At 57.9% G+C, this 57,671-nt stretch carries 45 protein-coding genes and 3 pseudogenes (2 of these 48 running past the window's edge); 26 read left to right on the top strand and 22 right to left on the bottom strand.

Annotated elements, in window-relative coordinates:
- Window positions 1–33, top strand: the 3' portion of a protein-coding gene (locus ACYQ14_RS01065) for a Sec-independent protein translocase subunit TatA/TatB (protein ID WP_459883954.1). The gene continues 177 nt to the left of window position 1, outside the view; only the last 33 of its 210 coding nucleotides appear in the window; its start codon lies off the left edge, out of view; the stop codon is at window positions 31–33.
- Between the two features lie 182 nt (window positions 34–215).
- Here the strand turns inward: ACYQ14_RS01065 and ACYQ14_RS01060 are convergent, their stop codons facing one another.
- Window positions 216–1,439 carry an aminotransferase class V-fold PLP-dependent enzyme gene (locus ACYQ14_RS01060; protein WP_459883951.1) on the bottom strand — a complete coding sequence of 408 codons (1,224 nt, stop codon included), beginning with the start codon at window positions 1,437–1,439 and terminating at the stop codon, window positions 216–218.
- 123 nt (window positions 1,440–1,562) lie between these two features.
- On the opposite strand from ACYQ14_RS01060, the pseudogene ACYQ14_RS01055 reads away from it, so the two are divergent.
- Together ACYQ14_RS01055 and ACYQ14_RS01050 are read left to right on the top strand one after the other, a co-directional pair.
- Window positions 1,563–1,751 (top strand): annotated as a pseudogene (locus ACYQ14_RS01055) (helix-turn-helix domain-containing protein); the annotation flags it as partial.
- Between the two features lie 63 nt (window positions 1,752–1,814).
- Window positions 1,815–2,315, top strand: a complete 501-nt coding sequence (locus tag ACYQ14_RS01050; RefSeq protein ID WP_459884180.1) for an IclR family transcriptional regulator — start codon at window positions 1,815–1,817, stop codon at window positions 2,313–2,315.
- A gap of 333 nt (window positions 2,316–2,648) precedes the next feature.
- Here the strand turns inward: ACYQ14_RS01050 and dgoD are convergent, their stop codons facing one another.
- Window positions 2,649–3,800 (bottom strand): galactonate dehydratase, encoded by a 1,152-nt coding sequence (gene dgoD / locus ACYQ14_RS01045; protein ID WP_459883948.1) that lies wholly within the window; start codon window positions 3,798–3,800, stop codon window positions 2,649–2,651.
- Window positions 3,801–4,245: 445 nt separating this feature from the next.
- On the opposite strand from dgoD, the gene ACYQ14_RS01040 reads away from it, so the two are divergent.
- The gene (locus ACYQ14_RS01040) at window positions 4,246–6,015 is read left to right on the top strand and encodes a multicopper oxidase domain-containing protein (protein WP_459883945.1); all 1,770 of its coding nucleotides are present in this window, start codon (window positions 4,246–4,248) and stop codon (window positions 6,013–6,015) included.
- Window positions 6,016–6,058: 43 nt separating this feature from the next.
- On the opposite strand, the gene ACYQ14_RS01035 is transcribed toward ACYQ14_RS01040, so the two are convergent.
- Complete coding sequence (locus ACYQ14_RS01035) at window positions 6,059–6,511, bottom strand: GAF domain-containing protein (RefSeq protein ID WP_459883942.1); 453 nt, start codon at window positions 6,509–6,511, stop codon at window positions 6,059–6,061.
- Between the two features lie 728 nt (window positions 6,512–7,239).
- Here ACYQ14_RS01035 and ACYQ14_RS01030 point away from each other — a divergent pair.
- The 7 genes from ACYQ14_RS01030 to ACYQ14_RS01000 all read left to right on the top strand — a co-directional run bounded on the left by ACYQ14_RS01030 (window position 7,240) and on the right by ACYQ14_RS01000 (window position 17,390).
- Window positions 7,240–8,034, top strand: coding sequence for an IclR family transcriptional regulator (locus ACYQ14_RS01030; protein ID WP_459883939.1), 795 nt, complete (start codon window positions 7,240–7,242; stop codon window positions 8,032–8,034).
- Between the two features lie 270 nt (window positions 8,035–8,304).
- Window positions 8,305–10,329, top strand: a complete 2,025-nt coding sequence (locus ACYQ14_RS01025) for a hydantoinase/oxoprolinase family protein (protein WP_459883936.1) — start codon at window positions 8,305–8,307, stop codon at window positions 10,327–10,329.
- The gene (locus tag ACYQ14_RS01020; protein WP_459883933.1) at window positions 10,326–11,297 is read left to right on the top strand and encodes a uroporphyrinogen decarboxylase family protein; all 972 of its coding nucleotides are present in this window, start codon (window positions 10,326–10,328) and stop codon (window positions 11,295–11,297) included. The genes ACYQ14_RS01025 and ACYQ14_RS01020 overlap by 4 nt, the downstream gene beginning before the upstream one ends.
- Before the next feature lie 71 nt (window positions 11,298–11,368).
- Complete coding sequence (locus tag ACYQ14_RS01015) at window positions 11,369–11,710, top strand: acetone carboxylase subunit gamma (RefSeq protein ID WP_459883930.1); 342 nt, start codon at window positions 11,369–11,371, stop codon at window positions 11,708–11,710.
- A complete protein-coding gene (locus ACYQ14_RS01010; RefSeq protein WP_459883927.1) occupies window positions 11,707–13,851 on the top strand; it encodes a hydantoinase/oxoprolinase family protein in 2,145 nt (714 codons plus the stop codon). Before ACYQ14_RS01015 ends, ACYQ14_RS01010 begins: the two co-directional genes overlap by 4 nt.
- The gene (locus ACYQ14_RS01005; RefSeq protein ID WP_459883924.1) at window positions 13,851–15,911 is read left to right on the top strand and encodes a hydantoinase B/oxoprolinase family protein; all 2,061 of its coding nucleotides are present in this window, start codon (window positions 13,851–13,853) and stop codon (window positions 15,909–15,911) included. Before ACYQ14_RS01010 ends, ACYQ14_RS01005 begins: the two co-directional genes overlap by 1 nt.
- Window positions 15,912–16,052: 141 nt before the next feature.
- The gene (locus ACYQ14_RS01000) at window positions 16,053–17,390 is read left to right on the top strand and encodes a phenylacetate--CoA ligase family protein (RefSeq protein ID WP_459883921.1); all 1,338 of its coding nucleotides are present in this window, start codon (window positions 16,053–16,055) and stop codon (window positions 17,388–17,390) included.
- Window positions 17,391–18,537: 1,147 nt separating this feature from the next.
- On the opposite strand, the gene ACYQ14_RS00995 is transcribed toward ACYQ14_RS01000, so the two are convergent.
- Window positions 18,538–19,299 carry an IclR family transcriptional regulator gene (locus tag ACYQ14_RS00995; protein ID WP_459883918.1) on the bottom strand — a complete coding sequence of 254 codons (762 nt, stop codon included), beginning with the start codon at window positions 19,297–19,299 and terminating at the stop codon, window positions 18,538–18,540.
- Window positions 19,300–19,772: 473 nt separating this feature from the next.
- On the opposite strand from ACYQ14_RS00995, the gene ACYQ14_RS00990 reads away from it, so the two are divergent.
- Window positions 19,773–20,684, top strand: coding sequence for an HpcH/HpaI aldolase/citrate lyase family protein (locus ACYQ14_RS00990; protein WP_459883915.1), 912 nt, complete (start codon window positions 19,773–19,775; stop codon window positions 20,682–20,684).
- A gap of 104 nt (window positions 20,685–20,788) precedes the next feature.
- Here the strand turns inward: ACYQ14_RS00990 and ACYQ14_RS00985 are convergent, their stop codons facing one another.
- A complete protein-coding gene (locus ACYQ14_RS00985; RefSeq protein WP_459883912.1) occupies window positions 20,789–21,157 on the bottom strand; it encodes a VOC family protein in 369 nt (122 codons plus the stop codon).
- 178 nt (window positions 21,158–21,335) lie between these two features.
- Here ACYQ14_RS00985 and ACYQ14_RS00980 point away from each other — a divergent pair, with 178 nt between their 5' ends.
- On the top strand, window positions 21,336–24,323 hold the full coding sequence (locus ACYQ14_RS00980; protein WP_459883909.1) for an FAD-binding and (Fe-S)-binding domain-containing protein: 2,988 nt from the start codon (window positions 21,336–21,338) through the stop codon (window positions 24,321–24,323).
- A 110-nt stretch (window positions 24,324–24,433) separates the two neighbouring features.
- Here the strand turns inward: ACYQ14_RS00980 and ACYQ14_RS00975 are convergent, their stop codons facing one another.
- Together ACYQ14_RS00975 and ACYQ14_RS00970 are read right to left on the bottom strand one after the other, a co-directional pair.
- The gene (locus ACYQ14_RS00975; protein WP_459883906.1) at window positions 24,434–26,176 is read right to left on the bottom strand and encodes an L-lactate permease; all 1,743 of its coding nucleotides are present in this window, start codon (window positions 26,174–26,176) and stop codon (window positions 24,434–24,436) included.
- A 483-nt stretch (window positions 26,177–26,659) separates the two neighbouring features.
- Window positions 26,660–26,788 (bottom strand): hypothetical protein, encoded by a 129-nt coding sequence (locus tag ACYQ14_RS00970; protein WP_459883903.1) that lies wholly within the window; start codon window positions 26,786–26,788, stop codon window positions 26,660–26,662.
- Between the two features lie 92 nt (window positions 26,789–26,880).
- Here ACYQ14_RS00970 and ACYQ14_RS00965 point away from each other — a divergent pair, with 92 nt between their 5' ends.
- The gene (locus ACYQ14_RS00965; protein ID WP_459883901.1) at window positions 26,881–27,309 is read left to right on the top strand and encodes an SRPBCC family protein; all 429 of its coding nucleotides are present in this window, start codon (window positions 26,881–26,883) and stop codon (window positions 27,307–27,309) included.
- A 997-nt stretch (window positions 27,310–28,306) separates the two neighbouring features.
- Window positions 28,307–29,182 carry an alpha/beta fold hydrolase gene (locus ACYQ14_RS00960; RefSeq protein WP_459883898.1) on the top strand — a complete coding sequence of 292 codons (876 nt, stop codon included), beginning with the start codon at window positions 28,307–28,309 and terminating at the stop codon, window positions 29,180–29,182.
- Window positions 29,183–29,590: 408 nt separating this feature from the next.
- On the opposite strand, the gene ACYQ14_RS00955 is transcribed toward ACYQ14_RS00960, so the two are convergent.
- The gene (locus ACYQ14_RS00955; RefSeq protein ID WP_459883895.1) at window positions 29,591–30,115 is read right to left on the bottom strand and encodes an SRPBCC family protein; all 525 of its coding nucleotides are present in this window, start codon (window positions 30,113–30,115) and stop codon (window positions 29,591–29,593) included.
- The gene (locus tag ACYQ14_RS00950) at window positions 30,112–30,468 is read right to left on the bottom strand and encodes an ArsR/SmtB family transcription factor (protein WP_459883893.1); all 357 of its coding nucleotides are present in this window, start codon (window positions 30,466–30,468) and stop codon (window positions 30,112–30,114) included. The genes ACYQ14_RS00955 and ACYQ14_RS00950 overlap by 4 nt, the downstream gene beginning before the upstream one ends.
- A 347-nt stretch (window positions 30,469–30,815) precedes the next feature.
- Here ACYQ14_RS00950 and ACYQ14_RS00945 point away from each other — a divergent pair, with 347 nt between their 5' ends.
- On the top strand, window positions 30,816–33,644 hold the full coding sequence (locus tag ACYQ14_RS00945; RefSeq protein WP_459883891.1) for a sugar-binding domain-containing protein: 2,829 nt from the start codon (window positions 30,816–30,818) through the stop codon (window positions 33,642–33,644).
- 65 nt (window positions 33,645–33,709) lie between these two features.
- Here ACYQ14_RS00945 and ACYQ14_RS00940 read toward each other — a convergent pair whose 3' ends face one another.
- Window positions 33,710–34,699 carry a linear amide C-N hydrolase gene (locus ACYQ14_RS00940; RefSeq protein WP_459883889.1) on the bottom strand — a complete coding sequence of 330 codons (990 nt, stop codon included), beginning with the start codon at window positions 34,697–34,699 and terminating at the stop codon, window positions 33,710–33,712.
- A 670-nt stretch (window positions 34,700–35,369) separates the two neighbouring features.
- Here ACYQ14_RS00940 and ACYQ14_RS00935 point away from each other — a divergent pair.
- A complete protein-coding gene (locus ACYQ14_RS00935; protein WP_459883886.1) occupies window positions 35,370–36,578 on the top strand; it encodes an inorganic phosphate transporter in 1,209 nt (402 codons plus the stop codon).
- A 22-nt stretch (window positions 36,579–36,600) separates the two neighbouring features.
- On the opposite strand, the gene ACYQ14_RS00930 is transcribed toward ACYQ14_RS00935, so the two are convergent.
- The 4 genes from ACYQ14_RS00930 to ACYQ14_RS00920 all read right to left on the bottom strand — a co-directional run bounded on the left by ACYQ14_RS00930 (window position 36,601) and on the right by ACYQ14_RS00920 (window position 40,861).
- Complete coding sequence (locus ACYQ14_RS00930; RefSeq protein WP_459884178.1) at window positions 36,601–37,032, bottom strand: universal stress protein; 432 nt, start codon at window positions 37,030–37,032, stop codon at window positions 36,601–36,603.
- A 343-nt stretch (window positions 37,033–37,375) separates the two neighbouring features.
- Window positions 37,376–38,281, bottom strand: coding sequence for an NAD+ synthase (locus ACYQ14_RS00925; protein ID WP_459883884.1), 906 nt, complete (start codon window positions 38,279–38,281; stop codon window positions 37,376–37,378).
- Window positions 38,282–39,093: 812 nt separating this feature from the next.
- Entirely contained in the window at window positions 39,094–39,381 is a 288-nt protein-coding gene (locus ACYQ14_RS22075) for a DUF8011 family protein (protein WP_488193322.1), read from the bottom strand.
- Between the two features lie 79 nt (window positions 39,382–39,460).
- Window positions 39,461–40,861 (bottom strand): FAD-dependent oxidoreductase, encoded by a 1,401-nt coding sequence (locus ACYQ14_RS00920; RefSeq protein WP_459883881.1) that lies wholly within the window; start codon window positions 40,859–40,861, stop codon window positions 39,461–39,463.
- A 582-nt stretch (window positions 40,862–41,443) separates the two neighbouring features.
- Here ACYQ14_RS00920 and ACYQ14_RS00915 point away from each other — a divergent pair.
- A complete protein-coding gene (locus ACYQ14_RS00915; protein ID WP_459883879.1) occupies window positions 41,444–41,749 on the top strand; it encodes a hypothetical protein in 306 nt (101 codons plus the stop codon).
- A gap of 246 nt (window positions 41,750–41,995) precedes the next feature.
- On the opposite strand, the pseudogene ACYQ14_RS00910 reads toward ACYQ14_RS00915, so the two are convergent.
- Window positions 41,996–42,619, bottom strand: a pseudogene (locus ACYQ14_RS00910) (DUF7509 family protein).
- 96 nt (window positions 42,620–42,715) lie between these two features.
- Here ACYQ14_RS00910 and ACYQ14_RS00905 point away from each other — a divergent pair.
- The 4 genes and pseudogenes from ACYQ14_RS00905 (at window position 42,716) to ACYQ14_RS00890 (ending at window position 46,158) form a co-directional block, all read left to right on the top strand.
- A pseudogene (locus ACYQ14_RS00905) lies at window positions 42,716–43,129 on the top strand (ArsR/SmtB family transcription factor).
- Window positions 43,130–43,222: 93 nt separating this feature from the next.
- Complete coding sequence (gene udk / locus ACYQ14_RS00900; protein ID WP_459883876.1) at window positions 43,223–43,927, top strand: uridine kinase; 705 nt, start codon at window positions 43,223–43,225, stop codon at window positions 43,925–43,927.
- Between the two features lie 231 nt (window positions 43,928–44,158).
- Window positions 44,159–45,772, top strand: coding sequence for a hypothetical protein (locus tag ACYQ14_RS00895; protein WP_459883874.1), 1,614 nt, complete (start codon window positions 44,159–44,161; stop codon window positions 45,770–45,772).
- A 113-nt stretch (window positions 45,773–45,885) separates the two neighbouring features.
- Window positions 45,886–46,158, top strand: coding sequence for a HalOD1 output domain-containing protein (locus ACYQ14_RS00890; RefSeq protein WP_459883872.1), 273 nt, complete (start codon window positions 45,886–45,888; stop codon window positions 46,156–46,158).
- A 239-nt stretch (window positions 46,159–46,397) separates the two neighbouring features.
- On the opposite strand, the gene ACYQ14_RS00885 is transcribed toward ACYQ14_RS00890, so the two are convergent.
- Window positions 46,398–46,826: a universal stress protein gene (locus ACYQ14_RS00885; RefSeq protein WP_459883870.1), complete on the bottom strand. Its 429-nt coding sequence runs from the start codon at window positions 46,824–46,826 to the stop codon at window positions 46,398–46,400.
- A gap of 119 nt (window positions 46,827–46,945) precedes the next feature.
- On the opposite strand from ACYQ14_RS00885, the gene ACYQ14_RS00880 reads away from it, so the two are divergent.
- Together ACYQ14_RS00880 and ACYQ14_RS00875 are read left to right on the top strand one after the other, a co-directional pair.
- Window positions 46,946–47,254: a MazG nucleotide pyrophosphohydrolase domain-containing protein gene (locus ACYQ14_RS00880; protein WP_283838216.1), complete on the top strand. Its 309-nt coding sequence runs from the start codon at window positions 46,946–46,948 to the stop codon at window positions 47,252–47,254.
- A 455-nt stretch (window positions 47,255–47,709) separates the two neighbouring features.
- Window positions 47,710–49,224: an MATE family efflux transporter gene (locus ACYQ14_RS00875; RefSeq protein WP_459883868.1), complete on the top strand. Its 1,515-nt coding sequence runs from the start codon at window positions 47,710–47,712 to the stop codon at window positions 49,222–49,224.
- Between the two features lie 192 nt (window positions 49,225–49,416).
- Here ACYQ14_RS00875 and ACYQ14_RS00870 read toward each other — a convergent pair whose 3' ends face one another.
- The gene (locus ACYQ14_RS00870; RefSeq protein WP_459883866.1) at window positions 49,417–49,773 is read right to left on the bottom strand and encodes a hypothetical protein; all 357 of its coding nucleotides are present in this window, start codon (window positions 49,771–49,773) and stop codon (window positions 49,417–49,419) included.
- Between the two features lie 344 nt (window positions 49,774–50,117).
- On the opposite strand from ACYQ14_RS00870, the gene ACYQ14_RS00865 reads away from it, so the two are divergent.
- Window positions 50,118–50,558: a universal stress protein gene (locus tag ACYQ14_RS00865; RefSeq protein WP_459883864.1), complete on the top strand. Its 441-nt coding sequence runs from the start codon at window positions 50,118–50,120 to the stop codon at window positions 50,556–50,558.
- An 8-nt stretch (window positions 50,559–50,566) separates the two neighbouring features.
- Here the strand turns inward: ACYQ14_RS00865 and ACYQ14_RS00860 are convergent, their stop codons facing one another.
- Entirely contained in the window at window positions 50,567–50,974 is a 408-nt protein-coding gene (locus tag ACYQ14_RS00860; RefSeq protein ID WP_459883862.1) for a hypothetical protein, read from the bottom strand.
- Window positions 50,975–51,366: 392 nt separating this feature from the next.
- Window positions 51,367–52,557 carry an outer membrane protein assembly factor BamB family protein gene (locus ACYQ14_RS00855; RefSeq protein ID WP_459883860.1) on the bottom strand — a complete coding sequence of 397 codons (1,191 nt, stop codon included), beginning with the start codon at window positions 52,555–52,557 and terminating at the stop codon, window positions 51,367–51,369.
- 115 nt (window positions 52,558–52,672) lie between these two features.
- Between ACYQ14_RS00855 and ACYQ14_RS00850 the strand changes: the two genes are divergently transcribed.
- The gene (locus ACYQ14_RS00850) at window positions 52,673–53,521 is read left to right on the top strand and encodes a ParA family protein (protein WP_459883858.1); all 849 of its coding nucleotides are present in this window, start codon (window positions 52,673–52,675) and stop codon (window positions 53,519–53,521) included.
- A gap of 230 nt (window positions 53,522–53,751) precedes the next feature.
- On the opposite strand, the gene ACYQ14_RS00845 is transcribed toward ACYQ14_RS00850, so the two are convergent.
- The 3 genes from ACYQ14_RS00845 to ACYQ14_RS00835 all read right to left on the bottom strand — a co-directional run.
- Complete coding sequence (locus tag ACYQ14_RS00845) at window positions 53,752–54,795, bottom strand: zinc-binding dehydrogenase (protein WP_459883855.1); 1,044 nt, start codon at window positions 54,793–54,795, stop codon at window positions 53,752–53,754.
- A gap of 91 nt (window positions 54,796–54,886) precedes the next feature.
- A complete protein-coding gene (locus tag ACYQ14_RS00840) occupies window positions 54,887–56,584 on the bottom strand; it encodes an acyl-CoA mutase large subunit family protein (RefSeq protein WP_459883853.1) in 1,698 nt (565 codons plus the stop codon).
- Window positions 56,585–56,695: 111 nt separating this feature from the next.
- A protein-coding gene (locus ACYQ14_RS00835) for an acyl-CoA dehydrogenase family protein (protein WP_459883851.1) crosses the window boundary here: on the bottom strand, window positions 56,696–57,671 show its 3' portion. 170 nt of this gene lie beyond the right edge of the window; 976 of the gene's 1,146 nt are visible here — the last part of the coding sequence; its start codon lies beyond the right edge, outside the window; it ends in the stop codon at window positions 56,696–56,698.

Genomic DNA, 57,671 nt, shown 5'->3' with positions numbered 1-57,671 from the left:
ATGAGAACGGACGGAACCGCCAACGGACGATAGGCGACTGACACCGAGGAGTTGAACACGAGTGTGGACGGATGAGTGCCCGTCCTTTACTGGGTCCAGCGGTCGAATTTTGCGATCCGCGCGGTCAACGTAACGCACCTCGGCGGTGATGGCAGAACGGACCGTTTCGGCGTGCTTGACGAACACTGATAGCCGAAACCGATTCACGAGACCGATCAGGTAGACTCTTCTGAACCGAGCAGCGAATCGATCCCCTTGAGTACGTACTCGACTTCGTCGTCGCGAAGACACATCGGATTGATCGTGAACTCGTTTGCATGCAGGCGATCCGCGCCGACGAATATTCTGGGGTCTTTTTCCCGTAACGATTTCACGAGTTCCGTCGCCGTACAGTCCGTCTGATCCGAATGGACCGTAACAATCGCTTCTGGTGTGACCGACCTGTCCTCAGAGTCGCTCAGACGAGTTTCGAGACCGTCTACGGTGGCCAGTTCGTTCGCGATCCGTTTTGCGATCCGACACCACTCGAGTTCGTTTCGCTCGTGGTTCTCTTCGGCGAAGAGCTCGAGCGCTTTAAGTACTCCTGCGAGCTCTTCTTTGCCGACTTTCGTCGACCGACCGATTCCCTGTCTCGGTACCCCGTCCAGTTTGTCGACATCGATAAGTTCGGGTGGCGGTGACCAGACAGTATCTTCGACGTGCATGTCGAGTTGTTGAAGGGCGACAGACTCGATCAGATCGTGTCGGCCGGCCATAATACCGGTCGTCTGTGGGCCGCGGATCGCTTTTCCGCCGCTGAAGACGACGAGGTCGGCACCCGCTTCGATGAACCGCGAGAGGTTCGTGACCGGCGGAACTTCGGCTGCGGCATCAACGATGACCGGGATGTTGTTCTCGGTGGCAAGTGCTGTCACCTCCTCTAGAGGCGGTTGTGTGTATGATTTCTGGAGGTATCCGATCGCAACCGTTTGAGCGGAGATCGCCGCTTCGATCTCCCACAGCTCGACGTTGGAAGAGCCGGTTCCGAGATGATAGTCGTTCGTCCCGACGTCGACGATGGTCGCACCGGCAGCACGGAACGCGTGATCGTATCCGGTTCGGTGCGTTCGTGGCATCACGATTTCGTCGGCGATGCCTTCCGTATTCGGCAATCGATTCATCACCTCGAGATCATCGCCAGCGATAGCGGCCGCCGCTCCGAGCAAGAGGGCCGCACTGGCTCCGCTCGTCACGTACCCGGATTCAGCGCCCGTTATCCTCGCGATGCGCTCGCTCGCACGAGCCTGAAGGTCCGATAGTCGAACGAACGAACCAGACATCGCTTGCATCGCTTCGAGTGCTTCCTGACGTATCACACTTCCACCGATTCGGGTTTTGGTCCCGGCTGCGTTGATGACTCGGGGAACGCCGAGTTCGTCACAAATGTTCGAAGTAGCCATATCAATCCGTATTTCGTGATACTAGCAACTGAATATAAAGGAACCGATGCACGCTGACAGTTCGTCGAAGGTGGTTGTTTCGACATCGTAAACGCTTATTAGTTCGATAGTTATTACCATCCTATGAACAAGGAGAATCAAATGGAAACGATCGAAGCGACGAAAACGACGTTTCGTATTTTGCAGGTACTGATCGATAACAGGGAACCACTTGGCGTTACTGAACTTGCCAACCGCACAGATATCCACAAAAGCACGGTATACAAACACCTGTATACGCTGCGTAAACTTGGATACGTCGAGAAGAACAACAGTAAGTACAGACCGTCTATTCGTTTCGTCGATTTCAGCCATCATATCACAGAGCATGAGACGATGATCCAACCGATTGAATCGATTATCGACGACCTTGCTGACACAGTTAACGAGACGGCGGGTCTCGTGATCGAACGGAACAGTGTAGCGGTTGATGTCTACGTCACACGGAGTCAACCAGAACGCGATACAGCCCCCCACAATCGTCGTTTTCTCCACTGTAGCGCCGCTGGTAAAGCACTGCTCTCGGAGTGGTCTCCGGATGCGGTCAAACAGTACGTTACCAGCGAGGAGTTACCGGCGATTACCAACCAGACGTTGACCGAGCACCAGACCCTCCTGGACGAAATTTCCCGCGTCCGTGATCACGGGTTCGCATTCGATCGTCAGGAACAGTACCAAGGAGTCAACAGTGTCGCGACTAGCGTCACACATCCCGAGTTTACCGCCGCTGTGTACGTCTCAGGAAAACCCGACGAACTCTCCGGAAAACGGTTCAAAGATATTATTCCCGGCACCCTCCAGAGTACAGCCCGAAAAGTCGAATCCAGCTTCGCGTAGCTTCGTTTTGAAAACGGTTGGCTCCTGCCTCCATGTCCTTGTTTACACTGACGAAACACGGCCGTCTCGCCACATATTTTTACACACATACGGACATAAAGGAGGTCCTAATATTGTGATAAGACAACAAAGACCATGTATATAATACCCATTCATGATAGCATTGGAATCATTGTGTTTCGACAGGCGAAATAGTTTCGAATACGTTCTTCGACCGCGATACCAGAGACGATCGAGTACGAAGTCATGGACAAAGAACAATAGATCAGCAATCGACGAATACGATCGGCGTAGGAGCGTAGTCCTGCTCTACTGGCCACCGCTCAGTGGCAGTCACCAATCGGTTATACTCCCGTCGTCTCGCCGCCAAATTGGATTGTGCCAGTCCAAGTTCTCTCTCGCTTTTTCGCGGACCGCAGATTCGTCGATTTCGATCCCGAGTCCCGGCCCCTCCGGAAGATCCAGATAGCCGTCTTCGAAATCGCAGATGAACGAATCGGCGAGGTAATCGTCCGCGGCGCTTTTCGGCGTTGTGCGGCTGTCGAACGCGTGGTCCTGAATCAGCAAATTCGGGACATACGCATCGACCTGCAACGACGCGGCGAGTGCAATCGGCCCGAGCGGACAGTTCGGTGCGATCGCCACGTCGTGTGCCTCGGCCATCGACGCGATTCGAACCAGTTCCGAAATGCCCCCAGCGTGGGAGACATCCGGCTGGACAACGTCGATCCCCCCTCTCTCGAAAAGCGGCTTGAAGTCCCACCGAGAGTACAGCCGCTCGCCCGTAGCCAGGGGGGTAGTCGTATGTGTCGCGACATCCGGGAGATGCTCGAGGTTCTCGGGTAAGACCGGCTCTTCGATGAACAGCAGATCGCAATCATCGAGAGCCTTCGCGAGGCGTTTGGCCAGCGATTGTGAAACCCGTCCGCGAAAGTCGACTCCGATATCGACGCTCTCCCCAACCACGTCTCGAACGTGTTCAACTCGAGCGACGACCTCTCGCACCACCTCCGGAGGCTCAATGTGTCGAGCCTGCGTAACAGCGTCCATCTTCACTGCCGTGTAGCCGGCATCCACTAATCGCCTCGCTTCCGCCCCGACTTCCTCGATCCGATCGCCGCCAACCCACTGATAGACACGGATTCGGTCTCGACTTGGACCCCCGAGGAGTTCGAAAACGGGGACCTCGAGTTGTTTTCCTTTGAGGTCCCAGAGCGCTTGATCCACACCTGCAATCGCGCTCATCAGTACCGGTCCACCACGATAAAAGTTCCCACGATACATTGCTTGCCAGTGATCTTCGATTCGGCGAGCGTCCTTCCCGAGGAGATAACTGTCCATAATCTCGTCGACGGCTGTCCGAACCGTCTGCGCTCGTCCCTCAACGATTGGTTCTCCCCAACCGACGAGCCCGTCGTCGGTTTCGATCTTCAGAAAAAGCCATCGCGGCGGAACTTCAAACAATTCGTAATCTGTGATCCGCATACCTGTCATCCGTTATGGATCGTAATAAAACTCTTCGTACGAATCCGGGTTCGAGGGTTTGATTGACATTTACTGTCTGTTTCTACTACGTGTACTTTGATTAGGTAACGCCTCGGTCGTACTTACAACAACCACCGCAGTGGGTCGGTCAGTGATACAGCCGAGACTAATATATCCTGACTGAATATCTTGCTTATATCCGGTCCGTATCATAAAGTTTTATTTTGGTTGCGACCTACCTAACGTAGGTAGTGTTAAATAATGCCACACAATTTCAGAAAACGACGGTTCGACATGAATAGACACGACAGTTCGCGAATCACCCTTTCGAATCGTATTATCGGGGGTACCACACCAGAGTACGAAAATTGGACAGGAGATCTGAGAGATTCCGCAACCTCTCGGTCGCTCGGTCGGCTTTCGTCAGCGCAAAACGAGGGCGACAATGAGTAAACTAACGAGACGTCACGTGCTCCAAACCGGCGCAGCTCTCGGAATTTCGGGAGTTATTTCACAGGGTTCGCCAGTAGCGGCGACGACGGCATCACCCTCTCTCGAGAAATTCGTCCAACCGCTCCCGATTCCGGAGCAACGAGAGCCCGACGAGGAACGCGACGGAATAGATCACTACGAAATTCCGATAACGGAGTTTACCCAAAAACTACATCCTGATCTCCCGGAGACGACGCTATGGGGATACGACGGCGTCTTTCCGGGGCCGATCATCAAGAGTCAGCGAGACCAGGAGGTGTCCGTCTGTTTCGATGATAGGAATCTTCCGGAGGAACACCTCTTCGAAGTTGACGACCGAATCGATGGAACGAGTCCCGAAGACTATCCTGCCCAGTACGACGTTTCGGACGTTCCGGAGGTCCGAACGTCGACCCATTTGCACGGACTCAACATCGAACCCGAAAGCGACGGTCAGTCTCTGGCGTGGACGTCCCCCGCAGGAGTTACCGGACCAATGTACGAAAAAGACGTTCAGGAAGTCCCAAACCACCAGGCGAGACTATCAGGGGTGTATCACGACCACGCGCTCGGTATCACCCGTCTCAACGTGTACGCCGGTCTCGCTGGCTTTTACTTCATCGAGAGCGAAGCGGAAACGGAACTCGGTCTGCCGGAGGGCGAGTACGATATCCCGTTGCTCTTGCAGGACCGAGCGTTCAAAGAGGACGGGTCGCTCGAATACCCGGACAGGTTCGTCGCGGATTACGCCGGCGACACAGCGGTTGTCAACGGAGCCGTCTGGCCGGAACTGGAAGTCGAGCCGCGTCGGTATCGCTTCCGGTTGGTCAACGGATCGAACGGGCGCGCCTTCAATCTCAGATTGGAGCACGAGTCCGACGAATCCGTTCCGACGATGTACCAGATCGCCCCCGATCAAGGGTTCCTAGAGTCCGTCGTTTCGATCGGGTCGGACGAAGACCTCGATTCGCTCCTGCTTACGACGTTCGAGCGCGCGGATGTCGTCGTCGACTTTTCCGAATACGCGGGAGAAACGTTCACCGTTACAAACGATGCCGAGTGGCCCTACATGGGCCAGAACGATGGAAGTGATCTCGGCGAATTGCTCCAGATTCGAGTCACCGATCCGAGCGAGGAGCCAGCGGATCCAAGTGCAAATCCGACGGAGATAGATCTCCCCGGATTCGACGGCTTCGACGAAGACGACGTCACGGAGACTCGGCACATGACGATGAACATGGCCCTCGAGGACGGATTGGGTATTAATCTACTCAACGATTCGAGGATGTTCGACGAAGACGCGGTCGTCAAACCGGAGCTCGGATCGACCGAAATATGGGAACTCGAGAACGGAACGAGCCATACGCACCCGATACATCTCCACCTGGTCGGGTTCGAAGTGATCGGACGTGGGCCGGACGGGACCGACGACCCCGATCCGAACGAACGAGGGGAAAAGGACGTCGTCCGGGTCGAACCGGACGAAACCGTTCGAATCATGACTCGCTTCGAGAATTTTACGGGCAGGTACCCCTGGCACTGTCACGTCCTCGAACACGAAGACCACGATATGATGCTTCCGTTCGAGGTCGTCCCTGCGGATGATGAAGATGAAGGGCATCCGGAACCACCCGATCAGCCAGGCGAATGCGGTCCGCCGGACCACGCGGGCGAGCAAGGACCACCGGATCATGCAGGGGAACAAGGTCCGCCGGATCACGCGAGTGGGGGCGGACGTACGTAAGCGGACAGAAAACGACAAATCGATTTCAGACCCAAATCACTAGTTACAGACGGTCTGCGATCTGCGTGCCGATCTGCATCAACTGTTCGCGTTCAGCAGTCGTAAATTCGTATGTGTCGGGTTTGGCAATCCCAATCGTTCCGACAAGTTCGCCGTCCGAACTGATAATCGGCGCAGCGATAGAGCCCTCCATTCCAGTGTCTCGCGCACGGGATTCAGCGACGCCCGAGTCGTCCGTTTGTAAGTTACAGACTTCCACCGGTTCCATGCGCTCCGCCGCAATCCCCGCCATCCCTTTGCCGATCGGGATCGTTTTCGTCCTCGTAAGAACGGACTCCGGGATGCCTTTGTGGGCGATGAGGTTCAGGCTGTCTCCTTCTTTCCGATGGAGCGTTCCAGAAGTACAGTCGAACTCCTCGATAGTTTCGTAAAGTTGCGCCGTCAGTTCCTCGTCTCCGTCCGATACCTGGGTAGCACCGGTTTGTTCATCATTCATCGGTGATGTGTGATAGTCTGAGTTCAACTCACTTGAGTTTTGTGAGAGAGGATTGGGTAACTAAAGCCTAGGGCGACCGAGGTAAAACGCCTTCATCGGTGATCGAGTACGTGTCCACTGGTCGAGTACGCACTCGAAATCCGCTACGACGAATCCGGTGTACGGAGAATTTGATAGATTGGGTTCAATAATACGCACAATTGATATTGTTTATCAATTACAATACAATACGATCAGAGCTGATTCTTGCTATCGGATGATTTGAACGGGGGTTAATCCGGTCGCCACCTTTCTGCGTAGGTGTACCGAGCGACAGGAAATCCAAACCGTTCTGAACTCGTCGGAAACAACCAGTAAATAGTCCTCTACCGGATTATTTGGGTGATTACTTCAACTGTCCGATCGAATCGACATCGAAAAGCCGTTCTACATTCTTACAAATCAGCTGACTGTACTCACTACTCGTGGGTTCCAATCGGGCAAACTTTGAAAGTGTTATTGTTGGAATTATACACTACCATATCGTGAAATTTGGAATTGATCACGTATCAAATAGACTCTCAGCGGTTCCAATCTGAACGGTGATTCAAACGCTGGCGTCGATAGGATAACAGAGAGACGGTTGCCCCTCGAGACGACCACCGTCCCGACGGATTCCGTGAACGAGGCGATTGACTCGACCTTTGACAATGCCAAATTATTTGCATGATGATGACTAACATAGACCAATGAGTTCGAACGACTCGAGACGGAAGATTAAATCCGTGGAACGATCGTCTCACATACTCGAGTACCTGCGCCAACACGGTCCGTCGACAATTTCGGAACTCGAGTCCTCAGTTGACATCTCCGCAGGGACGATCCACACGTACCTCGCTTCCTGGAAAGATCACGGTTTCGTCGAACAGGACGGGACGACGTATCGTCTCGGTTCGATGTTCATTCCCTTCGGTGTGCGGGTACGAAACGAAAATGAGGTCTATCAGTCTTCAAAAACCGTCATCAAAGAACTCGCACACGATGTCGGCGGCTGTGTCCACCTGATGACCATCTACAGGCAACGCTTGCTAATCTTAGAGGAGGTGTACGGAAAAGCGGCCATCGGACTGGATTTTCATACTAAAAAGCGCGGCAAACTCCAGCATCACGTCCACTGCACCGCGGGCGGAAAAGCAATACTTGCCCACCTCCCCGACGACGAAGTCGCCCAACTCCTCGATGACCACGGTCTGCCGCCGCGGACGTCGAATACAATTACCGATCGCGACCAACTACTCGCGGAGTTAGCAGACGTTCGTGAACAGGGGCACGCACGTAACGATCAGGAGCATATGCCGGGAGTCCGGGCAGTCGGGGCCCCAATTCGGAAAGACGACGAAGACGGTGTGCTCGGTACCGTTAGTATATCTGGCCCTGCCGCAAGCTGGACGGATGATATATTCATGAACGAAATACCAACAAAAGTGATCGAAACTGCGAACGCCATCGAAATTGACATTCATTCTAGGGAACGAACGGAGTGATGACTTGCTTATTTGTCCATGATCTCTAAACGAGAGTTTTTGTAATCGTCAAAATTTTGTGGCCATCCGCCCGAAGCCAATTACAGAGATAGGTTTGTAATATCCCAAAGAATCATCGGGGAATCTCGTAGAACAGCATTTCTTGCTATGCAAAATTCGTATATATCAAAACTCGGTGCTACAGCCGCACTTTATTTGATGCATGAGAACATATTACACGTTGTCATTTGGCGCAATGTTTATAATGATTATTGGAGAATGTTGGCTTGCATGGCAACAGAGGAAAGATACTACGTCAGTATCGACACTGGCGGAACCTTCACCGACGGATACGTCTCCTACCCGGGTGGCGCAACGACGGTGAAGGTACCGACGACAGACCACGACCTGACGGTCTGCTTTCGAAACTGCATAGATAAGGCGGCCGAGAAACTCGATCGCTCACCGGAAGCGTTTCTGGTGAATACGGACACAATCCGGTTCTCTACGACGATCGGTACGAATACGATCATCGAACGAACCGGGCCGCAGGTTGGACTCATCGTTACTGAAGGCGAAGAAAGCGAGGTAGTTGGAGAGATGGGGCAGAGCGGCGATTCGCTCCTCGCACGTGATGAACTCGTCGTTGGCGTCAGCGAGAAAACGACGATCGATGGCGAGGTCGTCGACTCCGTCGATACCGACGACGTCCGCAACGCAGCGAAGGCACTGATGAACCGCGGGGCCAAGCTGTTGGTCGTCAGTTTCAACAATTCGTTTGCGAACGTCAGCAACGAAGAGCAGGCCCGACACATTATCGAAACAGAGTATCCGCCACACTATCTCGGCCCGAACCAGGTATTAACGGCTAACGAGGTGACCAGTCGCCCGGGATACCGAACGCGAACGTACACGGCACTCATCAACGCCTATATTCACCGACCGATGGCCAGGTCGCTGTACAAGGCAGAGGACGATATTCGCGACAGCGGGTACTCGCACCCGCTACTCGTCGGACAATCCACTGGCGGAGTCGCAGGAGTTTCCAAGACTGTTGCACTTCACACGTACAATTCGGGTCCGATAGCCGGTGTTCTCGGTGCTGAAGCGTTACGGGAGCTATACGATCTCGACGCAGTGATGAGTACAGACATGGGCGGGACAAGCATCGACCTCGGAACGATAGTCGACGGCGAAGTCGAAAGGGACCTCCGTCCTCGAGTGGCGGATCTCCCGGTCCACGTTCCGATGATCGACGTCACTACGGCCGGTGCCGGAGGCGGTTCGATCGCCTCTGTCGAAAACGGGACGGTATCCGTCGGACCCGAGAGCGCCGGCGCTGAGCCGGGCCCGGCGTGCTATGATCTCGGCGGATTCGACCCGACGACGACCGACGCGGACGTTGCCCTCGGATACATCGATCCCGACTACTTCCTTGGCGGCGAGCAAGACCTCAACGCGTCGAGAGCCGACGAGACGATCAGGCGCGAGGTTGCCGACCCGCTCGAGATCTCCGTCGCAGAGGCGGCACTGCAGATCCGCCAGGACGTCGATCGAAACATCGCCGACAGCATCGAACGACAATTGCGAGAACAAAGCGTTGCCGCCGGCGACGTGACGATCATCGCTTACGGTGGCGCCGGACCCGCACACTGCTGTTCGTTCGCCGAGAAGGCCGGAGTTCGCCGGATCATCACGGCCCCGTCGGCCGCAGAGTTCAGCGCCTTCGGTGGCGCGACCCTCGACGTCGAACACCGCTACACGGAGGCGTTCGGCGAGACTATCACGGCAACCGAAGCAGGCGTCGACGAGGCACGGTTCAACGACGCGGCGGAACGCCTCGAGAGCGAAGCCGTGCAAGATATGGCCGGCGAAGGGTTCGAAGCCGATGAGATCACGCTCGACCACCAACTCCTCGCGCGGGCAGGGAACGAATTACGGGAAGTTTCCATCCCATCGCGGATCGAATCAGATTCGGACCTCGAGTCGATTGGCGAGGCCCTCGACGCCGGTCCGGGAGACGAAATCGAACTCGAGACCCTGGTGCTCACTGCTACCGGTCCCGTTGAGACGGAAGAGTTAGCGTCTCACGAGCTCCAGGGGGACGACCCGAGTTCGGCCCACAAGGGGAGCCGGGAAGCGTACTGGCCGGACGACGGTTGGGTTGAAACCGACATCTATCAGCGTGAGGAGCTTGCCCCGGGGAACGTCGTAGACGGACGAGCGATCGTCGAAGCCGAAGATACGACGTACGTCGTCTCTCGAGAATGGACGTACCGAATCGACGAGTACGAGAACGGTATCATCAAACGATGAGTGGGTCCGCGCCGAACGCGGTGGCGTATCTACGGGGACGGCCCACAGCCGAGCGGCCGTTTATCCCCATCATCGGAACACTGGCGGCTTCGATCGATCAGGTTCCGCCGGACGTGTTCCTCTCGGACCCGACGAGACTCGCTAACGGGTTACAGCGAGCTCAGCGATTGTTCGATCTCGACGCAGTGTGTGTCGTTCCGGATCCGACGCTCGTCGCCGACGGTCTGGGCGCGTCCGCCGAGTGGGACGAGACCGCCTCTCAGTTCGTTCCGACGGATCACTTGTCGACGACGGACGATGTAGCGGACCCGAACGAAATTACCGATTCGGGGCGCGTACCGACTGTACTCGAAGCGTCGGACCGACTGGCAACCAGTATGGACGACGTCGCAGTTTTCGGCGTCCTGCCGGGTCCGCACACGACGTTCGAGACCGTATTCGGCGAACGGGCGCAGGCTGACGACGAACGGATGAAACCGATTCGAACGGCAACCGGAGAGCTCGCCCGGGCGTTCGGCCGAAACGGGGTGGACGGATTTCTCGTCATCGAGTCACCGCCTCGAGACGGCGACGAACGGGGCGATCATGCGGTCAGCTCGGCCATGGAAGTGCTCGAAGTTCTCGACAACATCGGCGAGTTCTTCGGGACAGTCCTCGGTCTCTCCCCTGGCGGATACCCGACGGACGCAGTCGAATCGATCGTCGACGCTACCGCGACCGACGCGGTGTTTCTCGATATCGCCGATCCGGGGGCGACGGCAGACGCGCTTCCGGATGTCCGCGTGGGCGGAGCGATCACTCCCTCGTTACTCGAGGCCGACGACGGAGAAATCGAGCGGACAATGGCGGAGACGGTCACTGATCTTCCGACCGACGCGTTCATCGCGTCGGGCCGGGAGGTGCCCGCCGATACGCATCCGCGAAAATTACAGACGGTGTACCGTGCGACGGAGAAATCGGATAATTGAAACCATGATTGGAGACACGAATTCACGACAGCACAGTTCGCAGAAATCCTCCCGCTCGGAGGTGTTGACACATGAGTAATACGAAACAAATTACCGAGTATCTCGAGATAGACCTCTCGGAACGAAAGTGGCAATGTACGGTGTGTACAGAATCGATCGGACCGGCCGAGAAGAACTACAAACGCGGCTGTCTGGTTCGGGAACGTAATCCCGAGAAAGTTCATCCGCCGATCCTCGAGGACGAAGAGTACGACTTCTCGCCGGACCCCGAATGGGTTCGGATCATCGAATTTTACTGCCCGGGTTGTGGAACGATGGTCGAAAACGAATACCTCCCACCCGGTCACCCGGTCACTCACGACACCGAACTTGACGTCGACAAACTCGTCGAACGATACGGAGGGGAACGATGACAACCCGAATCAACATCGACGCTGGCGGGACGTTTACCGACTGCTTTACACTTCACGAGGGCGAAGCCGTATCGGCGAAGACGCCGACGACCGAACACGACATGTCGGAGTGTTTCTTCCGTGGAATAGAGAAGTGTGCCGATCAGCTCGCTGTCGAACTCGACGATCTCATCGGCAACGTCGATTCGATACGGTACTCGACGACGACCGCGATGAATCGCCTCATCGAACGGAAGGGGCCAAAGCTCGGCCTCCTGACGACCGAAGGAATCCAAGATTACCCGCAGATCGGCAGAGGGCCGCGGTGGGCTGACGGATTGACCGACAGCGAACAACGCAATATTTCAGCCGCTGAAAAACCCGAACACCTCGTTCCCGACTCCCGAACGAACGGCATCAGAGAACGCGTCGACAGCGAAGGGAACGTGTTGCGGCCGCTCGACGAAGCTCACGCCCGAGAGCAGGTTCGAGATCTCGTCGACAGCGGCGCTCGAGCGATCGTCGTCAATCTGTTGTGGTCGTACGAGTATCCAGAACACGAACAGCGCGTCCGGGAACTCGTCCGCGAAGAGTACCCGCCGTCGTATCTCGGAAGCATTCCCGTGTTTCTCTCCTCGGAGGTGATGCCGACCAAACAGGAGTACGAGCGGACCAACACGACGCTACTCGACGCCTACCTGTCGGAGTTGATGCAAGAGCACATCGCCGACATCAAAGAGCGCCTCGAGACGTACGGCTACGAGGGAGACGTACAGATGCTCCACAACACGGGTGGGATGGCCGAATCGTACAAAACGACGGCCGTCGAGACGTTCAACGGCGGGCCGGTTGCGGGGTTGAAGGGCGGCGAGTTCCTCTGTGACCTCCTCGATTACGAGAAGGCCGTCGTCACAGACATGGGCGGAACGAGTTTCGATATCGGGATCCTCACGCAGGGCGGCGTCCAGTCGTACGAGTTCGAGCCGATTATCGATCGGTGGCGCGTCTCCGGAACGATGATCGAATCGAAGTCGATCGGCGCAGGCGGCGGTTCCGTCGCGTCGGTCAACGAAGAACTCGGTCGCCGGATCGAAGTCGGTCCGGAGAGCGCCGGTGCCGATCCGGGGCCGGCCTGTTACAACCGGGGCGGAACAAAGCCGACGGTGACCGATGCGGACGTGGTGCTCGGGTACATCGATCCGAAGAAGTTCTACGCGGGGAACCAGCGATTGGCCGTCGACCGCGCCGAAGAAGCCATTCAGACCCACGTCGGCGATCCGGCGAGCATGGATACCGTCGAAGCGGCCAAGAACATTCGACGAATCGCCGACGGGAACATGGGGAACACGGTCCGCAAAGAGACGATGCTTCGGGGACACGATCCCCGCGAGTTCATTCTCTATAGCTTTGGCGGCGCAGGGCCGTTACACGCCGCTTCCTTCTCGTCGTACCTCGACATCGATACCATCGTCACGACGCAGTACTCGCCCGTATTCTGTGCCATGGGGTCGGCGACGATGGACACGCTCCACATCTACGAGCAGTCCCGTTCGATGTATCTTCGCGACTCCGGCGAGGTACCCGATTACAGCACCGACTACGAAGGGTTCAACGCCGTCGTCGAGGATTTGCAGGCGAAAGGCCGCCAGGACATCAAAAGCGAGGGGTACAACCCGGACGATATCACGTACGAACTCGAGTTGGACATGCGATTCGGCGGACAGATTCACGTCGCTCGCGTGCAGTCGCCGGTCGTCGAGCTATCCGACGAAGCGGACGTCGAAGCGATCTGCGATCACTTCATCGAGGAGTACACGGATCGGTTCTCGTCGTACTCGACGACGCCGAGCCACGGGATAACCGTCGAAAACTTCGCACTGAGAGCTCGAGTGGCCAGTCCCGACATCGAGTTGCCGACCGCCGAGAGGGTCGACGCTGACCCGTCTTCAGCGGAAGCCGGAACGCGTGACGTGTTCTGGGCCGACGCCGACGGCGCAGTGTCGACCCCGGTCTTCGAGTACGACGATCTGCGTCCCGGAATGGACCTTGACGGACCGGCGGTCGTCGACGCGGATTACACCACGACAGCAGTCCCCGACGGATGGACGTACCGACTGGACGACTACCGCAACGGAATACTTGAAACCAACGGAGGAAGCTAATGACAGTAAACAGAGATCAACTGATCGATTGGGTCGACCTCGAAGAACCGGCCGACGACGAACTCGCCTGCATGGAGGAACTAGATCACGGCGATTACGAGATATACTCGGAGCGCCTTCGTCTCATCCTCGACGAAGGTATTGACGTGTTCGTTCGATCGGGCGTCTCGCAGTTTATCGCCGCTCGCGACCTCGCAGTCGGACTCTACACGTCCGACGGCGATCTCATCGACTCGGCCGCCGGGGCGTACCTACACGTAGTGACGGGAATCCCGCCGCTGAAGTACATTATCAACAACTTCGCCGACGATCCGACCGTCGGTATCGAACCCGGCGACGTCTTCTACGCGAACGACGCGCTGTACGGCGGAATCCACAACCCCGACCAGATCGCGTTCATGCCCATCTTCCACGAGGGCGAAATAATGGCGTGGGTTTCCGCGGCCGTCCACACGACGGAGACCGGCGCGATCGAACCCGGCGGAATGCCGATTTCGGCTCGAACGCGCCACGACGAAGGGATGAAGCTCTCCCCGATCAAGATCGGCGAAAACTACCAGCTCAAAAGCGACATGGTAGAGATGCAAAAGAACTTCATCTCGCGAGCACCCCGAATGCACGAGATAGACCTTCGAGCTCGGCTGACGACCTGCGATCGAGTCCGCCGTCGAGTCAAAGAACTCATCATCGACAAGAAGGGAGCGGACTTTTTCAAGGGGTTGATTCGGCGAAATATCGAGGAAGCGCGCGAAGGCGCGAAAAAACGAGTCGAGGAGTGGAACGACGGGACCTTCCGAACGGTCCACTTCGCCGACTCCGTGGGCTACGAAGACGGACTCTGGCGACTCGACGCGACGATGGAAAAGGAGGGGCCCGAGATCTGTATCGACTACACGGGAACCTCTCCCGAGAACGACGGCTCGTTCAACTCTCAGCCGGTCGCATCCATCGCTCACACGGCAAACTATCTGTTCAGCGTTCCCTTCCACGATCTGCCAAAGAGCAACGGAACGTACGACTTGATCGACTTTACCATCCCGAAAGGATCAGTTCTCTACCCGGACCCGGAGGCGGCGACCGTCCAGGCCGTGATGGTCAACCAGGTCGTCATGGATTCGACGACGACGTTGTTCTCGCGGTCGATGTACGACGACGAGACCAGTAACGAACACGTGACGGCTCCGATGTCAAATACCGGAGCCGGATACGCGTTCGGCGCTGTGAGCCAACACGGCGAGCCCGTTGCGGACTTAATGTCCCACGCCCTGAATACCGACGGAATGGGCGGACAAGCCCGACGCGATGGCGAGGACGAGGCAATCTTCCCGTGGTGTCCGTTCGGTCACGCGTCGAATATGGAGTTCGTCGAGAACGAATACCCCTTCACTCACCAGTATTTCCGTCACGGAACCGATTCCTGCGGGCACGGAAAGCATCGCGGCGGTATTGGTATGCAAATCGGTTACATGACTCATTACGTTCCCGCCGTCGAGTGGCTATCGATCTGTCACAACTCCAAATTAGTAACCGGACAGGGGCTGTTCGGCGGCTACGCGCCGCGAACGATCCCGGGTGTGACAATCACCGACTCCGACCTCAAAGAGCGGATGAAAAACGGGGAGTACGTTCCCGACGACGTCATCGAACTCCTTCAAGAGCAGACGCTGGACGCCGATTACAACGTCACCAGCCACGTCCGCGAATCGAAGCCGTACGAGAACGGCGATCTATTCGTCGGCTTCTCTGGCGGTGGATGCGGTTACGGGGACGCCCTCGAGCGAGATCCCGAAGCCGTTATGGAGGACATCGAAGCCGATCGGGTGAGCCACTGGACCGCAAAGAACATCTACGAGATCGAATACGACGAAGAATCGCTCACCGTCGATCACGAAGCGACCGAGAAACGACGCGAGAACTATCGCGAAAAACGCCTTGAGGAAGCGGTCCCGTTCGACGAGTTCGAAGACGAATGGGAGGAAAAACAACCGCCGGAGGAGGTATTGGCACACTACGGCCGGTGGCCGGACGCCGAGAAGGAGGAGCCAGTTATGCGAATGTGAGACCGGAGACCGGTTCCGCCGAGGAACCGGGAGAAGGCGACTGAGAACGAGCACCTCCGGCAGAGGAGTCACGACAGTCAACAGTGATAGAGATGCGAGAGACAAGGCGGAATACCCGTCGAGAGACTACGTGAGGAGATAATGTCAGAGACAATCGACACGATCGAAACGAAACCCTGGGAAACAATCGAACAGCGACACGAAGAGCGACTGAAAGAACAACTTCGGTACCTGAAGAAGCATTCCGACTACTACCGGTCGAAGTTCGACGAGTGGGATATCGATCCGTCGTCGATCAGCTCCCTCGGCGAATTCCGGGAAATCCCGTTCACGACGAAAGACGACGAACGTCAAAATCAGACGAATACGTCGCCGGGCCAACCCCTGGGAACCCATCAGGCCGTTCCGACCGACGACCTCAATCGTACGATCTCATCGTCGGGAACGACGGGGAAACCGACCTACTTCGGGCTTACCGAATCAGATCGAAACCACTGGAACGGGGTTATCAAACGGTGCTTTTACACGGCCGGTATTCGGCCCGAGGAGACAGTCATATTCGGCGTCGGTCAAACGATGGTCCCCGGGGGTGTCCCGTACTTCGAAGCGATGACGGAGTTGGGAGCGAACGTGGTTCCAGCGGGCGGCGGCTCAACCGAACGACTCCTCACCACGACGGCTGATCTCGACGGGGACGTGTTGTTCACGACGACGTCACACCTCCGATATCTCACCGAAAATGCGCCCAAATTACTCGAGCACGGTGTCGACGAGTTGCCGGTAACGAAGCTCGTCGGCGGCGGCGGTCCTGGAATTGCCAACCCGGAGATTCGAGAATCGTTGTACGACAGATGGAGTGCGACGTTGGTTCGTGAGGTCATGGGACTCGGTGACGTGATCGGCTGTATGTGGGCGGAATGTCGGCAAGAAGACGGAATGCACTACTGCGCACAGGGACACGCCCACGTCGAACTCGTCGATCCAGAGACGGATGAGGTACTCCCGTTCGATCAGGGTGCAGAAGGCGAACTCGTGTATACGCCGCTCGGCCGGGAGGCGACGCCGCTGCTTCGATACCGATCCGGAGACTACGCGAGGATTACCGGAACATCGTGTCCGTGCGGTCGCACCAGTCCAAAAATGCAGTGTATCGGCCGGGTCGACGACATGCTCATTTACAAGGGGATGAACGTCTTTCCATCGGCGGTCCGGGACGTTATCTCCGACGTTCCGGGAACGATGGCTCACATACGAGTCCGACTTCCCGAACCGAACACGGTCCACTTCGAGGAGCCTATCCCCGTCGACATCGTGATCGATCCGAAGACATCGCGCGAACCGTCCGATATCGTTGACGAGGCGGCTTCGAAAGTACGAACGCGGCTCAAGGCTCGGATCCGGCCGAACCCAGTTTCACTCGAGGAGATCGAACTTTCCGAGTATAAATCCGAACTGGTGGTGGTCGACGGACAGACCTGATATTTATCGAATCAGATAGGAACGCTTGATAAGTGAAGCGCTACGTTTTCTGGGCGGGTTATATCCGAAACGCGCACCGTCGTCCAAACCGATCAGGTCGGCTTCTGTCGCGAGAAGAAACACCGAGACATTTACGAGGTCCACAATTCAGTATCATCTCGTTATAATCATGTTTTAATATTGCCTTATTAGCAGACAGTTGGTGCTGAACGCGACCGGTCGTCAGCTCATAACTGAATGGACAAATATACCCTACGGACGGCGTTGTTCGGATCCGAACCCGCACACCAGTTGATAAGACAGTTATATAACCTGACGATGAGCCGTAATCGATGTCCATTTATTTCCATATCTGATAGAAAAAGTCCACCAGACAGGCAGTATAGCAGCTAGTATCGCAGATGTTTCTATCTCGTTCCTTTTGAAGTTATACGAGAAACACGATATCGACGACGCCATACAATCTGTTATTTGAACTATTTCTAAACTATATCAACCAATGACATTCTACCATTTCAGAAATGAACAATACAGAAACTCAAACGGCGTCATATATGTGAGATAGTAAATGGTGGAAAGGAGACTATTTTCAATTGTATGCGGGGACGGCAGGTCAGAAACTTTGATTCAGTTGTCGGGCTTGTTTTGATCGAACCTGCTGATCTGAACACGACCGGAGACGATAGGCGAACGGCAAAGCCGTGGGAAGCGTTCGACCGGCTTTCTGGTTCTACATGTCACTATCTGAGGTTGGAACCAGATTTCCGAAACCCGGAAGAGAGGGGCGAGGACGGGTTCGAGTGGCTAAAGAAAGGAACCGAAGCATCGGCACTCCCAGTTCCAGCCCATCGTTCGCCGTTCCAAGGTCTGAATCGAATCGTTCATCTTCCCAGCCTCGGCGGTTTTTCACCGCCTACAATGATACCTCTGAATCGTTGTCGTTTCGTATCGAAAACGTGCGATGGAAGACCGAACCCTGCTCCCCAGCGCACCGGGTGGACCAGCGACCAGCTTTGGTCATCCCGGCGTCGGAACGATGACGGGAAGACCGCAGGCGCTCGGTTGGGTTTCCAACGAGGAGACACAACACGACGGCGAGCGACCCCATCGTCGGCTCCCGATCTACGATGGATACCTTATAGAATGCTCACACATTGTACTTGTTGAGTTCGATAACGTTCGCCGTTCGGCAAAGTTGATCGACGATCTCGTTCGTCTCCCACTCGTCGTCGATGCGTGCGGTAGGTGCCGAAATGCTAATCGCTCCAATCGTCTCCGGGGTGAACCGGATCGGAACAGCAATACAGCGAAGCCCTTCGAGACGTTCTTCGTTGTCGACGGCAAACCCGCGTTCGGACGTTCGGTCTAATTCCTCGAAGAGTTCGTCTCGAGACGTTATCGTTTGTGGTGTCACGGAGGGGAGTCCGTGTTGGTCGATGATTTCGTTGACGCGCTCGGTGGCGTAGTGTGAGAGTATCGCCTTTCCGAACGCCGAGCTGTGCATGTGGTGCCGACAGCCGATGTACGTATCGAGGTCGACGGCCTGTTTACCCTGCGCTCGACTCAGATAGACGCCTTTTCCGTCTTCTTCGACGACGAGGTGGACCAGCTCACCTGACTCGTCGGCTAACTCCGTAATTTTCGGCCTGGCAACCTTGTAAACGTCCATCTCGCTTCGGATTTGACATCCGATGTCGAGAAATTTGAGGCTGAGACAGTACCTGTTCCCCTGCTTGACAACGTACCCGTGCTCCTCGAGCGTACTGAGATGGTTGTGAACGGCGCTTTTTCCCATATCGAGTTCATTGGCCAACGAGGTAACGCGTGTCCCACCGATCCGGTTGAGTGTTTCAATAATGATTAATGATTTCTTGGTCGTTTGGACGGGGTGTTTGGCCGGTTCTCCCATACACAAGGTAGATTATTTGCAGATCAATAAATCTTGTTCTATTATTGAAAACAAATCGGAGTTCGTCGGTCAGTCAAGCGATTTGATTTGGGGTACCGATGCTCGAATTAGAGAAGGGAAATCGAATACGCCTCGTTACTGTTAGCTATTATTCTCATATAGAGAACGATCTAACGGGGTCGATCCTATCGTGCATCATGTCGTCTAAGATGCAGACTGCGCCGCGAATACTGTCGATTTCGAGAAACGCCGAAGGCCAGATATTTTACAAAGGTACAGCTGTAAGTAGTGTGGTCCTTTTAATGGGTTCCAATCTGTTCTGGAATAGGGAACAATGAGCAGACCGTTTCCCCCTCGTCCGATGGACAGGACCAAGAAGAGTCGCTTCAACTTCAAAAATCACGGAATAAAAAATAGAGCGAAAAGATACTTTTAATAGATATCACGTCACTTACTTAGATGGTAATTCGATAATGTCCGAGTTAACACTTCGACGAACGCAGCTGGCGACGCCAGCGAGCGACGTGAAAATGATGGAGAGCGCGGCTTCAAGTAATGCCGACGAGGTATTCCTCGACCTCGAGGATTCGGTAGCACCCAACGAGAAGGCCGAGACCCGGGATCCGCTCATCAACGCCGCGAACGAACATGATTGGGGTACCACGGTCCTGTCGTATCGAATCAACGGTATCGATACGCAGTGGTGGTACGACGACGTCATCGAGGTCGTGAGTGGGGCTGGAGAAAACATCGACGACATCATCGTCCCGAAGGTCAAAAGCGCGAGCGACATCCACACCGTCGAGAATCTGCTGGTCCAGGTCGAACGGAACAACGGCCTCGAGGTCGGCGAAATCGGACTCGAGCCACAGATCGAAGACGGCGAGGGGATACACAACGTTCACGAAATCGCCCACGCTTCAGACCGGCTCTCGAGCGTGATCTTCGGTCCGGGCGATTACTCGGCGGCGATGGGAACACCGGGGCTCGACATCGGACAGTTTCCCGAGTATCCGGGCCACTACTGGCACCACGCCCTCTCGCACATCAACGCCGCGGCGAAAAGCGCCGGACTCCCGTGTCTTGACGGCCCGTACGCGGACATCGAAGACGATGAAGGCTTCCGTCAATCCGCCGAACGTGCGAACATGCTCGGTTGTGACGGCAAGTGGGCGATCCACCCGAGTCAGATCGAAATCGGAAACGAGGTCTTCGCCCCCGATCCGGACGTGGCTGAACGCGCACAGCGCATCGTCGATGCCTACGCCGAGGCGATGGACGAAGGGAGAGGTGCCGTAAAGGTCGACGGACAGATGGTCGACGAGGCTACCAACAAAATGGCCAAAGAGATCGTCGAAACCGCCACCGCCGCGAATATCCTCTGACGGTCACGGTCCAATCCTCTACCGGCCACAATCGCCGCGACAATCGAATCTCACCGATCACCGTCGAAAACTGACTTCGATTTTACCCGCTCCGCGACGGTCAGTTACTCGAGCGGTTCCACGAGTTCGACCGTTCGGCCGTCGGGATCGGAAACGAACGCCGTTCGAGCGCCGGCTGCTGGCTGATCACCGGGTTCCTCCACGACACCGTAGTGATCAATAGACTCGAAGACTTCATCGACGTCGTCGACGCCGATAGCGAGGTGGTCCCACTCCGTTCCCCGTTCGAACGAATCCTCCCCGTCGGTGTCCGAGAGTTGCAGTTCGATACCGTTCGCGTCCGCGATGTACCTGTTCTGCGTTTCGCCATCAGGCGTTTCGAACTCCCAGCTCTCCTCGAAGCCGAACTGTTCGTAGAACTCGATGGTTTCGTCCGCGTCAGCGACGTTGACGTTGATATGGATAAGCTCCATACCGTTTGACCTGATGACTACCCTATTAAATTCTCTGGTTATCCGACTGGAGTGTTCGCTCGCGACATAACAGTGTTACCGGTGTACACGGCTATCAACAAGCGCTTCGAACCCGACAGATTCGTGCCAAATAGTGTCATGCATGGATTTATGATAATCGGTAACACAATGAAAACTGATGGCCGTCAAGAAGCCACACGGTGACCTCGGCAACTACGAGGAGTTTCGTGACGAACTCGGACACGAGTACAGTGATGTGAGCGACTACGCCGCGCTCGCCGACGACCTTCGTTCGGTTGTCAGCGGCGAGGTGCGATTCGACGAGTACGCGCAAGTACTCTATTCGACCGACGGGAGCGTCTATCAGGCCCGCCCAGCGGGTGCCGTTTTCCCCCGCGACAGTGACGACGTCCGAAACGCGGTCCGCGTCGCGGCCGACCATGACGTGCCGGTCATCGCTCGGGGTGCCGGCTCGTCGCTCGGTGGACAGGCGGTCGGCCCTGGCTGTGTCGTCCTCGATACGACGGTCTATATGGACGAAATTCTAGAGATCGACGAGGACCGCCGACGAGCGCGCGTTCAACCGGGTGTCGTTCAGGATCACTTCGACGACGCGGCGGAAGAGTACGGATTGAAATTCGCCCCGGATCCAGCCTCGTCGAACCGCGCGACGATCGGGGGCGGGATCGGGAACAACTCGACCGGCGCACACTCGGTTCGGTACGGAATCACCGACGCCTACACCGAGGAGTTAAAAGTCGTCCTCGCGGATGGATCGCTTATTCACACGCGCGAAGTCGTCCTCGATTCCGAGGAGTGGGACGAGATCGTCTCGAGGGACGACCGCGAAGCAGAAATATACCGGACCGTCCGTTCGCTGGTGGAGGACAACGCCGACGAAATAGAGTCGAGGTACCCGGATCTCAAGCGAACCGTCTCCGGTTACAACCTCAACAAGGTGCTCTACGAGAACGCCGACGGGGATCGAGTGCTCAACCTCTCGAAACTACTCGTCGGCGCGGAGTCCACCCTCGGAATCGTGGTCGAGGCGAAGATCAGCCTCGTGACGCTCCCCGAGGAAACCTCGCTCGTCCTCTACTGTTTCGAGGACCTCCTCGACGCGCTCGAGGCGGTACCCGAAGCGCTCGAGTTCGATCCCAGTGCGGTCGAGTTGATGGACAGCGAAGTGTTCAGACTGGCCCGAGAATCCGAGCAGTTCTCTCGGTACGAGGAACCGATCCCGAACGACGCGAAAGCAGCGCTGATGCTGGAATTCGACTCCGAACTCTTCGACGACCTCGAGGAGGCGATCGAACGGACGAACGCCCATTTCGTCGACGACGGGGACGCCTTCGAAGCGATCGAAGCCTACACCGAGAAAGACCAGACAAAGCTCTGGAAGCTTCGGAAAGCGGCTATCCCGCTGTTGATGAGTCTCGAGGGAGACCCAAAGCCGTACCCGTTCATCGAGGACGCGACGGTTCCGCCCGAGGAACTCGCCGAGTACGTGGGGAAGTTCATGGACGTCCTGGCGGATCACGACACCTCCGCCGCGTACTTCGCTCACGCGGGAAGCGGGACGTTACACATCCGTCCGATCCTCAACCTGAAAGACGACGACGGCATCCAGACCATGCAGTCGATCACCGAAGACGTGACCGACCTCGTTCTGGACCACGGCGGGTCGTTCTCCGGGGAACACGGCGACGGACTCGCCCGCACCGCGTTCAACCCCAAGATGTACGGCGAGGAGCTCTGGGACGCGTTTCAAGCGCTCAAATCGGTTTTCGATCCGGAGTGGCGGATGAATCCCGGGAAGGTCGTCTACACAGACGAAGACCCGACGGACATGCGGGAGAACCTCCGGTACGGCGAGGGATACACCGCTATCGAACCCCAGACAAAACTCGACTTCTCCGAGGAGGGCGGGTTCGCGCAACTGGTCGAACTCTGTAACGGCTGTGGAACCTGTCGACAAACCGACGACGTGATGTGCCCGACCTACCGGGGGATGAAAGACGAAATCGCGACGACGCGCGGTCGCGCTAACATGCTTCGAGCGGCCATCTCAGGCGAGATTCCCGAAGAGGAGATGTACTCAAAGCGCTTTCAGGAGGAGGTCCTCGACCTCTGTGTCGGTTGTAAGGGCTGTAAGAGCGACTGCCCGACCGGCGTCGATCTGGCGAAGCTCAAGGCCGAAACGAAACACCAGTACCACGAACGGCAGGGAGTCAGTCTGCGCGAGCGGCTGTTTGCGAACATCGACACGCTCTCGAGAGTCGGCAGCGCGCTCGCGCCCCTGTCCAACGTCGGCCAACGCCTGCCGGGAGCTCGCCTCGTGATGGAGAAAGTGGCCGGAATCTCCGCGGAACGGAAACTCCCCCCGTTCGAGCGAGAATCACTGCAGGATTGGTTCGAGGCTCGCGGCTCTCGAGTCGATCCGGACGAGGCCGATCGGAAGGTGATACTGTTTCCCGACACGTACACGAACTACAACTACCCCGTTCCGGGAAAAGCCGCCGTCCGCGTGTTGGAATCCGCGAATGTTCACGTCGAAATCCCGGACGACCTCGGGCCGAGCGGTCGAGCGGCGTATTCGGTCGGGCTGCTAGACGCCGCCGAGGAGCGGGCGCGATCGAACATCGAGCGGTTCGGCGAGTACATCGACGACGGCTACGAGATCGTCACCCTCGAACCGTCCGACGCCGTGGCGTTCCAGGACGAGTATCTCGATTTAGTGACCACCCAGAAAGCGGAGACGGTCGCTTCGCACTCGTACGGCATCGCCGAGTACATGGACACATACCGCCTCACTGAGGCGTTACCGCTCGAGGAGACGGACGAAACGCTCGCCTACCACGGACACTGTCACCAGAAAGCGACCGGCCGGGATCACCACGCCGTCGGCGTTCTGCGTCGATCCGGTTACGCTGTCGATCCGATCGACTCGACCTGCTGTGGAATGGCCGGCTCGTTCGGCTACGAGGCCGAACACTACGATCTCTCGAAGGCGATCGGCGAACGACTCTTCGAGAAACTCGACTCGAGCGACGGGACCCCCGTGGCACCCGGCGGATCGTGTCGAAGCCAGATCGGCGACCGAGAAGCAGCCGAGACCCCGCCGCATCCGATCGAGAAAGTCAACGAGCTACTTCCGTCGTCTTAGCCCGTGTTATCGGGCTCTATCCGCCGACAGCACCGCCCCGGAACAATCCACCAGTCGTTTCCGAAAGAGGAGTTGAAACTCGGCCATTCGCTCGAGACGGGGCGTGTCGACTAGAAGACGTCGAACACCTCCGGGAACACGTCGGGCATGACGTAGACGAAGAGCATCACCCAGAAGCCGACGAACACGGCGTAATACGCCAGCGGGATCAGGTTCAGTCGCATGATGCGCCCTTCCTCGCCGACGAGGCCGACGGTCGCGAGGGCCGCGATTATGTTGTGGATCGCGACGAGGTTACCGATCGCGCCGCCGACCGCCTGCGCACCGACGATGATCTGCGTCGGCAATCCGAGTTCCGACGCGGCTTCGAACTGGAACGCGCCGAACGTGATGTTCGACGCCGTGTTCGATCCCGTCATCGCCGCGGCGAGCGCGCCGATCAGCGGCGCAATAGCCGGATAGACCGGTCCGAACACGTTCGCGGTTGCGACGGCGAGCACTTCGATCATGCTCCCGACATCCGGAGCGTTCGGTGCCTCACCGGAGAGGAGCATGACCTGGACCATCGCGATGACGAACACGAGCGCGATCAGCGGAGAAACGATCTTCTCCCCGGCCTCGCGCCACGCGTTTTTCACTTCGGTCCCGTTCATCCTGAACAGCGGGATCGCGATGATCGCGCTCGCGAGCAACCACATCCCCGGTGCGAATCCCCATTCGATACCGGCTTCATGGGGCGTTCCCAGGATGTCCGTCCACTCGAGGACGAACAGCGAACTGGTGAGAAACTCCGAAATCGGTTCGATCACACGGGTAACGACGAGCAACAGGACGAGAAAGACGTACGGTGACCAGGCCTTGAACAACGACATCGATCGACCGCCGCTGGATGCCTGTGCAGCTTCCGCAGCCTCGCTGCCGTTTGACCCCGGCTCGATCGTTCCGACCCAGTGATCCGGCCACTCTGCTCGAGGCGGGAAGTCCCATTCGTCCTCGGGGAGGAAGTATCCCGCTCTAAGCGTCGGAACGACGATAGCCGCGCCGACCATCGCGCCGATCAACGAGGGGAACTCCGCCGTGAGGAACCACGCCGACAGCCAATAGGGGACCGTGAAGGCGACGCCGGCGAACAAACACAGCGGCCAAACCGACAGGGCTGGCTTGATCGATCGCTCTCCTTTCGGGCTAAAGAAGTAGACGACCATCGCCACCGCGAAAAGCGGCATGACGAACCCGACCAGCGCGTGGTAGGTTGCGGCCCACGCGGCGACTTCGACCGAGTATTCGGAAACGGACATCCCCTCCGATTGAATCGCCTCCCGGGTGAAAGAGACGCTCGCGAGCGGATCTTGAATTCCGACGATGATGGGCGTCCCGACTGCACCGTAGGTTACGGCGATGATGTGGCCGATTAGCGCCGCGAGCACGGCTGCGAGCGCGGGGAATCCGAGAGCGAGCAACAGCGGAGCGACGACTGCTGCCGGCGTCCCGAAGCCCGCAGCCCCTTCGATGAACGTCGCGAGTAGAAAGCCGAGGAGAACGATCTGAACGCGCCTGTCGTCCGAAATTGCGGTAAACCCCCTGTTGATCCGATCGAACGCACCGACCTGCATCAACGTATAAAGCAGGACGAGCGCGCCGAAGACGATCCAGAGGATTTCGAGGGCGGTCATCACCCCCACTATCGACGCCGCGGCGAGATACTCCGGCGGATTGTTCCACATGACGTACCCGATGATAAGCGCCGCTAGCCAGGCGATCGGCATTGCTCGCGTCGCCGGCCACAAAAATCCGACAATGAGCACGGCAACGATCATGAGCGGTAACGATGCAGCGATTACATCTACCACCATCTGACCGTCACCCGTCCACTGTCTCGTATCGACTCGGTTGTGACTCTACTAGTATGCGACCCTGGTAAACTCGTCCCTCTAATGGCAATTGTAATCATCCCACACACCCATACATAACAAAAGATAATAAAATTATGGTGGGGCGAACGCATCCCGCACAAACACGATACTCGAAACGACGTTTCAAACGGACAACGAGGAGAGGCGAATGTTACTCAGTTCGAACGAAACGTGACCGGGTTCGAATTTCCGGTCCGATCACCATTCCGTCTCGGTCATCGCCTCGTCTCAATCTCCATCGATCACCACTTCGCCCCGATCATCGCCTCGTCTCAATCTCCATCGATCACCACTTCGCCCCGATCATCGCCTCGTCTCAATCTCCATCGATCACCGCTTTTCTGATTCCTCCCGAAGATATCCCCCGTTCCCGTGTCTTTGGGGCCTCTATCATCGCCGCCAGACTCGTTTCCGGCCAGAGCGTTACCGAACCCCCTTGTACGATGATGCCGATTCGACCGCAGCGAACGCCTCTCGAGTAGCGGGCACCATTCTATCGGTTTCCTCGAGTTTGGGGGTCGATTCGTCACCGAATTCGTAAAATCGGATCATACGTAGGACATAGACAAACAAGGTACAGTGAAAAACGCGTTCACATCCACCGAGTGCCAGATATATTACAGTGGCAATCAAATCCGCACTCAATGAAAACGGTTGAACTCTCGACTGAACTCGATGCTCCTCTCGAAACCGTCGAACGAGAACTCTCTCCGACGTCGATCGTCGAATATGCCAACACCTACGCGATCCAATCGGTCGACGAATCGAATTCGAAGACGGTACTGACTGTCACCGGAGACACCCTTCAATTAGTGCTCGAATTTACCGAACTTGACGACGGCTATCGTTACACGCAGGTCGGAGAGACCGGACCGTTCGAGGAAATGCGTACGGAAATCACGGTCGAGGGCGATGACCGGACTCGAGTCACGGTCAGGTCCGAGTTCACGTTTGGTGGCACGTTCTCGTTCATAAAGAACTGGCTCGGGACCAGCATTCGTCGGAGCGAACTCGAACGCCTCCTTACGAATATGACCGACGACCTCGAGCGGTCGGACGCCGAGTCGCGATAGATTAATCGACCAAGACAAGGGACTGCAAAGGACAGCATTCATCAAAAATAAGTTCTCATTTCTTTGCTGAGTTGATCAGGACTGTCACCGATCACCGTCACCAACTCACCTCACGGGTCAAAGAGGTGGTCACGGAAGTGATCTGTTAGAGAAACGATTACGGGTTTTAGGTACCGTTCCCATCGGACGCGTCCAGTCGTACTACCGAGAGTTCATTATTCGGGATGTACTCCGAGAAAGCTCCGTTTTAGGGAACAACCCGGCAATTGTTGGGATGGTTGGTGCAGAGTCCGAGTGTCCCATCCCTCGTCGCTTTCCGAGTTCGTCGCGGAGCTCATCCTGCTCACCGGGCTTCGGCGACGGTTGAGAGATGTTCGACAGTCCGCTCTTGTTTCACCGAGCAACCGCCGATAGATCGGGGGCGAATTTCGATGTCGTACGCATCGATACCTCCGGACGAGCGTCGGAACCGACGCCGGCGTCGAACCGACATTCGTCGACAGGCCATCGACGGTTCGTTCACTAGTTCGCCAATATCACCGACGGTATGCGTACTAAATATGGGAATATTGTTTTAATAGATTGTGAAGCGATATTCGTGGTCGGAACGCTTCGTACCGGCTAAACTCGTATTCGATACGGCACCAGAGCGGCTCAAAAGAGCTCGCCACGAATGAGATTTTGGGAGTATCTGGCGATGCTAGATGAAACGTAGCGCAGTTCCAAACGATTGTGAAAGCCCGGATACGACCGAGCTATTCTCGAGTACCGAAAACGTTGGAATCGTATAATACGTACGTAGTAACGGGTGAATCGTCCGCCTGCTCTCGCATCCGGTGGAGACGACGAACGACCGGTTCCGCACGGTCTTCGACTGGACGCCACGGTATCCCATGTTTCGCGACGGATTGGAGCGAGTGGTTGAGACGTGGGTCAAAGCTGATAGGTTCGAGATCGCGCCGACGGGTATGAGTGGGTGGGCAAATAACCCACATCCATGTCCATCTACCGGTCGGCGGCGGGACGGCGGGCTCTCGAGCGGTGCTACGATACGGCCGTCGATCGCCTCGAGGTGGACGTAGACGAGCGAATCGTCGAAACGCGCTACGGGCCGACGCACGTCCTGCTCGCGGGACCGGAAGGCGCGCAGCCGATCTTCGTGTTCCACGGCGGGAACGCGACGAATCCGATGACACTCGCCTGGTACACCGCCCTCGCGGACGAGTATCGCCTGGTCGCGCCCGACACCGTCGGACACCCCGGAAAGAGCGCGGAGACGCGCCTCGATCCGAGCGGTGCCGAGTACGGGAAATGGGTCGTCGACGTGATGGACGCTTTCGACGTCGAGTCCGCACCGATGATCGGCACGTCCTACGGCGCGGGGATCATCGTCCGGACGGCGGCGTTCTCTCCGGATCGCATCGACAGCGCGGCGCTGGTGGTCCCGGCCGGTTTCGGGACCGGACCCGTCAGATCGTTACTCCGGATCGGAGTCCAGAGCGTCCTGTACCGGTACCTCCCGCGGGAGTGGGTGCTCGACCGAGTCGTCGCCGCGCTCGTCACCGACGCCGATTCGGACGACCTCTCGCGGGCGACTATCGCGGCCTCGCTCCGATACGTCGAACTGGAACGCAAGCTGCCCAACAGTACTGCGGCGGAGCTCGAGGACTTCACCGCGCCCGTCGCGCTCTATCTGGGCGAGGAGGACCCCTTCTTTCCGCCCGAAGCGATCGCGCCTCGAGCGCGCGAGCGCATTCGCTCGCTGTCACGCCTCGAGACGCTTCCGGATGAGAGACACATTTTCTCCACGGACGGTCGAGCGGACGTCACCGCACGAATTCGCGAGTTCCTCGAGGGGTGCAAGCGTCCATGAACGCGTCCGCCGGTCGGATTTGAATCGTCGCTCGGAACAGATCCGAACGAAAGGGCGATCCCTGCAAGCGGATCGTCTCGAGTGGGATCGGTTTGGTGAACAGTCGCTTCCTGGGACTTCTGACGCGAAGCGGTTCCTTGACATCCTCCCCGCCCTGAAGGGCGAGGATGTCAATGAACATTCGCCGACCCATCACGACCGCGCCGACGTTTTCGGTTAACTCCTCGATTATTTCGTCGTCTCCGTTCGTCTTCCCGCCGTCGAGACCGTGTCGCTCACGCCAGCTCTCCAGGTCGTATATCTACTCGTGAAGGCGGCCACCGTCGTCGCCGAGCGGATTGTCGGGACTGTCGTGGGGTCCGGCGACGTATCCGTCCAGCAACATCGATATGCTCGCACTCACGGCTATCACTCCGCATCACCCGCCGATCGACCGACGTACGTCTCGAGCTTATCGAAGCTCTGGCTCCAGCCCAGTTCCATCCCGTCGAGCGCATCGGCTACTTCGGGTGTCGCCGTCCGGACTTCCGCCTCCAGCGTGAGTTCGGTCCTGCCGTCACGGTCGGCGAACGTCACGGTCTGGCGAACCTCGAGCTGGAAATCGCCGTCGTCGTCCTCGAAGGCACGACTGGTGGCGACGAGTCGTTCTGGTTCTTTCACCTCGTGGAAGATTCCCTCGTCCGGATAGATCGTGCCGTCTGGGGCTTCCATGTCGATGCTGAAGGAGCCACCCGGTCGTACGTCCGTCTCGCAACGAGGGACCGTAAATCCCTTCGGACCCCACCACTGTGCCACCTGTTCGGGATCGGTCCACGCCTCCCAGACTCGTTCGCGCGGCGCGTCGAACGTTCGCTCGATGGTCAGGTCGTACTCGCTCGGTTCGAAGTCGTCGGATTCGTCTGCCGCCTCGTCGACCGGTTCGGTTTCTGTCATTGGCTTTCTGTCTCCAGATGGTCTGCGAGCGCGTCGAACCGATCCTCCCAGAACACGCGGTACCGAGTCAGCCAGCCGAAGGCGTTGGAAAGCGGCGCGGCGTCCAGGTGACATCGGCGCACGCGGCCGTCCTTCTCGACGTCGATGAGGTCCGCATCCTCCAGTACCTGCAAGTGCTTCGATACCGCCGCCAGGGACATCTCGTGGGGTTCCGCTAGCTCACCGACGCTCTCGGGACCGCCGGCCAGTTGCTCGATGAGCGCTCGTCGTGTGGGGTGGGCCAGCGCCCCGAAGATTGCGTCGAGATCGGGGTCGGGGTCGAGATCAGAATCGTTCCGCGTTCGTTCAACCATCCGGTTGAATAGATGTCGCGCTCTTATTTAACAGTTTAGTTAAATAAGAACGAACTTCCTTCTCCCGGCCCATTGGGGCGCTATGGACAAGCGTGGCGACTTCGACTGTCGGTCGACATCGGTGAAGCGTCTCAGTTGCTACCGCGAACGCACTCGTGTCAACGATCGCATGACGGAGCACTCGCCTCGACGAACGCCGGCTCGCTCGAGCGTCGCCCTCGAACGATCAGTCCGCGAGCCGACCCGGATCGAAATCGAGGGGCCCCACAAGCGATGGTGCCAGCTCCCTCGTCTCATACTGACCGGGACAGTAGCGCCTATATACACCCTTCCGAAAAGAGAAGATCGTGCAAACACTCTCATTGTCGGGACCGTGGGATCTTCGGCTCGACCCCGAACGCGAGGGCGGTATCGAAGCCCTGTCCGACGACGAAATCGACGGGACGGTGTTTCTCCCTGGGACGACGGACGAATACGGCTACGGAACGGAAATCGAAGATCGGCCACGAGATCATCTCCAGCGTACTCATCAGTACGAGGGGCCGGCGTGGTACCGACGAACCGTCTCCGTTCCCGATTCCTGGGCGAACCAGCGCGTGAGGCTACTACTCGAGCGGACCCGACCGACCGAGCTCTGGGTCGACGGGGAGCAAATCGGGTCACGAACGTGTTTGAGCACCCCTCACGTCTACGATCTCACCGGGGCAGTTGAACCGGGAGAGCACGAAATCGTCCTTCGAGTGGATAACACGGACGAGTCGATGGACCGTCCGGGGATACGTCGGTCACACGCGAGCACCGAACACACGCAGACGAACTGGAACGGCGTCGTCGGGGACCTCCGATTGGAAGCGACGCCGCGGGTCCGAATCGAGGACATCCGAACCGATCCAGATCCGAGCGACAACTCGGTCGACCTTGAGGTCGCCCTAACCAACGCCACGACGAGCGTTCTTGACGGGACGCTCACGGCCGCCGCTCGGAGCGTGAATACCGATGAGGTTCACGTTTCAGAGACGGGCGCGTGCGCCGTCTCGATCGCCCCCGATGACGGAACGAACCCGGATCGAACGACCGTCGAGTTTACCTACGATCTCGGACCCGATGCGCTCACGTGGGACGAGTTCTCCCCTGCCGTCTACGAGTTGACCGTCTCTCTCGAGGAAACAGACGGAGAGAACACCTTCGTCGACGAGTTCGAGACGACGTTCGGCCTCCGCGAGTTCGAAGCCGACGGCACGCAGTTTTCGATCAACGGAACGACCGTCTTTCTCCGCGGGCGGACCGACTGTTGTGTCTTTCCCGACACCGCGTACCCACCGACGACGACCGCCGAATGGGTCGAGCACATGGAGACCGCAAAAGACTACGGCATCAACCACTACCGCTTTCACAGTTGGTGTCCGCCAAAGGCGGCCTTCGAAGCGGCCGACCGAGTCGGGATCTACCTGCAACCGGAGTGTTCACAGTGGAACTTCGGCACCTCGTTCGTCGACGACGAGGGGTACGAGTACTTCAAGCGGGAAGCAGAGCGCATTCTCGACGCCTACGGTAACCACCCCTCGTTCGTCTGTTTCACCCTCGGAAACGAAAACAAGGGCAACGAAGAACGGATGGACGAACTCGTCCGCCACTGTCGAGCGATCGACGGCCGACGACTGTACGCCTACGGGGCCAACAACTTTCTCACCTCGCCACACCCCGGAGCGGCCGACGACTTCTTTATCACCGCCAACGTTCCCGAGGATCCCGAAGCAAGCCACTGGGATGTCGACCGAACACCCATCCGCGGAACCGGGCACATCAACGACTCCCCGCCGTCGACGACTGTCGACTACGAGAAGAAACTCGAGCCCTACGACCTCCCCGTCGTCGGTCACGAAATCGGCCAGTACCAGATCCATCCAAACTACGACGAGACGCGCAAGTATCGCGGGGTACTCCAGGCCCGTAGCCTCGAGCGGTTCGAACGCTCGCTCGCCGATCGCTACATGGAAGGCTCGGACAAGAACTTCCAGAACGCTTCCGGAGAACTCTCGATTACCTGCTACCGCGAAGATATCGAGGCCGCGTTCCGGACGGCCGGTTTCGGCGGGTTCCAACTTCTCGGCCTCGACGACTTTCCGGGTCAGGGGACCGCCATGGTCGGAATTCTCGACTCGTTCATGGAGTCGAAAGGACTGATCGAGCCCCACGAATGGCGGCGCTTTTGTGACGCACGCGTTCCGCTCCTCTCGTTCGACCGGTACACCTTCACGACCGGCGACGACTTCACCGCCGAAGCGGCGCTCGCCAACTACGGGCCCGGGACGATAGCGGATGCGACCACGGCCTGGTCGATAACCGGTTCTGACGGGTCGGAACTCGCGACTGGGGACTCGAGCCACGCTGAGGTCCCACAGGGTGATCTGGCAACCCTCGGAACGATCGACGCCCCGTTAGACGACGTCTCCGCACCCGCTCGACTCGAGGTAACCCTCGAGGTTGCCGGCAGGGATGTCGAGGACGGCTCTGCCGTCGATCTGCGAACGTCCTATCCAATCTGGGTCTACCCCGAAGAGTTCGAGTCTGCCAGCGAGGCGGACGAGTTTGGCGTTTCCCGTCGGTTCGACGAGGAGACGCGGGAGCGACTGACGGACGGCGAGACGATCCTCTTGCTTCCGGAACCGAGCGCGCTTCGATACGCTCTCGAAGGGTCGTTCCAGCCGGACTTCTGGAACTACGAGGTTTTCAAGCGAAACGGGAAGCCGGGTACCCTCGGAATGACGACGGATGCGGATCACCCGCTGTTCGACGCCTTCCCCACCGAGGAGTACACCAACTGGCAATGGTGGTCCCTGCTGCGGCGTTCGCGCCCGATCGTTCTCGACGACGCACCCGCCGAGTTCGAACCGCTCGTCCAGATAATCGATACGATCTACCGAAACCACAAGCTCGGCGTCTACTTCGAAACCGCGGTGGGCGACGGAAAGCTCGCCGTCTGTACGCTGGACCTCTCCAGGGACGATCCTGCGGTCCGACAGTTCCGCCACAGCCTCGAATCCTACCTCACCTCCGACGCGTTCGATCCCGAAAGCGCGCTCTCGACCGGCGTCCTTGACAGCGTGCTCAACTCCGGACAGGACGAAGAACGCACCTACGGCGACGACGCCGGTGCGTGGGTCGAACACGAGTGAGTCCCATCGGTGGGTCGAGAGTCGAGGAACTGCCGCGATCGAAATGATCGACCGTGGACGCGGTGCTACGCGGCCTGCAACCCGAGAAACGAAAAGGGCTCGGCGTCGGAGAGTTGATCGGACGCGTCGCTCGAGAAAACCTCGGACTGGTCCGGCCCCAACTGGAGAGTCCGGACGTCGGAACCGGCTGAGAAGTCGACGTTGTCGAGTTCGACCCAGAACACGTTGGGGGCAAGCGCCGACTCGAAGTAGTAGACGCCGTCCTTGTGGTCCGCAACCGTCCGCCAGCGCGTCGACGAAATGTGTGGCTCGTCCGGCGTGGTAATGCCGTGGGGCACCGAGACGTTCCGGATCACGCTGAACACGTTAGCGGTCGCGTCGCGGCGGTCCTCGACTTTGGGGATCGCATCCGTGTAGAAGCGCGCCCGAACGAATCGGTCGGCCGGGCGGTTCGTTCCCGGAAGCATGATCGTGCCGCCGATCTGCTCCCAGTACTCGGCCAGCGCACGCTGCTTGTCGTACGTCGGCGAGTTCGTCATGACCTGGTAATCGCGGTCGTGATGGATAACCAACTCGCCGTCGACGTACTCCATGATCGCGCTGTCTCCCGTTGCATCCGAGAGGGAAAGGTGAAGCGCCGCCAGCCGATCCTCTCCCGGGACGTTCTGGGAGACGACCACGAAGTTTTCGTCGCGAACTGCCTCGACGGCCTCGGATACCGTGGCAAAATTGTCGAGCATGTACTGCGCCCACAGCGAGATCGAGACGGCGGGTTCGTCGCCGTCCCAGTCCGGATACTCCGACTCGGGGAGCCACAGCAGGTTGGCCACCAGACCGGATTCGTTCATGCCGTCGGTAGTCGCGATGTCGTAGGCGGTGGCGACGACGCTTCCGTACTCGGCCGTCCACTCAATCGAAGCCGGACCGACCTGACCGTTGCGATCGATACCGCGAGGGAGCGCCCAGATATTGGTCCCGATATCTACCTTCCAGTCCATGGAACGGGCCGTGAGCGTCCGGCCTTCCGGGCCGAGATACACGAGTCGGGTACACATTTACGATCGACCTCCTGAGAAACAAGTCGACACTGTAGTCCTAAGCGTCATACCAGTGTTTGCACGCTGTCAATTTAGATAAAGTCCTAGCGCACCTGTCGTGGGACACGACAGTCAGTCGGACACGAGAGTCGACAACGCACAACCACAACGTTCATTCTCGAGACAGGCCGGCTCTGCACAGTGGATCGTACCGGTCTGCCGTCGCGCGGCGACCGCTCGGTCGGTTCGCGACTCGTTCCATCCAACAGAAATTCGTCCTTACCGACACCAGCGGCGCTCGAAACGGCCAGAAGCGGCTGAACAACTTTATTCGAACACCATAGTGACCTGCCGAACTATCACTGCTTGAGTGGCAAGGGCCAAATTGATTTTGCTCGGCACACATACTCATGACAACCCAGGATCTAGGCGTTTGTAGAACGGCTGGAAAATGTATGACCGGTAATTTGTCAGTAACGGACAGACAATCGAAATAAGACTGGAGGTACCTCACCTCGGACCACGATATGCTCCTCTTCAGAGGAAGACGACAGAACGCAGATCAGCGACAACTCGTCAGGACAATCACACAGGCGATCATCCCGCGAACTGGCAAGACAATACTTCTTGTACGTTCAACTGGTGTCGTTGGTAAGTCGCGGGTCGGACGACTCACACAGTTTTGGAAATGTCCGTGACGCTGACGTTCTGGGGCCTCGTCGGGCTTGCAACGGTGGCTTGTCTGTTTATGGCGTGGTCACTCGGGGCGAACAGCAACTCACCCCCGTTCGCACCAGCGATCGGTGCCAATGCTATCTCGACGATGCAGGCCGCCTTCCTAATTGGGATCCTCGCCGCAGCAGGTGCGGTCACCCAAGGGGGGAGTATTTCTGAAACAGTCGGCGAAAACCTGATTCTCGAGACGACGATCACGCCACTCGCTGCAACAACAGGGTTGCTGGTCGCCGCATCGTTCATGGCATTCGGCGTCTACACAGGCTACCCGGTTCCAGCGGCGTTTGCGACGACTGGCGCGATGGTCGGCGTTGGCCTTTCTCTCGGTGGAGACCCGGCATTCGACACCTATCAGCAACTTGGGATTTTCTGGCTACTTGTCCCGCCGACATCGGGTGGGATGGCCTTTCTTACAGCGACGCTCCTTCGCAGAGATGATATCCCTGAAACCGTCAGCGTCCCCCTGTTAGCAGCCATCGTCGCGGGAATCCTTGCCCACATTCGACTCGGAGTGATCCCCAATCCCGAGCGTCCGCAGGGGTCAGTCGCAGAACTTGTCTCACACATGCTGGGAAGCCCAACCCTTCTCGGAATCGACTTGTCAGTTATTGCCATCACTATCGGATTCGCCGGAATCGCCTTTCAATACATTCGGCGAAAAGTACACGTGTCGGCCGAGCAAGGAATCCGGACGTTCCTCCTCGGTCTCGGTGGAATTGTTGCGTTTAGTAGTGGCGGCAGCCAGGTCGGACTCGCAACCGGACCGCTGGAGGAACTGTACGGCATCGAACTCGGGCTACCCGGAACCGCGTTGTTGGCCATTGGCGCGACAGGTATCCTTATCGGGGCATGGATGGGCGCTCCGCGGCTGTTACAGGCGACCTCTCGAGAGTACGCCCAGTTAGGCGTGCGCCGCTCGATCGCGGCGCTCGTTCCCGGGTTTGTCATCGCCCAAACGGCAATCACACTCGGCATTCCAATTTCGTTCAACAACATCATCATTTCGGGTGTGATCGGTGGCGGCTTAGCTGCGGGCACTGCAGGCGTCTCCCGGCGGAAAATCGCCGTAACAATCACCTTCTGGGTGCTCACGCTGACGAGCTCTATTGTGATCGGCTTTGGACTCTACCAGCTATTCTCGACTCTTTTGGGTATTGAGTAAGGCGGCGACCCGTTCGTGGGAATTACCTGACGACCGTCACCGGCACAGGTGATTTACCGACCACAGCGGTAGCCACGGTCCCGAGCAGACGGCGAAGAGCGCTGCTTTTGGGGCCTCCGTGACCGCCTATCACCACGTGATCCACATCAGAAGCATCGATATACTCGAGAATCATTTCCGCTGGCTCCCCTGTCTCGACCGCCGATTCGACCGTGCGGTTCATGGCCGAAGCCTGATGGCGGGACCGTTCGATCAACTGGTCAGCTCGGTCATATGCTTCATCGAGCCGCGCCTCATCCGCCTCCAGAATGTTGCCTTCACTCATGGTTGCGTCAAGTGGCGTCACGATATTCAAGACAGTGATACGACAGTCAAAGACTTCGAGTGCATGAGAGAGAGCATCGTCGGCTAATGGCGAGCCATCTAACGGAACGAGCACATGCGATGGGGCCATATCCTCTGGTTCGGGACCAAGCATCTTGTAGCTCACGTTGGTCTCCTTTGTTTTCGATCAGTCCTTCGGTTTGAAGGAATTACAGAACGCTAAATATGAGTCCTAAATACAGCACGATTCTTTGAACCTACACTGACAGAAATCTCGAGTCAGTGATAACGTTCTTTCGTGTGTCGAAGATCAGTTCGTCCAGTGTACTGAACGCGGGTTTTGCAGTCAGTTCTGAACAAGAAACCCGCACTGCCCTTGCTGACAAGGGAAGGTGAGCGATAGCAATGAGGGGACGGTAACCGAGGCGAACTCGAGGCTGGTGGAGGAGAACCCAGTGTCGATGTCGACAGTATCAGTTCACGAGTGACCCAGCGTGCTCCGGACTCGAAGAGCGCATTTCACCGGCAGTTTCGAGACCCGGCTTCGGGGGAAGGGTTCGTTTGTGGACGGAATCGGCGTACATCGAGGCGATCTGCTCGGCGGTCTCGAAGTCGATAGCGAGCCCGTCGGCGACTTCTTCGACACACGCGTTGTGATCGGCCTCGGCCAGTCGGCGCAAAAACGGATCGATTACATCGTAGGTCGCGCCGAGATCATCCTCGTCGGTTTGACCCGCCAGTAACCCTGCGGTGGGATCTTTCGTAATGATCCGTCGTGGAAGTCCGATGTGTTGTGAGAGCAACCGGACGTCCGACTTGTACAGATCCCCCAGCGGGTAGAGGTCCGCGCCACCGTCGCCGTATTTCGTAAAGTAGCCGAGCAGGAGTTCTGATCGATTCGCCGTCCCACAGACGAGGCGAGATTGCGTGTTCGCGACGTAGTAGGCACAGATCATTCTCGAGCGGGCAACCACGTTTCCGAGCGCCGAAACATCGTTTTCGTCGGGGGCCATCGATGCCATCGCCTCCTCGAACGCGGCGACTATGGACTGTAGCTGCATTTCGCGGAACTCGATACCGAGTCCCTCAGCGATGGTCCGAGCCTCCGCCGCGTTTCGGCTATCCGTTTTCGAAGCCGGTAGTCCCAAGCCGAGAACGCGATCGTTTCCGAGGGCTTCGACTGCCAGCGCCGTGGTGAGCGTCGAGTCGATGCCGCCGCTCATCGGGACGACGACTCCCTCCGCGCCAGCGTTCGTCACTGTGCGTTCGATGAACTCGCAAATATCCAGCTTTGTCGCTTCCCATCTGGCGGCATCGTCGAGGAATCCGTCTCGAGCGGTTGGACAAATCGTCTGCGTGGTGGTGTGTTTCGTACTCATTGGGGGCAACTCATTCGACACAGTAGTGAACGTTCGTATACTATTTATCTACTTTGGTTGTTATCTCTTCGAGTGTTTGAGTTTATAGATGATCAAATAACCTACTATAGGTTGAAATTGTTCCAATAGACCATTTCAATCTACGCCAGAGACGTTCAAATCGGGTTAGTGGTTTTCTGACGGCAAAGACAGACTCTTCCCCTCGGTAGCGAGGGGTGTACTGAAGACAGTTGGTGTCTCGAGGGAGTGGGTTCGATGTCGTCGGTAAGTTCATTGAGGAATGCCTTGACCGGCTTTCGGAACTCCTGTTGGGGAATCGTAAGGAGCGGATTAGAGCCGGTGAGGTGGTCCTGATCCATTGTGATTTCTGCGGGTTTCCCCCCGCTAATAGTGAGGACACCAAGTTGCTCGAGAAGATTGACAGATAGAGAGACTGATGAGACATCCGCCCCAGTGATCGTGGCCAACTCCTTCTGCGTGAATTCTTCGAACGGGGTGTTAACGAGATGATGAAGGATATCCTGTATCGTCTGATATCGGAAGACTCGATCATCGGGAAAGGGGTAATCGAGGAGGACACGCGTTTGTTATTGCATGATAGACATGTTATTGCAGGATGTGCAAAATTATTGTGCTACATTCTGGTCGGTGACGGACCCGGAAACTGGCACAAAATCCATCCCTCGAAGCTCGTTCCTACTATACGGTCAGGATATCAAGTTCTACACCGACACACACACGAATCTCGAGCACGCAAACAATCCGTTCACGCCCGGCGATCGCGTCATCAAACCGGATGACGACAATCCAATTTATGGGAAGAAAGAGAGTCGAGAGAGATAGAAGACCATCAAAGCGACCGCGAATACCAACCCGATAATTCGAAGTCCCCCAGCGATCTGTTCACGCTCTTTCGGGAGAAGTTCTGGAATCCCTATCAGTATCCACAGTACGCCGAAGTGTAGTGCCGAAGATGGTCCACCAGGGTTAACAATACTGTAGTAACCGTATAGTCCGAGGAAGAAGAGACCTATAGCGATCCATACTGCCCCCGTACGGCGACCATCAGGTTCTCTGAACAGTCGCTTAATCACAACCATAACTGTTGGTCTAGTGGCATCAAATAAACGTCTTCGTATCGATTGGTTCACATCTACACGGGGATTGAGCTGCATTTCGTCAGGGAGGGCGATCACGAGGCGGCTCACCTTGTGACGATTTCTCGCGCCTGCGACGACGAGCGGGCCCGAGCTCGCGCCAGATGACTCGAGGGCGAAACAACACCGACGGCGGTTGCTCGAGCATGAAGACGGTCCACATGCGATTCGATAACCAAACGTCGGTGTGGGCACGGCGGGTCAGACGGTTCAAATACCAGTCGAAGATGGCCGTTCGTCGAGGAAGCGATCCCTCGGTTTGTGGAAACTCGAGATCGGCTCCGATCGTCAGGTCCCACGCGATATCGACGACATCCGAAGCGGCCTCGAAAAAGCGGTGTGCCATCCCGTCGCGTCCGCCCCTCGCAAGGACGTGATGGAGTGCCAATGCCTCCAACGCGGCGACCGACATTCCCTGTCCGTTGACCGGATTGAAGCTGGCGATTGCATCGCCGATAACGATCAGCCCCTCGGGAAACCGCTCGAGAGCTTCGTACCGGTACCGGCGGTTCGACCGGAAGGGATAGAAGGCGATGTTCTCGTCCGTCATCGGGTGCTCGTCCAAGAGGTCCGTTACCGTCGTGGTCGGCAGGCTCGTCGAGAACTCCCTGAAGCCCTCGGGGTCCGTCAGCGGATAGTCGCCGTGTACCCCGTGTAGGTTGAGTAGCCATCGATCACCTTCGACCGGAAAGACGAACGCGCCGCGAGTACGAGGTGCCTCGGCTTCCATAGAGATCCCGAGGTGGTCGTCCGCAGGGCGCTCGATGAACGTCGAGGCGTACCCGATGTCGATGGTAACCTCCTCGAGGGGCGGCGGATCGTATCCGCGCTTCTTGAGCCACGCGGGCGTTCGACTCGTCCGGCCAATGGCATCGACGACGAGATCGGCCGCGAGAATCTCCCGCTCGGAGTGTTTATTTCGAATCACCACCCCTTCGACTGCCGTTGCGTCTTCGTTAGCGACGTAGTCGACGAACCGACAGGGTGATCGCAGGGAAACGTTGTCGAACGAGTCGACGTGTCGGCGGACCAGGTGTTCGTAGAGGGCGCGCGTGGAGAGGTGCAACGATTGGCGGTCCGTAGTCACGAGGGTGTCACCCTGGACGAAGACTTGGAACTCCTCCCCATTTGCAATCACGCCACCGGCATCCAATAACTCGTCACAAAATCCCGGAAACAAGTCCTCTATAGTCGCCCGGCCGCCTTCTAAAAGCACGTGTACGTGTTTTCCCTGTGGAACTCCGGGTCGCGTTTCGATCTCGGCCGTGAGCTGATCGCGTTCGATCACCGTAACCTCGTCGAACGCATCCGCGAGGACGCGCGTTGTGAACAACCCAGCCATGCTCGCGCCAATTACGACCGCGTGGCCCTTCCGAGAGGCGATCCGATCACCGTCGTACCGCGGGACCGTTGCCAAGGTCATTGGAATCAGCCGTCATGTCGTCTACTTCCCGAAGGGCGTTAATTGTTACCAATTAACAATGAATGGGACTCGTACTGCACAAACGCTTTTGGAGTCGACATTCCACACCCAATACCACTATTACGTGATGAAATAACCGACCGGTAATTGAGGCGAATTACTACCCGCATTGACCGGAGCACCCGGGTTCCCGTGATACATCACTCGTCACAGTCTGCTGACGGCTCGAGCGATCAGCGCTCCTACTGACTGCTCGAGGGACGGCAAGTCAGGTAAAGGAAGGAACGTGATAAATACTAATTCGGGTCTTCTATTAGATTAGAAACGTCCGCGCGACTCATACTGCCGGCTGTAAGTCGTTCAAGATTCTCGCCGCCCCGGGGGTGCGAGAATCTTCACATAGTTACAGCCGGCAGTATCAGAGAGTCTGATCGGCCCGCCGCAGCACCACCGGTCGAATCGGCGTAATCGTCCTTCGGCGATCACGAACTCCGTTCCGTTTCTTTTTCGCTCCAGGTGGCTGTCGCGGGACGACAGCCTCCACTCCCCGGTTGACCCTGTGAGATCCGAGTTCTCGAAGGCATGCTCGAGTTCCCGCTCGAGTTTGTCCTCCGAGATGGTGCCTTCCTGATACTGTCGTTTGAGACGGTCCGTTCTGGATTGGCTTGGTTGGTCGCGAAAATCGCGAAAGGGCTGACTCGATCGGTCGCGAAGTTCCTCCGAATAGTCAGTGGGAGAGTCGATCCGCCCGATTACCGACAAATAGACCGGCCAGAACGTGAGAACGGTCAGCGCAGCGAGACCGAACCCAACAATTCCCGCCAGCGGAACGATCAAAAACGACAGCAGGGCTGGAGCGACCAGAAATCCGAGCGAGACGAACAGTAAGTATCCGGCTACGGAACCGCTAAAGAGGGAAAACACGCTTCGTCCGAACGTGCCGTCGGGCGTATACTCTTCAATCAAGCGTCGTATCTGAAAGGGTCAACGAATGCTGAGGAGCGGACATACCTGCCAGTATTCTTGTCTATCCTCATAAATTTGCATAGCTGAGTAATCAACGGGGGTGTACGCAGTGAACGAGTATCCCAAACGGCTCACGTATTCGAAGATAGTAGGCGTAGAAGACGAAGGTTAGTCATCAAGACGAGAAATCTCGCCGCGCCGCTCGCGGTGCATAATTCCTCCCGCAAATTGTCGAAGTTTGGTGACAAGTTCGTCCTCCGTTTCGTACGTTACAATCCGCAAATCCCACCGCACTTGCGCTGACCGGATCATCGCACTGGTTACGTCATTTTCGTGAGCGAAGACAAGTCGATCGCCATGCGTCTCCGAAAGCGCCTCGAGAATGCTCCCTGCTTCTTCTCCGACGCCGAAGTTGTGGCCGAGAAAGGGGAGAACGAACGCCGTTGCATTACTGCATCAAGTATACGCTATGCTTTGCGTTGCGGCATCGACCTCCGTCGTATCAACCCCGAGATCCAAAGCCAAGAAGGCGTTCACACCTGGATCCGTCCGTAACGATCCTTGTACCCGTCGCAAGAGCGCTTTGGCCTCGTCGATCTCGTCTTTGCTCCGAAAAAGCTGACGCAGCGGACCGGGCAGGTCGTCGATGTCGATCCGTTCACGTTCCGTTTCGCTCAATACGTAGTTGAGGTTGAACGATTTATACGGGCCCATCAGATAAAGAAGGAACCGATCGTATTTCACGTTTCCAAGTTGATCGCGGATAAAATCGCGCGTAATTTCTGTGGTCATACCTACTCATGACTCACTATCTTATAAAAAAGTGAGTTCTCAGTATTCTTCGGCTTGACAAAATCTAAATGATTGGTAGTCGTAGGACAACACAAGATGTCGACCGACAGCAAACGGCCAACCGAGGAGAAGACCCCGGAGGACCCGGAGGACCTCCTCCCCGAACAAAGCGTCCTCACCCTTGAGGAGTACGTCCAGATGCACGCCGCTGTCGGTCATCGAACCAGATACGAGATTTGCTATCGGCTCGTCCACGGCGGCGACATGAGCCCCAAGTAACTCAAGGAGGCCCTTGACGTTGACGACAGCACCCTCCACTATCACTTGAACGAGCTGGTCGACGTTGGACTCATCGAGAAACGACAGCGGACCGAGCGGGATCAGGACGGACTGTACACGTACTATCGGGCCACCGTGTTCGGCTCGGTGACTCTTACCGACGGCGTCGACGAACTGATCCGCGGCGAACGAGCGTTCGACTCGATGTACGATAGCTCGAGCGAGGCGTAACCGTTCTCCGTCACTGTATTCGTTCGCAATAGCTAACAATTTCGTCGGCCGGATTTCACGACCTTCTTTACGATAGGCAGTAAGGATTGGTCGATGAGTATTCCCTCGTTCGTCATCGCCATCGCCGGCGGCACCGGGGCCGGCAAGACGACGGTGTCCCGGGAAATCGCCGATTCGGTCGGCGAGGCCGTCACGCGCATTCCACTCGACAACTACTACAAGGATCTCTCTCACCTCGAGTACGAAGAACGAAAATCGGTCAACTACGACCATCCGTCGGCGTTCGAGTGGGAACTCCTGCGAAGCCACCTCGATTCGCTCTCGATGGGGCAAGCGGTCGAAATGCCACAGTACGATTTCGAGGTCCACAACCGGAAGGCGGAGACAACTACCGTCGAGCCGACGGATATCCTCATCCTCGAGGGAATCCTCGCGTTATACGACGAAGAGATCCTCGACATGCTGGATCTTCGGGTGTACGTGATGACCGATGCGGACGTTCGAATCCTCCGTCGGATTCAACGGGACGTAATCGAACGCGAACGGGAACTCGAGGGGGTTATCGATCAGTATCTAGGGACGGTTAAACCGATGCACGAGCAGTTCGTCGAACCGACGAAATCCGACGCCGATATCATCATTCCGGAGGGAGCTAATCGGGTTGCGGTTGATCTCCTCACCGATAAGGTGCAGGCAGAACTCGAGCCGGAAAACAGCGATCGGAGCAAAGCCGTATCCTTCGACTCCTTGGACGGTCATTCATCGGCCGTCGACACCGAACCCGACCACTCCGGCTGAAAGTCCCACCGCGATCAACCGGGTTAGAGGAGCGGTAGCTGACATGTAGGGGACCGCTATTCTCGCTAGGGAAGCCGTTGACAGCGAAAGGGAGATACCACAGCGACTGTCACTCGATTTTCCCGGACAGACACGGATTTTCAACACTCAATTCGAGTAGGTAGTTGCTACAAATGACGGTCATCAGTTTCTAAAAAATGATTGATACGCCGCCTGACGGAGAGGGGTCATATGGTAGGGTTCAACCGGCGACGATTTCTCACGGCGACAGCGTCCGCAGCAATTCTTTCGTCGATAACCGGATCGGCGATGGCTCGCGACCCAGCGAAAGAGACTGCGGACGCACCTGTATCGGGATGGAAATATCTCACCGCGCCGAGTAGTCTGTACGAAAATTCCCTGCGAGTCGACGACGGCTACCTGCTGGTCGGCGGGAGCGACGTTCCGGACGAGTTCGGAACGCAGGGACTGGCGACCAAACTCGCCCAAACCGGAGAACTGGAGTGGGAGGAGACATACCGATCGGCCCCCCAACAGGAGGCTCGAGAGATGGAGCCGCCGACGGGGCCGATTCCCGAAGATTGGCTAACGCTTCCACTCGAAACCGGCGACGGATTCCTGCTGGTCGGCTGGACGTATTTCGACGGGGCCGCGGTGTACGTCACTCGCATCTACGATGTGGACGAAGACGGAGCCGTCCAAAGCGAGCAGTCACTCGGCGAACTGGAGGACGCCTCCGCGTTTAGCTATCTGCGAGATGGCATCGAAACCGAAGACGGCTTTCTCTGCTGTGGGGCAGAATCGCCGGGTATCATGCTCGGGAGCGCAGGCTGGCTCGTCGAACTCGAAGGGGACGGATCAGTCGCAGGGTTCACCAGATATCCGGCGACAGAGCGCGACCTCGAGACCACGAGCAGGTCCGACGTGTTCAACGCTATCGCGCCGGCACCGGACGGCTACGTCGTCGCCGGCTCGTACGAACCGGATTCAGAAGCGCCGCCCCGGGGGTGGGTACTCGGTATCGACGACGATCTGAACGAGCGGTGGGACGACCGCTTCGCTCTCGAGGAAGACGAACCCACGATCGTCTACGATGTCGTACAAAGCGATGTGGAAAATTACGACTTTCTGGTTGTTGGCGTGAGCGGCGCGGTCGATCGATTCGGACGCTCGGCGCTCCGCGATCCGGAAGGAACGGGTGATGGATTCGTGGCGGCGTACACGGACGATGGAACCCAGCAGTGGCTCGAAACGCTGGAAGACACGCCGCTGTTCTGTGCACAACTGACGCCGTCGGGCGTCGTCGCCGGGGGCGCTCGGAACGGGAACGGCTGGGTCGGAACGCTCGATCGGACTGACTTCCAGGCCGATCAGTCGAGTGTCGTCAGTTCCCTCTCTCGAGGACACGACGGCGGCGTCGTCGCCGCCGGGAGACGGGTCGACGGTGAACAGTCCACAGCTTGGGCGCGAACGGTTTCGGTTTTGGGTGAAGATAAACCGCCGAAAGGGCCTCCGAAAGATGAAACGATCGAGTATCTCGACTGCCAGCGGGTCCGTGTCGTCGGTGATTATACGGATGTTATTTTGAACATCACCTTCGACCCCGGTGACGGCCAGGTTGGGACGATTAGCGAACCGGTCGGCGGTGTCGACGGAGAACGCCGTATCGACGCCGTAGCGGAGTTCGGACTCGATCCTGACAACACCGTCCTCGCGTCCGTCGAACTCTTCACCACCGAGGAGCCCGCGACGCCGGGGCTCGGCGATGAGGTGGTAATAAACCCGGATCTCGGGGCCTGTCTCCAGGAACAGCTCGGACACCTCGATATCGATTCTGGAGAATAGGATCGAGTTGCAGCATGCAAATCTATTTACCCACAACAACGTCAGACGCATAGCTGACGAGCGTCATCGAAGGATCACCGATATTTATATAACCCAACGTGGCAGCGAATTATATGACACGCAAGGAACTGATGAGCCTCCGAGTGGTCGAGAAAGTCGCAGATCGTGAGGGCGTGCCATCGACCGAGCTCTCCCCGCCGATTTACGACGTAATCGACACGGACGCTCTCGACTCGCTTTACGACTCGGTATCCTCGGACCGAGTACAGCCGACGCTCGAGTTCACATATAAAAACTACTTCATTCGAATCGACTCGACGGGGCAGGTTCACGTCGAGGAGACCGGCGCAGTCGTCGACCCGGATACGCACGGCCTGAGTTGCTAACGAAGAAAAGTCTCCCCGCTTCCTCCGCCGTCCGCTGCATCCACTGTTTGCCCAGCCTCAGGTGTGGTCGACCTCGGAATGTGTACCAGTCCTAGAACGTGAGCCGGTTTGGTGACGTGCGCCAGTCCTAGAAAAAGGGACTCGAACTCGCACAAAGCGTGAGCCGATTTCGGTGACGTGCGACGGGACCCTAATCACCCGCCAGCTCCAACCGTATCCAACCGGCGGTCGCGTTCGGGCTACCTGATGACGGTCACCGGAACCAGGGCACGGCGAACAACGATTTCGGCGACGCTTCCGAGGTGAAGCTGTGACGCTCCGCCGCGGCCGTAGCTACCGATAACCACGTGATCAGCGTCGGATTCCTCCGCACACGCGACGATCGATTCCGCGGGGGAACCAACTGACGTTTCCCGTTCGATAGGGTTTGCAACGTCGTGACCCTCGAGTGCCCGGTCGAACAGTTCCGATGCGCGTCGCTGTTCGGTCTCGAGCCATTCGTCGGTCAACGGTTGGTCATCGATATCCTCGGGGTTCGGATCGAACGGGTCGATCGCGTGGAAACAGAGGATGGTGGCTTCGGGAAACCGTTCGAGAGCGTACTCGAGACCACGTTCGGACTGCTCGGAGCCGTCGAGGGCGACGAGGACGCGTTCGTCGGCGTTCATAGCCAGTCCTTCGAGGAGGAGTACAATAAGGGCCAGCCTGATAGCGAACGGATGAGAATCCGGACGCTCGTAGCCGCTTGCCAAACCGTTATTTACTCCCTCTTTATACGAAAAACGTGATGGACGACAACTGCCAGACCACGGTGAACGCCTTTCTCGAGGAGCACGACCTCGAGAGCCCGCCCGAAAATCACGTTCTGGATCTGTCCGCGGAAGTGGGCGAAATCGCGGGAGCGATCAACGCGTCGACCGAGTACGGTTCGAAACCCGAACGGGCCCAGGTTCCGAGAGACGAACTCGGCGACGCGATGTTTTCGCTGCTCGCGGTCTGTGCGTCGCTCGATGTCGACGCGACCGCCGCGCTCGAGGAGTCGATTGAGAAGTACGAACGGCGGATCGAAGAGTCGGGGAATCCGGGCTCGAGTTGAGAAAGTCGATGCCTTTTCTCATCGACCGCTTCGGGGATAATTCTCCTGCTTTCAGGATATTTGAATCAACAGCAACTCCGCGAAATCCCTGATAACGGAACACCCACGGTATGGAAGCTGACTGGCTCTACTCGGGCTCTCGAAGGGCAGAGTATGGACGAAGAGACTGCTATCGTCCTCGCGGAAGAACGCAAACTGTCGCCACACGAAACCGGCGATCATGCTGTTCAAGAATCGGGAATCATCGCGGTATGACAGAGGGGACGGGTATTATCTCCATCGGGATCGAAGACACGCAGATTGAATTTTTGCCCGAGTCATTCGAGAAGTGAGTACGGTTGAGCACAGTGATTGGGATTAATTCACTGTGAGGTGTGGTGTCGAACCGGAACCGGTTTTCCCTGCCGCGTCGGGAACGTCTTTTCCGGGGGGTCGTCTAGCCGGTACCGATTCCGTTGGCACGACGAATTCCGAACCCGTTCCGACAACTCATCCTCTGGATCGGACTCGCGCTCGCCCGCCTCGGTTTGATAGACCGCGAGCGAGCGCGCCGGACAACCGATCTCGCGTGGCCCCGAATCGTCACCGGGCTCGCACGAATGTCGAAAAACGCCGTCGACGTCGCGATGGTCGGCGTCGCCGTCGGTTCGGGTGCCATCGCCGGAGTCGGGTTCGCTGCCCCCTACTGGGGGCTTGCCTTCGCCCTCGGCGGCGGCGTCGCGGGCGGAACGATCGCACTGGTCTCACAGCGGTACGGAGCTGACCGCTTCGATCAGATGGGGCAGGCGGTCCGCTCGAGCGTCGTCTGCGTCCTCGCGGTCACGGTACCGGTTGCGGCCGTGTTCTGGGCCTACCCCGTCGAACTCATCTCGCTGATCAGTAACAACGAGGAGGCTATCGAATACGGAGCCGAGTACCTGCGAGTCGTTGCGCTGGGAATCCCCTTCGCGGGGCTGAACCTGATCGGCAGTCGCACGTTCGTCGGGATGGACGACTCGTGGACCCCGATGGTCGTCCGAGCGGGCGGCGCGGTCGCGAACATCGTCCTCAACGCCGTCCTTATCTTCGGCCTCGGGATGGGCGTCGTCGGTGCCGCGCTGGGGACCGTCATCGCGAACGTCGTCGTGACCGGCACGTTTGGCGTCGGACTGATCACGGGACGGCTTCCGGGCCTCGAGCCGTTCGACGTCAGCATCAGTCCCGTCGGAAGCTACCTCGACGGGGAAACGATCTGGGACCTGACGACGATCGGACTCCCCGTGCTCGGATCGAAGCTCGTCTGGACGATCGCCGAGTTTCCGATGCTCGCCATCGTCGATATCTTCGGACAGGATACCGTCGCCGCCTACGTCATCGCCCGCCGGATCTGGGGCCTGATGAACACGCCCGGCTGGGGCTTCGGCCTCGCCGCCTCGAGTCTCGTCGGCCAGAACCTCGGGACCGGCGACGAGTACACCGCCGAGCGCTACGGCAGGGAGATCGTCTACTTTTCGACGGCGGTCTATCTGATCGCCGGAGCGATCGTCTTCGTCTTCGCGGAACCGATCGCGCTGGCGTTTACCAACGATCCGGCGGAGCTATCGATACCGACGGCAGTTGGGCTCATACGGGCGGCTTGCGGGGCGATCGTCTTCAAGGGAGTGTACACGGCGGCCGCGGGAGCGCTCAACGGAAGCGGCGACACGCGATGGCCGTTCTACAGCCAATTGCTCGGGATGTTCGGGCTCTCGATCCCCGTCGCGTATCTCGGCGCGACGGCCGTGTCGATCCCGGATATCGGTCCGACTCCGGTCCTCGAGCTGACGATTTCAGGCGGAACGATACCCGCACTGGGACTTACCGGGCTCTATCTCACCTTCTTCGCGGAGGCGCTTACACCCGCGGTGATCAACTACTACCGGTTCTCGACCGGCAAGTGGAAGGCGATCAGTCGAAGCTACCGCCCCGATAAAGCGCCTGCTGATGACTGATACGGTCTGCTGTAACGATTTACCGGTGGTGAGTCGAACCGTGTGAGACGAGCCTCGGTGGAGGAGCGAAGCGAGTCAACCGTTGCAACCGCAGGGCGGTCGCGGTTGTACTGGCAATGACTTACAGCAGTCCGTATGATAGAAGCGTATCTACGGGATTCAGCAGGTCCGAAGCGAGCGCGACCGGCGGCGCTAGAATCCAGGAACGCCGACGGCATCGAATCCGGTGACACCGACCGCGGCAAGCGCATACAGCACGATCAGGACCGTCAACCAGGCGAGAAGACCGATCATCGCAGCGGCGGTCCACTCACCCGGATACCGGAAATTGATGACCGCGATGTACGCGAGAAGAGCCAACAATGGCCCCAGTAACGGAATCCAGCCGACCAGAAAGCCGACAACGCTCCAGATTATCGCACCGATCAGCGCTGTGACGATCGCGTGATCGTAATCGCCGGCACCGACGATAACGCGAGCACCGACGTATATTCCGGCTGCACCGATCAGGAGGCTCACGACGAAGACGATTGCTGAGGCGACTACCATAGTCGAGGTGTCAACTGGGGTACCGAAGTGGATAATGCTTGCAAACGATGGAACAATGCCACGAGCGACGTCGGTGATTCTCGAGTCGACTATAGGGCCAGCCTACGGTACGTTTGCCACCTGCACAAATCACGCCCGAATGGAGAGTATATCGGATATCGCTCGTAAATTCGAAATGATAGTCACGACTGTGGAACGATAGCTGCGAACTCGAGACGGGAGTGAATGAGGTGGGATATCCTCGGATCAGCTTGCCGACTCGACGTAAGCAAGGAGCGGACTAAGAACGCAACTCGGAGACCGTTCGGGGCTACGTTGACGTATCTGGAGCGTCGAGAGTGCGTATGTTCGATACAATCTTGATCCCGACTGACGGCAGCGAATACGCCAGGGCTGCCGCACAAAAGGGACTCGAACTCGCACAAACCCACTCTGCCCGCGTACACATCGTTTCCGTGGCCGACGCTGGACCGCTCGGGGACATTCGATTACCGGGTGACGCCTCGAGCGCCGAAGACGCAATGAGCGGAAGAGCCACGGAGTACGTCGAGGAAATCGCTGAGAAAGCACAGGAGCACGATATCGAAGTGATGACTGCAGTCCGGACGGGATCGCCGGGAAAACAGATACTCGAGGCGGCCGACGAAGTCGATGCCGACGTGATCGTCATGGGAACCCGCGGCCGGGGCGGGGTACACCGAATGGCGGTCGGGAGCGTCACCGACCACGTCATTCGATTCGGTGACATCCCCGTTTTCGTCGCCAATTCGGGATCCGAACAGTAACGGCGGAGTCAGCTCGAAATTCGGTTGATCGCTTTCGTTCGACGACCGATCGACCAGCCGAGCAATGCGAGACCGACATAAATACCGATCGCGGGGAGGACGAAGGCCTCGAGAACAGTTTCGGGAGTGAATCCCATCGAATCCATAAAGAGCGCGATCAGCAGAGAGACAAGAAAGAGACCCAAGCCGATATCTGCGGACCGCATCGTCGGTAACTCTCCGGGCGTCGAGTAGATTCGGCCGGTGAGGTACCAGACGATCACAAACGTGAGCCAGCCGACAACCAGCGTGAGCGCGGTCATGAAGAGATCACCGGGGTAATATCTCGGAAGCACCGAGAGGTGAACGAGGACTGTAACGAGCAACGCGACCCCCAAAAGCGCGTACAACATCGGCGACTGGCTACTCCGGTCCATTCGTATACGAGAATACGAGGTTCCTGGGTTAAAGCGTTCGGCCCGGCGGAAATACACGCTGGTTCGGAATAAACCGCTTCAGAGGGAGGCGCGATTCTCGATCAGTCGTTTCGTCGAACAACGCGGACCCTCGAGCGGTCGGAATCTCGAGTTTCGATTATCGAATCGAACACTGATTCCGAAGTGACCATCTGATAGGGTCGGTTGTCAGTCATTTCCGGCCATTCGCCACCCCGCTCTGGCGACAAACCGGTACACAGGGACAACCACCCTATGAGACAAGAATCTATTCCGCCGCTGTCGGAGTGACGGATCGACCTGTGATCCGATCGTATTGGCGAGATCCCGTGGTAACGCGAGATTGCGAGGGACGAGGACAGACACACGAACTGCTACAGCGATTCGACCTCGAGACGCGAGAGAAACGTCCCGTCCGAGAGGAAGAACCGATCGCCGACCGTCGAAATGTCGACCGGTCTCGCATCGTCCGCCCCGTACTCGTCATTGCCCACTAGTGTACCCGTCTCTGTCTCGTAGAGCGAGACTGTTGGTGGATCGTCGAAATGGGCTACTGACGGCCCCTGAAGTGGTTCGACGCCGCCGAGGACGAGGATCCGATCAGCACCAGCTGACACACTCGTCGGCACGCTTTCGAGCGGGGTACTCCACAGACGCTCGCCGTCGGGTCGGTCGACCGCCTCGAGATGTCCTTCGGTACCGACAATGACCATGTCGCCGACCAGCGACGGTGCAGTCGTCACCTCCCCGAAGTCGGCTTCCCAACGGATCGATCCATCGGCCGAATCGATGGCAGACAGCGTATTGCCGCCTGCACTGACGTAGACGGTATCGGTTCCCGCCTCGAGGCCGACGAGAGCTTCGACTGGTTCGCTCCACCGGTGCTCGCCTTCAGTGTCGATCGCCTCGAGGATTCCGTCATCACGGACAACGATAAGCGACCCCGCAGTTGCTACCGGGGGGTCCACGTGGGCGTGGGCTAATTCGGACGTGAATCGTACGTCACCGGCGGTTCGCTCGAGACCAACAGCTTTCGAGGCGACCTCCTCATCGTCGCTGACAACCGAAACGACGAGACAGATGAGGTCCGCCATCGGGACCGGAACGATCGACGGACTGTCCGCTCGAGATTCAGTCGGTGACAGCCAATCGTTGGTCGCCCACTCGAGAGAGCCAGTTACCGCGTCGAGTGCACAACAATATCGCTGGTCGGTCACGGTGTAGACAACCCCATCAGTAACAAGCGGGAGCGAAACCTCGTGATTCAGCGAGGTGAAATCGGAGAGTTCGTGAGAATCAGTTCCGGTACCGTCGATTTCCCACTCGTGATCTCCAGTTTCCGGGTCGATACCGACCAGGGCGAGATTGCGAGTATCTCGGCCGGGAACGACGACGAGCGGCTCTTCGTCGGCGTTCGTACCGAATCTGGGCGAGTGGAGGGCTGTTTGCCATTTCGACGGGAAACCTGTATCATCTTCGCCGACAGAAAGGCGATCGGTACAGCCGGAAAGTCCTACTGGAACGGCTCCGAAAGTAGTACGAAGTATATTTCTTCGGGAGGGCATACTTTACTAAGACTGTTATTTCCAATTTCATAACACTTTCGGGCGGAACTAGTTGTCAGCGACTCCGATTTCGATTGGACAGCGTTTTTGAGCACCGGGCCATCTATCCCCGTACATGCACACGTATTCCGTCTGGTCCAGCGAACGGGGGCCTCAAACCACTGCCATCACCGCGAGCCTCGCTCGAGCCCAGGCCGAGCGAGGTGATCGGGTTCTCGTCGTCGATTTCACACCGCCGGGCGGCGGTCTGACGGAGTACTTCGGCCTCGAGACACAAGACAGATACGAGGAAAATATCGTCTCTCACTTGCTCGAAGAGGATACCGAGCCGTTCGACGAACTCATTCGACCAGCAGAGTCAGGCGTCGACATCGTACCGACCCACGACTATCTCGCGGAACTCGATTCCATCCTCGAACAAAACGCCGTCCTCTCGGAACAGTCCGCACCGCGGATCGGCTACGAGTACCCGAAAACGGAACAGCTCCACCGAGTTCTCTCTGATTCCAAAGTATTCTACCAATACGATATTATCCTGGTCGATTCTGGAACAGGAATCAATCAGTGCACCTACAACGGCGTGTACGCCGCCCCAAATGTCCTGATTCCGTTCGAAGCGGGCGCACAAGTCGAGACGCTCGAGAGCGAATTCGAAACGATCGAAGAGACGCTCGATTCGATCGAGGTGGACGTGCTCGGAACGGTTCCTACTGGCCTCGAGTCCGACGGGACGGGCGAGTATGCTAACAATGTCGCCGACGTGTCAGCCGAACTCCCGGCGACGGGCATCGGAATCGATGACTGCCCGTCGCTATTCGAAGACGTTCGCGTCGCAAAGACGAGCTTCCACGAGTTCGAAGCGAACGAGGAGTACCGACAGCTCGAGGATCACGAACGGGATATCCTGGAATCGGTAGAGGAACTCGCCGAGTACGTCTCGACGGAGCTGAAGCCCCCGTATTGAGCAGGTGGTAGAATAACTGCGAGCGTGCCCGATCCCTTGTTCGAGTGGCGGCCGTTCACGGCGAATATAATTCGTTGGTGTATCACTCGTTGGGATATCGGATATGAGTTGTATATTTGGCAAGAGTTGTTCGAAAAACTATCATATTTCTCATATAATCAGGAAACGACGTCATCGGCCACAAAACGGTGTGCTATATCGGTCCCGAAGCGGGATCGAACCAGAGTGACTCAGTCCAATTCGCTATCCGGTTTGACGACGACCTTGCCGAACCCTTCACGATCCTGAAGCATTTCGTGTGCTCGAGCGGCGTCGCTCATCGGTAACACGTCTCGGATAGCCGGTTCGAACGTTCCGTCCCAGACGAGTTCCATTACGTCGTCGACCTCGCCGGGCGTCGCCATCGTCGAACCCAGGATGTTCAGTTGATTCCAGAAAATGCGATTGATGTCCGTCTCGGGAGCGCCACCCGCAGTGCCGCCACAAGTGACGAGCCGGCCGCCCTTGGCGAGGCTCTTGATCGAGTCACGCCAGGTCGGTTCGCCGACGTGTTCGACGACGACGTCGACGCCGCGGCCGTCGGTCTCGTCGTGAATCCAGTCGGCGAAGTTCTCCTCCTCGTAATTGCACACGTGATCTGCACCGTGTTCGCGTGCGTACTCTAACTTCTCCGCACTGCTTCCGGTCGCGTAGATTCTCGCGCCGGCGTAGTCGGCGATCTGTAATGCCGCATGACCGACGCCGCCGCTCGCACCGAGGACCAGCACCGTCTCGCCCGCCTTCAATTCGGCGCGTTCGATCAGCATCCGCCAGGCCGTCTGGAAGACCAGCGTCGCCGACCCCGCCGTCTCCCAGTCGACGTGATCCGGCACTCGAATCAGGTTTTCCGCCGGAATCGCGGCGTATTCACCGTGAACGCCCGTGACGTGTTCGCCGATAATGTGAAAGGTCTCACAGAGCGAGGCCTCGCCGTCGCGACAGAACTCACACTCGCCACAGGAGACCCCCGCGGAGAGGGCGACTCGATCCCCGCTCTCGTACTGGGTGACGTCTTCACCGACCGACTCGACGAGACCCGCCGCGTCGCTGCCCGAAACGTGTGGCAGGTCGAGGTCGAGCCCGGGAAGCCCGCGGCGCACCCAGATATCGAGATGATTCAGCGCGCCGGCTTTTATGTCGACCAGTACCTCGTCCGGCGCTGGTTCCGGATCCGGAACCGTACCGTACTCGAGTCCCTCGATTCCACCGTGTTCCGTGACTTTGACGGCGTCCATACGCAGACTAGTTGTGTACGCGCGGAATAGTTCTGGTGAAACCGGCGACGAACGGAACGCAATTTCACACCGCACCCGAAGATTGACTGTCTCAGGCGAGACTCACGGTCTCCTGATACGAGCCGTACGTCTCCTCGAAGACCTGCATGATCTCGCCCATCGTCGTGTAGACCTTCACGGCATCGACGATCGGCGGCATGACGTTTTCGTCTGCCTCTATACACCGCGACAGTTCCTCGAGCGCCGCCTCGACCTCGCCGTCGTCTCGCTCGTCTTTTACGCGCTCGAGTCGCTCGAGTTGGTTCTCGCGGGTCGTCTCGTCGACGTGGAGGATTTCCGGAGAGGTATCCTCCTCAATCGTGTACTCGTTGACGCCGACGACGACCTCCTCGCCGCGTTCGACGCGCTGTTGGTAGTCGTAGCTCGATTCCTGTATCTCGCGGTGGAAATAGCCCTCTTCGATCCCCTGAAGAATGCCGTCCCGGACCGATCCGTCGCCAATTTCTCTGATCTCCTCGAGATAGGCCATGATTTCTGACTCCATTTCGTTCGTTAGCGCTTCGATCGCGAAGCTCCCGCCCATGGGATCGACGATGTCCGCGGCACCGGACTCCTCGGCGATAATCTGTTGTGTCCGAAGCGCGACGCGAACCGCATCCTCGCTCGGCAAGGCGAGCGCCTCGTCGAAGCTGTTGGTGTGTAGCGATTGGGTTCCGCCCAGAACGCCCGCGAGCGCCTGAATCGTCACTCGGACGATATTGTTCAGCGGCTGCTGGGCCGTCAACGACTGTCCCGCGGTCTGCGTGTGAAACTTCAGGCGTTTCGATTCCGCCCTCTCGGCGTCGTACCAGTCCTCCATCACGCGGGCGTAGAGGCGACGCGACGCGCGAAACTTCGCGACCTCCTCGAAGATCGAGTTGTGCGAGTTGAAGAAAAACGAAAGGAGGGGCGCGAACTCATCGACATCCAACCCCCGCTCGAGACAGTCCTCGACGTACGCGAAGCCGTCGGCCAGCGTGAACGCCGCCTCCTGGGCCGCCGTCGAGCCCGCTTCTCGAATGTGATAGCCCGAAATCGAGACCGGGTGGAACTTCGGCGTTTCGTCGACAGCGAACTCGATCGTATCTGTGACGATCGAAAGCGACGGCTCGGGCGGAATCACCCACTCTTTCTGGGCGATAAACTCCTTGAACATATCGTTCTGGAGGGTCCCGCGGAGTTCCGAGCGGGGAACGCCCTGCCGGTCGGCGAGCGCGACGTACATCGCATATATCACGGCAGCCGAGGGGTTGATCGTAAACGAGGTGGATATCTCGTCGATATCGATCCCTTCGAAGAGAATTTCGAAGTCAGCCAGCGTGTCGACCGCAACGCCTTCCTTCCCGACCTCGCCCTCGCTCATCGGATCGTCGGAATCGATTCCCATCAGCGTCGGCATATCGAACGCGACCGACAACCCGGTTTGACCCTGGTCGATCAGGTATCGAAACCGCTCGTTTGTCTCCTCAGCGGTCCCGAATCCGGCGAATTGTCGCATCGTCCACGTCCGACCGCGGTACATCGTCGGATAGGGGCCGCGCGTGTAGGGCGGTTCGCCCGGAAAGCCGAGATCCGACTCGTACTCCATGTCGGCAACGTCCTCGGGCGTATACAGACGATCGACCTCGTGGTTCGACACGGTCGCGAATCGATCCTTTCGCTCACCGCCCTCGAGTGACTGCTCGAGGGCACCCTCCTCCCAGCGCTTGCGGTGATTGCGAACCGTCTCGAGGTCGTCCGAGTCGTACATGGTCGTCAATGATGGTGTCGATATCCTAAACTCTTGTTCTCGTTCGCTTACAGTTTGCCAAACCGATCCGCTCGAAGCACGAGGAATTTCAGAACTGTTCCAAAGAAGGTATTAGTCCTTCAAATTTCTCGCGATTATCTTCTTTTGGATCTCCGAGGTGCCCTCGTAAATTGTCGTGATCTTGGCATCACGGTAGTACCGTTCGACGTCGAAGTCCTTCGTGTATCCGTATCCGCCGTGGACCTGAATCGCCTCGTTGGCGACGTCGACCGCCGTCTCGCTCGCGAAGTACTTCGCCATGCTCGCGGCCATCGAATCGACGCCGTCCTCGTTCTTGCGCGCGGCGTCTCGAGTGAGCAATCGGGCGGCCTGCACGTTGGTCTGCATATCCGCAAGTTTCTGTCCGATCGCCTGGTGCTCGATGATGGGTTCGTCGAACTGTTCGCGCTCGTTCGCGTACTCGACCGCGTCCGCAAGGGCCGCCCGTGCGACGCCGACCGCCTGACTCGCGATGGCGATTCGACCGCCCGTGAGAATCGAGAAGGCCGCTTTGAGCCCCTCTCCGACGGGGGTGAGCCGATTCTCCGCCGGAATCCGAACGTCGTCGAACAGAAGCGTCGTCGTATCGCTCGCTCTGAGCCCGAGTTTGTCCTCTTTCTTTCCGACTTCCAACCCCTCTACGTCCTTGGGAACGAGAAACTGGGTGACAGTCGCGGGGTCGGCAGGGTCCGTTTTAGCGAACAGAATAATAACGCCGCTCCGTTCTCCGTTCGTGATCCACTGTTTCTTTCCGTTGATGACGTACTCCTCATCCCGGTCTCCGCTGGTGCTTTCCTCGAGACGGGCCGCAGTCGACAGTGCGGCCGGATTCGAGCCGGCGTGGGGTTCGGATAACGCGAACGCGCCGACGGGACGGCCGGCGGCCATCTCCGAGAGCCATCGCTTTTTGTGTGCGTCCGAGCCGAATTTTCGAATGCAGGAGGTCGCCAAACAGTGAACGGAAAGGGCCGTCGCTACCGCGAGGTGTCCCGCTGCGAGTTCCTCGTTGACGATGCTATACGTGAGCTGATCCACATCGATTCCGCCG

The organism is Halostagnicola bangensis (genome assembly GCF_054653435.1).
Note: the sequence above shows the minus strand (reverse complement) of the source record. Positions and strands in the feature narration are given on the sequence as shown.

Bases quoted from the DNA above. Each gene is read 5' to 3' on its own strand.
- ACYQ14_RS01060 (WP_459883951.1), bottom strand. From the start codon at position 1,439: ATGGCTACTTCGAACATTTGTGACGAACTCGGCGTTCCCCGAGTCATC.
- ACYQ14_RS00970 (WP_459883903.1), bottom strand. From the start codon at position 26,788: ATGATCCGATTTTACGAATTCGGTGACGAATCGACCCCCAAACTCGAG.
- ACYQ14_RS01040 (WP_459883945.1), top strand. From the start codon at position 4,246: ATGAGTAAACTAACGAGACGTCACGTGCTCCAAACCGGCGCAGCTCTC.
- ACYQ14_RS00860 (WP_459883862.1), bottom strand. From the start codon at position 50,974: ATGGACCGGAGTAGCCAGTCGCCGATGTTGTACGCGCTTTTGGGGGTC.
- ACYQ14_RS00855 (WP_459883860.1), bottom strand. From the start codon at position 52,557: ATGCCCTCCCGAAGAAATATACTTCGTACTACTTTCGGAGCCGTTCCA.
- ACYQ14_RS00870 (WP_459883866.1), bottom strand. From the start codon at position 49,773: ATGGTAGTCGCCTCAGCAATCGTCTTCGTCGTGAGCCTCCTGATCGGT.
- ACYQ14_RS01050 (WP_459884180.1), top strand. From the start codon at position 1,815: ATGATCCAACCGATTGAATCGATTATCGACGACCTTGCTGACACAGTT.
- ACYQ14_RS00895 (WP_459883874.1), top strand. From the start codon at position 44,159: ATGGTAGGGTTCAACCGGCGACGATTTCTCACGGCGACAGCGTCCGCA.
- ACYQ14_RS00930 (WP_459884178.1), bottom strand. From the start codon at position 37,032: ATGGCCCCATCGCATGTGCTCGTTCCGTTAGATGGCTCGCCATTAGCC.
- ACYQ14_RS01025 (WP_459883936.1), top strand. From the start codon at position 8,305: ATGGCAACAGAGGAAAGATACTACGTCAGTATCGACACTGGCGGAACC.
- ACYQ14_RS00965 (WP_459883901.1), top strand. From the start codon at position 26,881: ATGAAAACGGTTGAACTCTCGACTGAACTCGATGCTCCTCTCGAAACC.
- ACYQ14_RS00890 (WP_459883872.1), top strand. From the start codon at position 45,886: ATGACACGCAAGGAACTGATGAGCCTCCGAGTGGTCGAGAAAGTCGCA.
- ACYQ14_RS00845 (WP_459883855.1), bottom strand. From the start codon at position 54,795: ATGGACGCCGTCAAAGTCACGGAACACGGTGGAATCGAGGGACTCGAG.
- ACYQ14_RS00990 (WP_459883915.1), top strand. From the start codon at position 19,773: ATGTCCGAGTTAACACTTCGACGAACGCAGCTGGCGACGCCAGCGAGC.
- ACYQ14_RS01030 (WP_459883939.1), top strand. From the start codon at position 7,240: ATGAGTTCGAACGACTCGAGACGGAAGATTAAATCCGTGGAACGATCG.
- ACYQ14_RS01005 (WP_459883924.1), top strand. From the start codon at position 13,851: ATGACAGTAAACAGAGATCAACTGATCGATTGGGTCGACCTCGAAGAA.
- ACYQ14_RS00940 (WP_459883889.1), bottom strand. From the start codon at position 34,699: ATGTGTACCCGACTCGTGTATCTCGGCCCGGAAGGCCGGACGCTCACG.
- ACYQ14_RS00925 (WP_459883884.1), bottom strand. From the start codon at position 38,281: ATGAGTACGAAACACACCACCACGCAGACGATTTGTCCAACCGCTCGA.
- ACYQ14_RS01015 (WP_459883930.1), top strand. From the start codon at position 11,369: ATGAGTAATACGAAACAAATTACCGAGTATCTCGAGATAGACCTCTCG.
- ACYQ14_RS01000 (WP_459883921.1), top strand. From the start codon at position 16,053: ATGTCAGAGACAATCGACACGATCGAAACGAAACCCTGGGAAACAATC.
- ACYQ14_RS00915 (WP_459883879.1), top strand. From the start codon at position 41,444: ATGCTCGAGTTCCCGCTCGAGTTTGTCCTCCGAGATGGTGCCTTCCTG.
- ACYQ14_RS00985 (WP_459883912.1), bottom strand. From the start codon at position 21,157: ATGGAGCTTATCCATATCAACGTCAACGTCGCTGACGCGGACGAAACC.
- ACYQ14_RS00975 (WP_459883906.1), bottom strand. From the start codon at position 26,176: ATGGTGGTAGATGTAATCGCTGCATCGTTACCGCTCATGATCGTTGCC.
- ACYQ14_RS00885 (WP_459883870.1), bottom strand. From the start codon at position 46,826: ATGAACGCCGACGAACGCGTCCTCGTCGCCCTCGACGGCTCCGAGCAG.
- ACYQ14_RS00840 (WP_459883853.1), bottom strand. From the start codon at position 56,584: ATGTACGACTCGGACGACCTCGAGACGGTTCGCAATCACCGCAAGCGC.
- ACYQ14_RS01020 (WP_459883933.1), top strand. From the start codon at position 10,326: ATGAGTGGGTCCGCGCCGAACGCGGTGGCGTATCTACGGGGACGGCCC.
- ACYQ14_RS00950 (WP_459883893.1), bottom strand. From the start codon at position 30,468: ATGGTTGAACGAACGCGGAACGATTCTGATCTCGACCCCGACCCCGAT.
- ACYQ14_RS00955 (WP_459883895.1), bottom strand. From the start codon at position 30,115: ATGACAGAAACCGAACCGGTCGACGAGGCGGCAGACGAATCCGACGAC.
- ACYQ14_RS00865 (WP_459883864.1), top strand. From the start codon at position 50,118: ATGTTCGATACAATCTTGATCCCGACTGACGGCAGCGAATACGCCAGG.
- ACYQ14_RS22075 (WP_488193322.1), bottom strand. From the start codon at position 39,381: ATGGTTGTGATTAAGCGACTGTTCAGAGAACCTGATGGTCGCCGTACG.
- ACYQ14_RS00850 (WP_459883858.1), top strand. From the start codon at position 52,673: ATGCACACGTATTCCGTCTGGTCCAGCGAACGGGGGCCTCAAACCACT.
- ACYQ14_RS00920 (WP_459883881.1), bottom strand. From the start codon at position 40,861: ATGACCTTGGCAACGGTCCCGCGGTACGACGGTGATCGGATCGCCTCT.
- ACYQ14_RS00980 (WP_459883909.1), top strand. From the start codon at position 21,336: ATGGCCGTCAAGAAGCCACACGGTGACCTCGGCAACTACGAGGAGTTT.
- ACYQ14_RS01010 (WP_459883927.1), top strand. From the start codon at position 11,707: ATGACAACCCGAATCAACATCGACGCTGGCGGGACGTTTACCGACTGC.
- ACYQ14_RS00935 (WP_459883886.1), top strand. From the start codon at position 35,370: ATGTCCGTGACGCTGACGTTCTGGGGCCTCGTCGGGCTTGCAACGGTG.
- ACYQ14_RS01035 (WP_459883942.1), bottom strand. From the start codon at position 6,511: ATGAATGATGAACAAACCGGTGCTACCCAGGTATCGGACGGAGACGAG.
- ACYQ14_RS00880 (WP_283838216.1), top strand. From the start codon at position 46,946: ATGGACGACAACTGCCAGACCACGGTGAACGCCTTTCTCGAGGAGCAC.
- ACYQ14_RS00960 (WP_459883898.1), top strand. From the start codon at position 28,307: ATGTCCATCTACCGGTCGGCGGCGGGACGGCGGGCTCTCGAGCGGTGC.
- dgoD (WP_459883948.1), bottom strand. From the start codon at position 3,800: ATGCGGATCACAGATTACGAATTGTTTGAAGTTCCGCCGCGATGGCTT.
- udk (WP_459883876.1), top strand. From the start codon at position 43,223: ATGAGTATTCCCTCGTTCGTCATCGCCATCGCCGGCGGCACCGGGGCC.
- ACYQ14_RS00995 (WP_459883918.1), bottom strand. From the start codon at position 19,299: ATGGGAGAACCGGCCAAACACCCCGTCCAAACGACCAAGAAATCATTA.